The organism is Streptomyces sp. NPDC051109 (genome assembly GCF_044455885.1).
Lineage (GTDB): Bacteria > Actinomycetota > Actinomycetes > Streptomycetales > Streptomycetaceae > Streptomyces.
In genome coordinates, this window is the sequence record NZ_JBITFF010000012.1 from 166670 (window position 1) to 221504 (window position 54835).

Consider the following 54835-nt stretch of genomic DNA (forward strand, 5'->3'; position numbering starts at 1 on the left):
GATGTGGGTGAACGGCGAGCGCTGCTCCGCCCAGCGCAGGGTCCCCTGGACGTCACGGTTGGCCAGGACGTTCTCGAACACGCTCTGGGTCTGCGGGCTCAGCCGGGCCTTCGAGGCCGCCTTGAGCAGCGCCTCGACAGCGGCCACGTGCCGGGTCCGGTTCTCGTAGAAGGCCTCGCCGAGGTCGCCCCAGGTGCTGAGCGCGACGACCGCGTCCACGCGCGTGTCGTGCGCGGCGACGAGCTGACCGATGCCGGAGCCGTACGAGTCCCCCAGGAAGCCGATCTTCGTGACCGGGCCGGCGGTGCGCTCGACGAGGTGGTCCAGGGCCCGGCTGCCGTCGGCGACGTCGAGCGGACCGGCCACGTCGACCTGCCCCTCGGATCCGCCGAAACCGCGGGCGCTGTAGGCGAGGACGTTGTAACCGCGGGCCGCGAAGACGCTGGCCTGGACCGCATACGGGAGCCAGCCGTGGTTCGTCCACGGTGAGGGCATCACGATCACCGGCCGCGGCTGGGCCCCGTTGTGCCGCCACAGCGCGGCGTCGAGCAGGTCCCCGTCGGAGCCGGCGACCTTGACCCGGCTGAAGACGGCGACGGACCGGGCGTCGGCGACCGCTGCGGCGCGGGCGGGGGCGAGGCCGGTGACGTCGCCGGTTTCGAGGGCGGCGACGAATGCGGTGAGGGCGGTCGCGTCGAGTTCCGGATAGAGCGAGAAAGCGGCTGAGATCACGTCGGTTCATCCTCTTCGTCGGGTGACGTTCGGCGAGTGACTTCTTCGAGTGCCTGCTTCGCGAGTGCCTTCGGCGCGGGGGGACTTCGCGGGGGAAGCGTTCAGTATCGGGGCGACATCGGCCGGGTTCCGCCGCTTTCCGGCGTACGGCCTGAATCGCCCCCTCCGGGCCCGCGGCGGCCGTACCCGCCGACCAGCGCCGGGCCGGCGTCGAACATCAAATCGCCGTTCGTCCAAGCCGGTTGGCGGCGGTGGCGCGAAGGGGACGCTCGGCGGCCAAATCATGCAAGCATGCTTGCTTGTTTTGCCCGCGGCTGCCAGTCTTCCCCTCACGCCGAAAGGGGAGCCCGCCGTGCTCGATCCGTCAGCTGCCGCCGTCTTCGCCGATCTGCGCGAGGAAGGCCTCGCGCTCGAAACCCTGGTACGGGACCTGCCCGGCGCCGGATGGGCCGGGCCCACCCCCGCGACCGGCTGGACCGTCGCCCACCAGATCGCCCACCTGCACTGGACCGACCGGGCCGCGCTGGTCTCCCTCACCGACCCCGAGGGCTTCGCCGCCCTGGTCGAGGAGGCGGTCAAGGCCCCCGAATCCTTCGTGGACGAGGGCGCGGCGGAGGGCGCCGCACTGCCGCCCGCCGAGCTGCTGGCCCGCTGGCGGGCCGGGCGCACCGCTCTCGACGAGGCGCTCGCCGCGGCCTCGCCCGACGCCCGCTTCCCCTGGTACGGGCCGCCGATGAAGGCCGCCTCCATGGCCAGTGCCCGCCTCATGGAGACCTGGGCGCACGGCCAGGACGTCGCCGACGCCCTCGGCGTGCGCCGCACCCCGACCGCACGGCTGCGGCACGTGGCGCGGATCGGAGTACGGGCCCGCGACTACGCGTTCGCGGTCCGGGGACTGCCCGCGCCCGCCGGGGAGTTCAGGGTGGAACTCGTACCGCCGGACGGCGGGGAGCCCTGGGCCTACGGGCCGCAGGACGCGGCGGACCGGATCACCGGCCCGGCACTCGACTTCTGCCTGCTGGTGACCCAGCGGGCCCACCGCGAGGACCTGGCCCTGACGGCCGCCGGCCCGGACGCCGACCGCTGGCTGGACATCGCCCAGGCCTTCGCGGGACCGGCGGGCCCCGGCCGCGCACCGGGGGCGGCCCGGTGAGCGGCGGCCGCGGCGCGGACGCGGGCCCCCGCCGGCCGCTGCGCATCGGCAACGCCTCGGGGTTCTACGGGGACCGCTTCAGCGCCTTCGAGGAGATGCTGACCGGCGGGCCGCTGGACGTGCTGACCGGCGACTACCTCGCCGAGCTGACCATGCTGATCCTGGGCCGCGACCGGCTGAAGACCCCGGACTTCGGCTACGCCAAGACCTTCCTGCGGCAGTTGGAGGAGGGCCTGGGCCTCGCGCGCGAGCGGGGAGTGCGGATCGTCGCCAACGCGGGCGGCCTGAACCCGGCGGGACTGGCCGACGCGATCCGCCGGCTCGCCGCCGAGACCGGGCTGCCGGTGTCGGTCGCCCATGTCGAGGGCGACGACCTGATGCCGTTCGCGGAGGGCGCGCTGACCGCGAACGCCTACCTGGGCGGCGCCGGCATCACGGCCTGCCTGCGGGCGGGCGCGGACGTGGTCGTCACCGGCCGGGTCACCGACGCGGCCCTGGTCAGCGGGTCGGCGGCCTGGTGGTTCGACTGGGCGCCGGACGACCACGACCGGCTGGCGGGGGCGGTGGTGGCGGGGCACGTCCTGGAGTGCGGGACCCAGGCCACCGGCGGCAACTACGCCTTCTTCACGGCGCACGACGTCCGCCGCCCCGGGTTCCCGCTGGCGGAGATCGCGCAGGACGGCTCCTCGGTGATCACGAAGCACCCGGGCACGGGCGGGGTCGTCTCGGCGGGCACGGTGACGGCCCAACTCCTGTACGAAACCCAGGGTCCCCGCTACCTCGGCCCGGACGTCACGGCCCGCCTGGACACGGTTCGGCTGTCGGACCTCGGCGCCGACCGCGTGGCGATCACGGGCGTCCTGGGGGAGCCCCCGCCCCCCACCCTCAAAGTGGGGGTGACCCGCATCGGCGGCTGGCGCAACGAGGTGGTCTTCGTCCTGACGGGCTTGGACATCGAGGAGAAGGCGGCGCTGGTACAGGCGCAGTTGGCCGACGCCCTCTCCCCAGTGGCCACGGCGGACTGGACACTGGCCCGCACGGACCACGAGGACGCCGGGACGGAGGAGACGGCGAGCGCCCTCCTGCGCCTGGTGGTCCGCGACCCGTCGCCGGACCGGGTGGGCCGCGCCCTCACCTCGGAGGCCATCGAACTGGCCCTGGCCAGCTATCCGGGATTCCACGTGACGTCCCCGCCGGGCCCGGCCCAGCCGTACGGCGTCTTCACGTCCTCGGCCGTCCCCGCGACCTCGGTCCCCCACGTGGCGGTCCTCCCCGACGGCACCCGCCTCGCGATCCCGGCCCGTCCGGGCGTGCCGGCCCGTCCGGAGTCCGGGGACCCGGGAGTGCCCCCGGTGGCGGCACCCGCCCGCCCCGCACCGTCGCAGGCGCCGGCGGGGCAGCCCACCCGCCGGGTGCCCCTCGGCACGCTGATCGGCGCCCGCAGCGGCGACAAGGGCGGCGACGCCAACATCGGCGTCTGGGTCGAACGCGACGACGCCTGGGAGTGGCTCCGCACCACCCTCACCGTCGAGACCCTCCAGGCCCTGCTCCCCGAGACGGCGGGCCTCCCCGTCACCCGGCACGAACTGCCCAACCTCCGCGCGCTCAACTTCACCATCGCCGGAATCCTCGGCGCCGGCGTCGCCTCCGCCCACCGCTTCGACCCCCAGGCCAAGGCCCTCGGGGAGTGGCTGCGCGCCCGGCACGCCGACGTTCCCGCCCACCTCCTGCCGACCCGCCTCCCGCTCACCCCGGAGGGGACCGCCCCATGACCCGCCTCACCACCACCGTCGACCCCCACGCCCCCGACTACCTCGCCCACCACGCGGCAGCCACCGCCCGCCTCGCCGAGCTGGACGCCGAGCACGGCAAGGCCCTCCTCGGCGGCGGCGAGAAGTACACGGCCCGCCACAAGGACCGCGGCAAGCTCCTCGCCCGCGAGCGCATCGAGCTGCTCCTCGACCCGGACACCCCGTTCCTGGAGCTGTCCCCGCTCGCCGCCTGGGGCAGCGACTACCCCGTCGGCGCCTCCATGGTCACCGGCATCGGCACGGTCGAGGGCGTCGAGTGCCTGGTCACCGCCAACGACCCCACCGTCCGCGGCGGCGCCTCCAACCCCTGGACGCTCAAGAAGGCCCTCCGGGCCAACGAGATCGCCCGGCAGAACCACCTCCCGTGCATCAGCCTCGTCGAGTCCGGCGGCGCCGATCTCCCCTCCCAGAAGGAGATCTTCATCCCGGGCGGCGCGATCTTCCGCGACCTGACCCGGCTCTCGGCCGCAGGCATCCCCACCGTCGCCGTGGTCTTCGGGAACTCCACCGCGGGAGGCGCGTACATCCCGGGGATGTCCGACCACACCATCATGATCAAGGACCGCTCCAAGGTGTTCCTCGGCGGTCCGCCGCTCGTCAAGATGGCCACCGGCGAGGAGAGCGACGACGAGTCCCTCGGCGGAGCCGACATGCACGCCCGCACCTCCGGACTCGCCGACTACTACGCCCTCGACGAGCACGACGCGATCCGCCAGGCCCGCCGCGTCGTCGCCCGCCTGAACCACCGCAAGCACCATCCCGATCCGCAGCCCGCCGAGGAGCCCGCGTACGACCCGGAAGAACTCCTCGGCATCGTCCCCGCCGACCTCAAGACCCCCTTCGACCCCCGCGAGGTCATCGCCCGCATCGTCGACGGCTCCGACTTCGACGAGTTCAAGCCCCTCTACGGCACCAGCCTGGTCACCGGCTGGGCGACCCTCCACGGCTACCCCGTCGGCATCCTCGCCAACGCCCAGGGCGTGCTGTTCAGCGCCGAGTCGCAGAAGGCCGCCCAGTTCATCCAGCTCGCCAACCAGCGAGACATCCCGCTCCTCTTCCTCCACAACACCACCGGCTACATGGTCGGCAAGGAGTACGAGCAGGGCGGCATCGTCAAGCACGGCTCCATGATGATCAACGCGGTCTCCAACTCCCGCGTCCCCCACCTCTCCGTCCTCATCGGCGCCAGCTACGGAGCCGGCCACTACGGCATGTGCGGCCGCGCCTACGAGCCCCGCTTCCTCTTCGCCTGGCCCAGCGCCAAATCCGCCGTCATGGGCCCGGCCCAGCTCGCCGGGGTGCTCTCCATCGTGGCCCGGCAGTCGGCCGCCGCGAAGGGGCAGCCGTACGACGAGGAGGCCGACGCCGGGATGCGCGCCTTCGTGGAGGCGCAGATCGAGTCCGAGTCCCTGCCGATGTTCCTCTCGGGGCGGCTGTACGACGACGGCGTCATCGACCCGCGCGACACCCGTACCGTCCTCGGCCTGTGCCTGTCGGCCGTCCACAACGCCCCCGTCGAGGGCGCCCGCGGCGGCTTCGGCGTCTTCCGGATGTGAGCCCGCACATGACCCAGCAGCCCCTGACCCAGCAGCCCCTGACCCAGCAGCCCCTGACCCAGCAGCCCCTGACCCGGCGCCCTTTGACCTCCCTCCTCGTCGCCAACCGCGGCGAGATCGCCGTACGGATCTTCCGCACCGCCCGCGCCCTCGGCCTCTCCACCGTCGCCGTGCACTCCGACCCCGACACCGACGCCCTGCACGTACGGGAGGCCGACGCGGCCGTGCGCCTCCCCGGCGCCGCCCCCGCCGACACCTACCTGCGCGGCGACCTCGTCATCAAGGCCGCCCTCGCCGCCGGCGCGGACGCCGTCCACCCCGGCTACGGGTTCCTCTCCGAGAACGCCGGCTTCGCCCGCGAGGTCGCCGCCGCCGGACTCGCCTGGATCGGCCCGCCGCCCGAGGCCATCGAGGCCATGGCCTCCAAGACGCGGGCCAAGGAGCTGATGCGCGCCGCCGGGGTCCCGCTCCTCGACCCCGTCGACCCCGCGGCCGCCACCGCCGCCGACCTGCCCCTCCTGCTCAAGGCCGCCGCGGGCGGCGGCGGGCGCGGCATGCGCGTCGTACGCGATCTCGACACCCTCAAGGAGTCCCTCGACGCCGCCTCCGCCGAGGCGGCCTCCGCCTTCGGCGACGGGGAGGTCTTCGCCGAGCCCTACGTCGAACGCGGCCGCCACGTCGAGGTCCAGATCCTCGCCGACTCCCACGGCACCGTCTGGGCGCTCGGCACCCGCGACTGCTCCCTCCAGCGGCGCCACCAGAAGGTCATCGAGGAGGCCCCGGCACCCGCCCTGCCGGACAGCCTGCGCGAGAACCTCCATGCGGCCGCGGTGGCCGCCGCCCGCGCGGTCTCCTACGAGGGCGCGGGGACCGTCGAGTTCCTCGTCGCCGCCGACGGGCGCCCGTACTTCCTGGAGATGAACACCCGCCTCCAGGTGGAACACCCCGTCACCGAGGCCGTCTTCGGCCTCGACCTCGTCGCCCTGCAACTGCGCGTCGCCGAGGGCGCAGCCCTGCCGCTGACGCCCCCCGAGCCCGCCGGGCACGCCGTCGAAGCCCGCCTGTACGCCGAGGACCCCGCCCAGGACTGGCGCCCCCAGACCGGTGTCCTGCACACCCTGGCCGTCCCGGGTCAGGTCCGCGTGGACACCGGCTTCGCCGACGGGGACACCGTCGGCGTCCACTACGACGCGATGCTCGCCAAGGTCGTCGCCCACGCCCCCACCCGGGCCGAGGCCGTCCGCGCCCTGGCCCACGCCCTGGCCGGAGCCCGCATCCACGGGCTCACCACCAACCGCGAGCTCCTCGTACGCTCCCTGCGGCACCCGGAGTTCGCCGAGGCGCGGCTCGACACCGGGTTCTACGAGCGCCACCTGGGCTCCCTCACCGAAGGCGGCCCGGACGCCTCCCTGGCCGCCCTCGCAGCCGCCCTCGCCGAGGCCGCGCCCGCCCCGGACGCCTCGCTCGCCACCCGCCTCGGCGGCTGGCGCAACCTCCGCTCCCAGCCGCAGATCCGCCGCTACACCGCGGCCGGCACCACCTACGAGGTCCGCTACCGGCCCACCCGCAGCGGCCCCCCGGAGCTCGTGGACCATCCCGGCGTTCGAGTCCTGGCAGCCGAACCCGGTCGCGTCACCCTCGAAGTCGACGGCGTCCGCCGGATGTTCCACGTGAAACGCACATCGAACACCAAGGGTGCCGGGGCCGGAGCGGAAGAAATCTACGTCGACTCTCCCCCTGCCTTCCGCGGGGGGACCCCCACGCTCGGCGCACACGCCCTCACCGCCGTCCCCCGGTTCGCCGATCCCCAGGACCGCACCGAACCCGGCTCCCTGCTCGCCCCCATGCCCGGCACCGTGGTCCGCGTCGCCGAGGGCCTCGCCCCCGGCGCCGCCGTCACCGCCGGGCAGCCCCTGCTCTGGCTGGAGGCCATGAAGATGGAGCACCGCATCGTCTCGCCCGCCTCCGGCACGCTCACCGCGCTCCACGCCACCCTCGGCCACCAGGTCGAGTTCGGCGCCCTGCTCGCCGTAGTCCAGGAGGAAACGCCAGCATGAGCCCCGCCACCAGCACCGTCGTCGAGACCGAGGAACACCGGGCCCTGCGCGCCGCCGTCGCCGCACTCGGGCAGCGGTACGGACGCGAGTACCTCTCCCGCGTCGCACGCGAGGGCGGCCACCCCGACGAGCTGTGGGCCGACGCCGCCAAGCTCGGCTACCTCGGGGTCAGCCTCCCCGAGGAGTACGGCGGCGGAGGCGGCGGCATCGCCGAACTCTCCATCGTCCTGGAGGAACTGGGCGCCGCGGGCTGCCCCCTGCTGATGATGGTCGTCTCCCCCGCCATCTGCGGCACGGTCTTCTCCCGCTTCGGCACCGAGGCCCAGAAGCGGGCCTGGCTCCCCGGCCTCGCCGACGGCAGCCGCACCATGGCCTTCGGGATCACCGAGCCCGACGCCGGCTCCAACTCCCACCGCATCACCACCACCGCCCGCCGCGACGGTGACGAGTGGGTGCTGACCGGACGCAAGGTCTTCATCTCCGGCGTGGACATCGCCGACGCCACGCTCATCGTGGGGCGCACCGAGGACGCGCGCACCGGGAGCCTCAAGCCCTGCCTGTTCATCGTCCCGCGCGACACCCCGGGCTTCTCGCGCTCCGTCATAGACATGGAACTCCATGCCGCGGAAAAGCAGTTCGAACTGACCTTGGACGAGGTCCGGCTGCCGGCCGACGCCCTGGTGGGCGACGAGGACGCGGGCCTGCTCCAACTCTTCGCCGGCCTCAACCCCGAACGCATCATGACGGCCGCCTTCGCCATCGGAATGGGCCGCTACGCCCTCGCCAGGGCCGTGGACTACGCGAAGACCCGCCAGGTCTGGAAGGAGGCGATCGGCGCCCACCAGGCCATCGCCCACCCCCTCGCGGCGGCCCACATCGACCTCGAACTCGCCCGCCTGATGATGCAGAAGGCGGCCCACCTGTACGACGCGGGCGACGACATGGGAGCCGGCGAGGCCGCGAACATGGCCAAGTACGCGGCCGCCGAAGCCTGCGTGAAGGCCGTGGACCAGTCCGTCCACACCCTCGGCGGCAACGGCCTCACCCGCGAATACGGGCTGGCCGCCCTGATCACCGCTTCCCGCGTCTCCCGCATCGCCCCGGTCAGCCGCGAGATGATCCTGAACTTCGTCTCCCACCAGACCCTGGGCCTGCCCAAGTCTTACTAACCTGGGCGGCTGGAGCTCCCGGCACCGCCCGCGGCCACACCCCGACCCCGTCTGCACCGGCACCGGCACCGCCCCCGGCACCGGCGCCCGGGGCCCGCCGGGGCGCAAAGCCGCACGGCCGCAGGAGCCGCCCAAGATCCGCACAACCTCCGGAGGACATGGCATGACCCGCCCCGTCGGCGCCGCGCGAGCGCTCGGCCTCACCACCCTCACGCTCGACTCCCCGGCCAACCGCAACGCGCTCTCCGCGGACCTCGTCGGCGAACTGCGCGCGGCCCTCGCCGCGGCGGCGGCGGACCCGCAGGCGCGGGCGATCCTCCTGACCCACACCGGCACCACGTTCTGCGCCGGGGCCGACCTCAAGTCCCCCTGCGACCCGGCCGACTTCCTCGCCCTGCTCCGCGAGATCGCCGAACTCCCCAAGCCGGTCGTGGCCCGCGTCACCGGACACGTCCGGGCCGGCGGCCTCGGCCTCCTCGGCGTCTGCGACGTCGCGGCCGCCGGGCCCGCCTCCACGTACGCCTTCACCGAGACCCACCTCGGCGTGGTCCCGGCCGTGATCTCCGCGCCGCTGCTCCCGCGCCTGGACCCGCGCGCCGCGGCCCGGTACTTCCTGACCGCCGAGGCCTTCGACGCCGCCGAAGCCGCCCGGATCGGCCTGCTCACCCTGCACGGCGAGGACGTGGACCAGGTCCTCGCCCCCGTCCTCGCGGGCCTGCGCAAGGCCGGGCCGGAGGCCCTCGCCGCCACCAAGGAACTGCTCACCGCCCCGGTGCGGGCCGTCCTGGCCGCCGAGGGCTCCGCGCTCACCGAGCTGTCCGCACACCACTTCGCCTCAGCGGAGGCCCGCGAGGGCATCACCGCCCGCTTCGAACGCCGGGACCCGTCATGGGCCCTGTGACCGACGCCGGGACCGCGTCCGACGCCGGGATCGCGCCGGACGCCGGAGCCGCGTCCGACGCCGGACCCGCGCCCGAGTCCCAGCCCGGGCCCAAGCAGGCCCGCAGCCGCGTCACCCGCCGCCACCTCCTGGAGGCGGCCGTCGCCTGCCTCGCCGAACAGGGCTGGGCCGGCTCCACCGTCTCCGTCGTCGCCGAACGAGCCGGGGTCTCCCGCGGCGCGGCCCAGTACCACTTCCCGACGCGCGAGGACCTGTTCACCGCCGCCGTCGCGTACGTCTCCGAGGAGCGGTCCGCCGCCCTGCGCGACCTCTTCCAGGCCGGCCCCGCCGCCCGCCCCGCGGTGGTCGAGGCGATCGTCGACCTCTATACCGGAGCCCTCTTCCGCGCCGCCCTCCAGCTGTGGGTCGCCGCCTCCAACGAGGAGCAGCTGCGCCCCCAGGTCACCGAACTGGAGGCCCGCGTGGGCCGCGAGACCCACCGCATCGCCGTGGAACTCCTCGGCGCGGACGAGTCCGTGCCCGGAGTGCGCGAGACCGTGCAGGGCCTCCTCGACATGGCCCGGGGACTCGGTCTGGCCAACGTCCTCACCGACGACACGGCCCGCCGCGCCCGCGTGGTCGCCCAGTGGTCCCGCATCCTGGACGCCGCCCTCGGCTGAGGCCGGGAACCCCCGGAACACCGTGGGCGTCGCCTCCCGCGCATACGGGAGGCGACGCCCTGACCGGCGTACGAGACGTACGAGGCGTACGGAGGAGACTCAGGCCGTGTCGGCGATGTCGGCGTACCCCTCGATGTCGCGCGGGTCGCGCCGCCCCGGGCCGATGTAGCGCGCCGACGGCCGCACCAGGCGGCCCGTGCGCTTCTGCTCCAAAATGTGCGCCGACCAGCCGGCGGTCCGGGCGCAGGTGAACATCGAGGTGAACATGTGCGCCGGGACCTCCGCGAAGTCCAGCATGATCGCGGCCCAGAACTCCACGTTCGTGGCGAGCACCCGGTCGGGGCGGCGCGCGTGCAGCTCCTCCAGCGCGGCCTTCTCCAGGGCGGCGGCCACCTCGTAGCGCGGCGCGTCCAGCTCCTTGGCGGTACGCCGCAGCACGCGGGCGCGCGGGTCCTCGGCCCGGTACACGCGGTGCCCGAAGCCCATCAGCCGCTCGCCCTTGTCCAGGGCCTTCTTCACGTACGCCACGGCGTCACCGGTGCGCTCGATCTCCTCGATCATGCCGAGGACGCGGGACGGCGCACCGCCGTGCAGCGGCCCGGACATGGCGCCGACCGCGCCGGACAGCGCGGCGGCCACGTCCGCACCGGTCGAGGCGATCACGCGCGCGGTGAACGTCGAGGCGTTCATGCCGTGCTCGGCGGCCGAGGTCCAGTACGCGTCGACGGCCTTGACGTGCTTCGGGTCGGGCTCGCCGCGCCAGCGGATCATGAACCGCTCGACCACGGACTCGGCCTTGTCGATCTCGCTCTGCGGCACCATCGGCCGGCCCTGACCGCGCGCGGACTGGGCCACGTACGACAGGGCCATCACGGCGGCGCGCGCGAGGTTGTCGCGGGCGGTCCGCTCGTCGATGTCGAGCAGCGGTTTCAGACCCCACACGGGGGCGAGCATGGCGAGGGCGGACTGCACGTCGACGCGGATGTCACCGGAGTGCACGGGGATCGGGAAGGGCTCGGCGGCGGGCAGGCCGGGGTTGAACGCCCCGTCGACCAGCAGGCCCCAGACGTTGCCGAACGAGACGTGCCCGACGAGATCCTCGATGTCGACGCCGCGGTAGCGGAGCGATCCGCCTTCCTTGTCCGGTTCGGCGATCTCGGTCTCGAACGCGACGACCCCTTCGAGCCCGGGTACGAAGTCGGACATCAGGCGGCTCCTCAGATAGTGCGAACACGCGCGGCTCCCGGCGTGACTCGCGGTCCGGCGCGGTCATCCCCGTTGATGCCCGGCACGGCCGTCGGTCACCCGCGTGGGGACCTCCGGACCGGCCCCAAGATTTTGGCTGTTCAGGCTGGCAGGCGGAAGCGTGACATACGGCACACTGCCGCGAGCACTCCTGCGGCAGGATGGCACGCGTGACCGACCAGGACATTGACCCCGCCACGATGCGCAAGCAGTACCGCTCGGAGATCGTCCACGAGGACGGCCTCGCCGAGGACCCCATGCGGCAGTTCGCCGAGTGGTTCCAGCAGGCCGCCGACTCGCACCTCTTCGAACCCAACGCGATGGTCGTCTCGACCGCGACCGCGGATGGCCGCCCCAGTTCCCGCACGGTGCTGCTGAAGCAGTTCGACGAGCGGGGATTCGTCTTCTACACCAACTACGGCTCGCGCAAGGGCCGCGAGATCGACGCGAACCCGCACGTCGCGCTGCTCTTCCCCTGGCACCCCATCGCCCGCCAGGTCATCGTCACCGGCACGGCCTCGCGGATCGGCCGCGACGAGACGGCGGCGTACTTCCGCTCCCGCCCGCACGGCTCGCAGCTGGGTGCCTGGGCGAGCGAGCAGTCCCGGGTGATCGGCTCCCGCGCCGAGCTGGACCGCCGCTACGCCGAGCTCGCGGAGCGCTATCCGGAGGGCGAGCAGGTCCCGGTCCCGCCCGAGTGGGGCGGCGTCCGGGTCGTCCCCGACGGGATCGAGTTCTGGCAGGGCCACGAGAACCGCCTCCACGACCGGCTGCACTACGTACTGGAGGACGGCAAGTGGCGCCTGGAGCGCCTCTGCCCGTAGGCGCACCCCCGCCGGAGGCCCTCGTCCCCCCCGACCACGCAGACGACCCGCGAGCTCGGGTTTCTCTCCTGCAGTGAGAGAAGCCGGCCGGACGTACCGGCGAGCTCGCGGGTCGGGTGACTGCTTGGGATTGGCGCCTGGCTACCCGCCGGGCACCGCACTGGGTGCGTGCGACGACGGGCCCTTAGCCCGCAGCCACCTCACGCGTCCGGTTTCCGTACATTTCGGGAACCACCTCCCTTCTCGTGTAAGGCAGAGCCTAGAACTGCTCCCCGGGGTCCTCAAGTGATTTATTTCGGGGCGATTCGGGGAATGCGGTGTGGGCTGCGTCACGTTCCAGTTGAATGATCTGACGTGCCGCACACGCGAACACCTGCAGGGGGTGCCAGGTGAGTGCTTCCGGACGTGGTGAGACCACCGACGATCTGCTCGCAGCGCTGCTCGACGGGATGGACGCCGCCTTGTGCGCGTTCGACGCCGACGGCGTGATCACGCACTGGAACCGCGAGGCCGAGCGGATCCTCGGCTGGAGCGCCGCCGAGGCGGTCGGACGCAAGGGCTTCGCCGGGTGGGCCGTACGCGCCGCCGACGCGCAGGACGTGGAGGAGCGGCTCATGGCCGCCCAGGACGTGGCCGGGCGGCAGGTGCACGAGTTCGCGCTGCTGACCAAGGAAGGCGGGCGGGTGCTCGTGCGGACCCAGTCCGCCGGGGTGCCGGGGGCGGACGGGAAGCCCGCCGGGGTGTACTGCGCCTTCAGCGAGGTGCACGCCCAGATCGACCTGGAGCGGTCCATCGCGCTGAGCGAGGCGCTGATGGACGACGCCTCCTGGGGTGTCGTCCTCGTCGACGTGGACTTGCGGCCCGCCGTGGTCAACGCGCACGCCGCCCGCGCCTTCGGCTCGGGGCGCACCGCCCTGCTCGGCCGGCCCCTCGGGGAGCTGCTCGCCCAGGGCGTCGAGGAGCTGGAGGGGGCGTTGCAGCACGTGCTCGCCGAGGGGTCGCCGCCGGCGCCCATGGAGCTGTGGGTGTCGGTGCGGACGCCGGAGGGGGTGCGGCGGCGGTGCTGGCGGTCCGGGTTCCTGCGGCTGGGCTCCCCGCTGGCGGAGGAGCCGGTCCCGCTCGGGGTCGGCTGGCTGTTCCAGGACATCACCGAGGCCCGGCAGGCCGCGCTGGACACGGCGCAGCTGCGGTTCCGCGCCGGCCAGCTGCACCGCTCGGGCCGGGCGGCCGCCGAGTGCGAGGACCCGGCCGAGGCGGCCGCCGTACGGCTGGACTTCGCGCTCGCCGGATTCGCCGAGCACGCCCTGCTCGACGTACTGGAGCAGTCGGGCGACCCGGACCGGCGCAGGCTCGTACGCATGGCGGCGTCGCCGCCGCTGCTGCCGGGGGAGGAGGCGATCCCGGCCCGGTACGCGCCCGGGCACCCGGCGCTCCAGGCGCTGGACCGGATCGGCTCGGTCCGTACGAGCGCTCCGCGCGGGGAGGCGGCCGGGAGCTGGGCGCGGGAGCGGCAGTGGCCGCAGGACGCGGCGCACGTGCTGTGCACGGTGCTGCGCAGCCGCGGGCGGACCGTGGGGGCGCTGACCTTCGTACGGGCCGCTTCGCGGGCGGCCTTCGAGCAGGCGGACGCGGCGTACGCGGAGGAGGTGGCGGCCCGGGTGGCGGCCGACCTGGACCTGGCGGCGTGGCCGGGGCCGGCCCGGGACGAGGGCGCCCCTTGAGCCGTGTCCTTCGGATCGGGCCGGATCCGAGGGACCCGGCCCGGGGCGCGGGAGGTCTCAGTGGCGGAAGAAGATCCGGTCGCCGTACTCCTTGAGGACGCGGCCGTTCCATTCGTGGCCTCCGTCCACGTTGCCCGAGCGCAGCAGCGGGGGCTCCAGGCCGCGGGCGGCGAGCTCGCCGGCCGCCGCCGCCATCACGGCCTGCATGATCGCGCTGGTCACGACGGTGGAGGCGGGTGCGAACGGCGCGTCGATGCCGTCGAGGCTCAGCTCGGCGTCGCCGACCGCGATCTTGCTGTCGAGGACGATGTCGCAGTGGTCCTTGAGGAAGGTGCCGGAGACGTGCCGCGACTTGGTCCCCGTCGCGTACGCCACGGAGGTCACGCCGATCACCTTGAGGCCGATGGCGCGGGCGTTCATGGCCATCTCGACCGGCAGCGCGTTGCGCCCGGAGAGGGAGATGATCACGAGGACGTCGCCGTCGGTGGCCGGGCTGCTGTCGAGGACGGCCCCGGCGAGGCCGTCGACGCGCTCCAGGGCGCTGCCCAGGGTGGCCGGCATGACGTCGATCCCGACGGTTCCGGGGACGGCGAGGAAGTTCACCAGCGCGAGCCCGCCGGCCCGGTAGACCACGTCCTGCGCGGGCAGCGAGGAGTGTCCGGCGCCGAAGGCGAAGAGCCGGTTCCCGGCGGCGACGGCGTCGGCGATGACGGCGCCGGCCTCGGCGATCTGCGCGGCCTCCTCGTCCCGCACCCGCTCCAGGAGTCCGATCGCGGCGTCGAGGAACCGACCGGCCAGCTTGCTCTCGCTCATACGCCGAAGGCCCTTCCAGAGGTGGGGTTCGTCCGTGTCCGCCGCTCACCGTGCGGTCTGGACCAAGGGCGTGTCAATACGGACGTCAATCCCGGGGCCCGGTCGCCCGGGGCTGTCCTGGGCGGGGCTTGACGTCCGGCACGGGACGGTTGTCGGCGCGATGCGTCAGAATTGGGTGCAGGGCCAGCGCACGATATCCGAGGGGCACGAATGTCCGGACTGATCGATACCACGGAGATGTATCTCCGCACCATCCTCGAGCTGGAAGAGGAAGGCGTGGTCCCCATGCGCGCCCGCATCGCCGAGCGGCTGGACCAGAGCGGCCCGACGGTGAGCCAGACGGTGGCGCGCATGGAGCGCGACGGCCTCGTGGCCGTGGCGAGCGACCGCCACCTGGAGCTGACGGAGGAGGGGCGGCGGCTGGCGACGCGCGTGATGCGCAAGCACCGGCTCGCGGAATGCCTCCTCGTCGACGTCATCGGCCTGGAGTGGGAGCAGGTGCACGCCGAGGCCTGCCGCTGGGAGCACGTGATGAGCGAGGCGGTGGAGCGGCGGGTGCTGGAGCTGCTGCGCCACCCGACGGAGTCGCCGTACGGGAACCCGATCCCGGGGCTGGAGGAGCTGGGCGAGAAGGCCGAGGCGGACCCGTTCCTGGAGGACGGAATGGTCAGCCTGTCGGAGCTGGATCCGGGTGCGGACGGCAAGACGGTGGTCGTGCGCCGGATCGGGGAGCCGATCCAGACGGACGCCCAGCTGATGTACACGCTGCGGCGGGCGGGCGTGCAGCCCGGTTCGGTGGTCAGCGTGACCGAGTCGCCGGGCGGGGTGCTGGTCGGCAGCGGTGGCGAAGCCGCCGAGCTGGATGCGGAGATCGCCTCGCACGTGTTCGTGGCCAAGCGCTGACGGCCTCCACGCAGGCCGGCACGCGCACTGTCGGCGGTAGACGGTGGTAGATGTGGGCGGTCCCGGCGCCTCGCGGCGCCGGGACCGATCCTCCCCTTGCTGACCTGGAGCCCCGAGCTCTCAAGGTCATCCCCGCGGACCGTCTTCCCCGAGCGGCCCGCCTCCCTGTTGAAAGGATCTCCGTCGGCAGGGGCGGCCAATCCTTGAGCAAGGTCACTCGAAAGAGCGGTGTTGAAGACGAGAACCCCGTTTTCGAATACGGGTTCGATAGTCTGGCCGCGAGCGAAGGGGGTGCATCTGCCGTGGTACAGCGCATCGATGTGACAGGGGCCGACGGTGTGCGCCTGGCCGCCTGGGAGTTCCGGGAATCGCCCCCCACCGCGCCCCCGGATCCCGACGAGCCCCGGGTGCTGTTACTCCACGGTCTGATGGGCCGCGCCTTCCACTGGGCGGGCACCGCCCGCTGGCTCTCCGAGCACCGCCGCGTCGTCGCCCTCGACCAGCGCGGCCACGGCCAGAGCGAGCGCCCCGCCGCCGGCCCGGGTGCCGCGACCCCTCTGGGGCGCGACGCGTTCGTGGCCGATGCCGAGGCCGTCATCGAGCAGCTCGGCCTGGGCCCCGTGACGCTGATCGGACACTCCATGGGCGCCCTCACCGGCTGGCAGCTCGCCGCCCGCCGCCCCGACCTGGTCGAGGCCCTGGTGATCTGCGACATGCGCGCCTCCGCCCTCGGCGAGGCCTCCCAGCAGGAATGGGAGGAGTGGTTCCGCCGCTGGCCCCTCCCCTTCCCCACCCAGGACGCCGCCCGCCGCTGGTTCGGCGAGGACGACCCCCGGGTGGAACGCCCCGACCCCGGCCGCGGCTCCTTCTTCGCCGAGGTGATGCACCAGGCCCCCGACGGCTGGCGCCCCCTGTTCTCCCGCCGCCAGATGCTGACCGCCCGCGAGACCTGGGTGCACGACGCGCACTGGGAGGAGCTGGCCCAGGTCCGCTGCCCGACCCTGGTCGTCCGCGGCCTCGACGGCGAACTGGGCCGCGCCGAGGCCCAGGAGATGGTCCGCGTCCTCCCGGAGGGCCAGTACGCCGAGATCCCCGACGCCGGCCACTACCTCCACTACGACCAACCCGCCGCCTGGCGCGCCGCCCTGGAGCCCTTCCTGGAGCGGATCAGAAGCGCCGCCCGCTGAGGAACGCGCGGAGGGGGCGGCGGGCAGCAGCCCGTCACCCCCTCCCGTACGCGCATCACGTACGCCCGACGCTCAGTCCTTGCCGCCGAGCCCCCGCCGCTCAGCCCTTGCTGACCGCCAGCAGGATCTCCGGAAGGGTCCTGGCCACCGTCGGCGCCGTCAGGCGCAGGCCCGCCCAGGCCGCGAGGGTGCCCCAGGCCGCGCCCAGCGGCAGCAGGATCCAGGTCAGGGACTGCTGGTCCGTCACGTTGAGGAAGACCGCCAGGGCGATCACCGGCGAACAGATCACCGCCGACGCCAGCATGCCGCCGAAGATGCCCGCCCAGGCGAGCCCGGCCTGACCCGGCACCACGTTCTTGAACGCGCCGTCCGTCGGGATCGAGTACGGGAACCGGGCCGAGGCCAGTGCGCCCGTGCACAGCATCGAGCCGAGCAGCCCCAGGGCCACCCCGAGAGCCGCCGGCAAACCGCTCCAGTCGTGCACGAGCGCCGCCGTGACCGCCATGAGCACGACCGTGTACGGGACGGTCACCAGGGCCAGGGCGTATGCGCGGGCGCGCAGCTCCTCGAACGCCTCCCGCGGGGTCGAGATGGTCTGCGCGACCATCCAGAACGCCGAGGTGTCCTGCCCGAACTGGTTGTACATCTGCATGCCGAGCATGCCCGCGCCGAAGCAGGCCAGGTACAGCGAGCCCGTGCCCTGGAGGGCGTTGAAGACCGGGACGATCGCGCCGACCGCCAGGGCCGTCACCCACGCCGACTTCGTCTTCGGGTCGCGCACCACGTACCGCAGCGTGCGCTGCATGACCGCGCCCGTCCGACCGGCCGGCAGGAACGCCCGGACACCGGCGCCTCCCGCGGACTCCCGCTTCCCCGACGGCTTCGCCGCCGCGATCGTCGACCCGTCCGGGGTGACCATCAGCGCGGTCAGGCTCCGCTCCCAGAACCGCAGCAGCAGGACCAGCGCGAGGACCGTCACGGCCAGCTGGCCCGCGGCCACCCCGTACGCGCCCTCGCTCGCCGAGTCCACCATGCCGACGGCCGTCGCGGGCGGCAGCCACCGCACCACGGCCTCGGCCGGCTCCAACTGCGCCAGTCCGCCCGCCTGGAACAGGCGCTGGCTGGCGAAGTTCGCCAGCTGCGCGCCGATCGCGATCAGCAGGCCGCTGAGCAGCGCGAGGTCGCGCCCCTTGCGGCTGGTCAGCAGCCGGACGTTGGCCGTGGCCACGGCGCGGGCCAGCACGACGCAGCCCAGCACCAGCAGCGGCACGGCCACGACGGCCGCCGCGATGCCCGCCGCGCCCCGCGCGACGGCCACCACCGAGCCCACCGCGAGGCAGACCGTGAACAGCGGGCCGATACCGACCAGCGAGGAGGCCAGCAGGGCCCGTACGAGCGGCCGCGGCCGCAGCGGCAGCATGACGAGCCGGCTCGGGTCGAGCGTCTCGTCCCCGCTCGGGAAGAACAGCGGCATGAACGTCCAGCCCAGCGCCAGGATCGCCGCGAGCAGCACGACGACCGTGCCCGCGTGCGCGTTCCCGTGCAGCACGGCCAGGCCGATCATCGCGAGGCAGGCCACCGCCAGCGACAGCGCCAGCGAGGTGAAGTACGCGGCCTTGCGCTTCGACGAGCCCTTCAGCCCGTTGCGGATCAGCGAGAGCTTGAGGCGGACGAAGACCGAGGTCAGGTTCACCGCGGGAGCGGAGGCCGGGGTCGCGGCCGAGGCGTGCCCGGCCGCCGGGGCGGAGGCGGGTGCGGCGCTCATCGGGCCGCCTGCCCGCCGAGCCAGTCCAGGGAGTCCCCCGCGTCGCGCCCGCCCGCACCGACCAGCTCCAGGAACGCGGTCTGCAGCGAGGGCGCGTCGCCCCGTACGTCGGCCAGCGGGCCCGCGGCGCGGATCCGGCCGGCGGCCATGACGGCCACCCAGTCGCACAGCGACTCGACCAGCTCCATCACGTGGGAGGAGAAGACGACGGTGGCGCCGGACGAGGTGTAGCGCTCCAGCACCCCGCGGATGGTCTGCGCCGACACCGGGTCCACACCCTCGAACGGCTCGTCCAGGAAGAGGACTTCGGGGTTGTGCAGCAGGGCGGCGGCCAGGCCGATCTTCTTCCGCATGCCCGTCGAGTAGTCCACGACCAGCTTGTGCTGCGAGCCCGCGAGGTCCAGTACGTCCAGCAGCTGCGTGGCCCGCTTGTCCGTCTCCTCGCCCGGCAGCCCCCGCAGCCGGCCCATGTAGCCGAGCAGCTCGCGGCCCGACAGCCGCTCGAACAGCCGCAGGCCCTCCGGCAGTACGCCGATCCGCGACTTCACCTCGACCGGGTCGCTCCACACGTCGTGCCCGGAGACGAGGACCCGACCCATGTCCGGGCGCAGCAGCCCGGTCACCATCGACAGCGTCGTCGTCTTGCCGGCGCCGTTCGGCCCGACCAGGCCGATGAACTGGCCCGCGGGCAGCTCCAGGTCGATCCCCGCGACCGCGACCTGGTCGCCGAAGCGCTTCCACAGGCCCTCGACCCGTACCGCCGCCCGTCCGGCGGACGGCGCGGGCCGCGCGCCGTCCGGTCCGTCCGCCCCACCCGTCGCAACTGCCTGGTCCGGCATGTGCGCCTGCCTCTCGTCCTCATCCCCGTGGTCTTGCCCTCCTCACGATAGGAGGGCGGGGAGAGGCTGGGCAGTTACTTATGTCATGAGTTTCCGGACACGAACATCCCGGCTCTGACCTGCGATCTCGCCGATCGGGCGTCAGGCGCCCCGCCGGTCCCGGTCCGCCGCCGCCTCGCGGCCGCAGGCGTACGCCAGCGCCGCGATCAGCTCCTCGGTGTCCGGCAGCCACCGGTTGGCCGGGGTGGGCCGGCGTGCCCACTGGACCGCTCCCCGGCCGCCGAAGCGGGTGGGCGGGGCGGCCACGTACTCGCCCTCGCCGCGCGCGGCGAGATCGATCGAGGCCGGTGACCAGCCGAGCTTGCGCACCAGGTCCGGCACCTTCACCCCGGCGCCCGGAAGGACGAAGAACAGCATCCGGTGGTCGGGCGTCAGGGCGACCGGCCCGAGGGTGCGCTCCATCCGCTCCAGGCGCGCCAGCGCCAGGAACCCGGCCGAGTCCGGCACGTCCAGCGCGTCGAACGTGCGGCCCGTCGGCAGCAGGATCGAGGCCTCGGGCCGCTTCGCCCAGATCCGCCGCACCTGGACCGCGCTGCCCGTGGCCAGCGCCGCCCAGTCCTTCACCGTGGGGTGGGCGCCGGGTGCCGGGCAGTCCTGTGCCCCGCAGGAGCACACCTCCCGCCCGTCCGCGGACTCCAGCCAGGTGCCGGCGAAGACGTCCCAGTGCCGTTCTTCCGCGTACCGCACGGCATGGTCCAGCAGCTGCTCGCCGCGCTGCTTGGGGATGGGTGCGGTCTCCGTGACTCCGATGGTGTCTTCCACGCCCATCACAACTCTCGGGGTCACTCGTGGTTACGGGCGTAAACCGGCCGGTGGACGGAGCATCGATCCTGCATACGGGGCGCACTGGAGCACGCGCGGGGGCGCGTAGGAGGTCGGGGCGCCGGAGTTGGGTAGCGACACGACGCAGAGCGGATGATTCTCCGCAACTCAGGCGGGAAGTGATCATTCCAACGATCACCCGCGGCTACTGGGGGTTTTCATGGCAGCCAGGCCTCTCGTCGCGCGCCAGCCGAATGAACGGCTACAGGCGCTCATCCAGGAAGCCGGGTGCTCGAACGCCGGGCTCGCCCGGCGCGTCAACATGTGCGGGGCCGAACACGGCCTCGATCTCCGCTACGACAAGACGTCCGTGGCCCGGTGGCTGCGCGGCCAGCAGCCGCGCGGCCGGGCGCCCGGCATCATCGCCGAGGCGCTGGGGCGAAAACTCGGCCGGACCGTCACCATCGACGAGATCGGCATGGCCAACGGCAAGAACCTCGCCTCCGGCATCGGCCTGCAGTTCTCCCCGACCGTCATCGGCGCCATCGAGCAGGTCAGCGAGTTGTGGCGGAGCGACGTCGGCCGCCGCGACTTCCTCTCGGGTTCCAGCGTGGCGGCCTCGGCGCTCGTCGAGCCGAGCCGCGACTGGCTGATCACCGGCGCCGACGCACAGGTGGCGCGCAGCGGCGGCTCGCGCGTCGGGATGCCGGACGTGGAGGCGGTACGGGCGACCACCGAGGCCCTGAAGGACCTCGACCACCGTTTCGGCAGCGGGCACGTGCGGCCCGTCGTCGTGCACTACCTCAACTCCGTGGTGTCCGGGCTGATCGGCGGCTCGTACCGGGAGCCGGTCGGGCGGGCGCTGTTCGCGGCGGTGGCCAGACTGACCGAGCTGGCCGGCTACATGGCGGTGGACACCGGCCAGCCGGGCCTGGCGCAGCGCTACTACATTCAGGCGCTACGGCTGGCGCAGGCGGCCGGGGACCGGGCGTACGGGGGCTACGTGCTCGCGGCGTCCATGAGCCACCTCGCGGCGGAACTGGGCAATCCGCGGGAGATCGCGCAGCTCGCGCGGGCCGCGCAGGAGGGGACCCGCGGGCAGGTCACGCCGCGGGTGGAGGCGATGTTCTACGCCGCCGAGGCGCGCGGGCACGCCCTGCTGGGCGACACCCGGGCGACGGCGGTGCTGTCCTCGCGGGCGGTGACCGCGCTGGAGCGGGCGGAGCCGGAGTCGGGCGACGACCCGGTGTGGATCCGGCACTTCGACGCGGCGTACCTCGCGGACGAGCTGGCGCACTGCCACCGGGACCTGGGGCAGGCGGACGCGGCGGCCCGGCAGGCGGAGGAGGCGCTGCGCGGGCTCCCGGCGGGCAAGGCGCGGCGCCGGGCGATCGGGCTGCTGCTGCTGGCGGCGGCGCAGGTGCAGCAGCGGGAGGTGGAGCAGGCGTGCCAGACGGCGGCGAAGGCGGCCGAGCTGCTGTCGGGGATCCGCTCGAACCGGGGCGCGGAGTACCTGGACGACTTCCGGACCCGGCTCGCCCCGTACCGCGACGAGCCGGCGGCCCGGGAATTCACCGCTCGACTGGAGGTGGTGGCGTAGGTGACCTCCGGAGGCGGGGGGCGACCGGGTAGCGTGAGCCGACGATTCGGAATACCGGAGTGGTCGGCGAAGGAGTCCCGGTGACGGAGAGCGGACAGGGCGGCGGCCCGCAGGCTGGTACGCCATGGAGCCCCGACCCGGCGTACCCGCAGCCCGCAGACGGCTACCCCCCGCCGACCCCGGCGTACGGCCACCCGCCGGCGCCGGGGCAGCCGCATCCGGACCAGGACCAGGCCCGGCCGGGCGGCCCTCCGCAGCCGGGCGGGCCCGGGTACGGGTATCCGCCCGTGCAGGGCCAGGCGGAGCCCGGACACGTGGTGGGACCCGGCTACGAGGGGCCGGGGGAGCCGCACGGGTACGGCTACCCGCCGCTGCCGGAGGCGGTCACCCAGTACATCCCGCCGGTCCCGGCCGCGCCCGGGCCCGGTGAGGGCGCGACCCAGTACATCCCGCCGGTTCCGGCCGCGCCCGGGCCCGGTGAGGGCGCGACCCAGTACATCCCGCCGGTTCCGGCCGCGCCCGGGCCCGGTGAAGGCGCGACCCAGTACATCCCGCCCGTACCCGGCGCTACCGGTCCGGACGAGGGTGCGACCCAGTACATTCCGCCCGTGCCGGGCGGGGTCGCGCACCACGAGGCCGCCACGCAGTACATCCCGCCCGTCACCGACGGGTTCGACGCGCTGTTCCGTGAGGAGGGCGGCGCCGATGCCGGGCACACGCGGCAGCTGCCGCCCGTGCAGGAGCCGGTGCTGCGGCAGCCGCCGCCGCGGGGGTATCCGCCGCGCGGGCAGCGGCCCGTACCGCCCCAGGCCCAGGCCCAGCCCCACCGGCAGCCGCAGACGCAGCCGCAGTACGCCCCGCCCCAGCCCCCGCCCCCGTCCCGGCCGGAGGCGACCCGGCGCGTGCCGGCCTGGGTGATCGGCGCCGTCGTCATCGGCCTGGCCGTCGTCGGACTCGGCGTCGGCGCGCTGCTCAGCGACGGCAAGAAGCAGAACAACGACCCCGCGGCCGCGGCCGCGACCCCCAGCGCCGGAAGCTCGGCCGCGGCGGCCGCCGAGGCGCCCGTGGACCCGGCCCGCTCCCAGGCCGTCCAGCTCGACAAGCTCCTCGCGGACAGCAACGACAGCCGCGCCGCCGTGATCCGCGCCGTCGACGACATCAAGGGCTGCCGCAACCTCGGCCAGGCGGCCTCCGACCTGCGCGACGCGGCCCGCCAGCGCGAGGAGCTCGTCACCCGCCTCCAGGACCTGAAGATGGACCAGCTCCCCGACAACGCGAAGCTGGCCGCCTCGCTCACCAAGGCCTGGCAGTCCTCCGCGGCCGCCGACAACAGCTACGCGGCCTGGGCGGACGACACCGCCGGCGACAAGAAGGGCTGCAAGGACGGGCAGGCCAAGGGCACCGGCAACGCCGCCGAGGGCAACAAGGCGAGCGGCGAGGCGACCAGGGCGAAGGAGTCGGCCGCGACCCTGTGGAACGCGATCGCGGCCAAGTACGGCCTCACCAAGCGGGACAAGTCCCAGCTGTAGTCGCGAACGGAGCGCTACGCCGCGCGGGGCGCCTGCTCCAGGGTCTCCGTCATGTCCATCGACTGCTCGCCCTGCTGGGCGACCAGCCGGCCCGACTGGACGACCTGGAAGTTGACGCGCCCGTTCACCATGCGCGGGAAGCCGGCTACGGCGCGCATGTCCCCGTAGCGCCAGCTCAGGTCCGGGGTCAGCCCGCCGGTCTTGACCGGCTCCCCCTGGTTCAGCATGCGCGCCGTCTTGCGCGCCGTGACGTCCTCGTCGGGCTTGAACCGCTTCAGGGTCTCGCTGAGCACGGTGTACGCGATCCAGGTGGTCTGCGTCCCGCTGTCGTCCGGGTCGACGGCGTCGTTGCCGAAGGCGTGGTCGGAGATCACCTTCCGCATCGGCTCCCACAGCGCGTCCGTGGACACCGGGTACCAGCTCGTGACGTACGAGCCCTCGAAGGGGCTCTCCCTGCCGCCGGTGCGGTCGACCACGGCCTGGCTGACGCTGCCGAGAACCGAGGAGATCTGCGGGTTCTTGTGCTTGCCGTCCTCGCGCCGGAACGCGTCGAAGAACGTCTCCGTGCGCTCGCCGAGCACGGCGGTCACACACCCCCGGTCCTTGCCGCCGGTGGAGTCGGCCAGGGCCTCGCGGGCCTGCGCGATGTAGTCCGCGGAATCCTCGGCGGCCCTGATGTCGTTGGCCTCGGGCGCCTTGTTGAGCTTCAGGCCGGCGTTGAGCAGGATCGGCATGGAGTCGCCCGCGAGGGTGTCCGGGCGGACGATGGCCACCTGGCTGCACGCCTTGCCGAGCTGGTGTCCGGCGCCGGCGAGGAGGACGGGCTGGCCGCCGTTGACCGGGAAGGAGAGGGTGCTCTGGAACTCCTCGGAGGAGACTCCGTAGCCGCCTATGAAGGGGATGCCCTCCGCCTCCAGCGGGGCCATGAAGGCGCGGCCGTGCTGGCTGTACGAGCCGACGACCGCGACGGCCTTCTCGTCGATGGCCTTGCGGGCGCAGTCGGCGGCGCCGTTCGGGGTGTTCTTCTCGTTGCAGGTCAGTACGCGCAGTTTGTGCCCGTTGATACCGCCCTTGGAATTGACCCAGGCCTCATAGGCCTTGGCCATCCCCGGCATTCCGGGCATATTGGTCGCCTTGGTGTCCTGCGGTGCGAAGGTCATGACCGTGATGGTGTCCCCGGAGCCCCCCGAGCCCCCGGGGAGCACCCCGCACCCGGCGACGAGACAGGTGCCCATCGCCGTTGCCACCAAGGTGCGGGCCAGGGAAGCGGTGCGTCGCCATTCGGTCATGTCCATGCACGCTTCCGCCCCAGGGGTAACTGGAGAGTGAGATGGACACAACACGGGGTGACGTGAAGGTGAATTGCCGGGGGGCGGATTGCGCACAGGTGCTTCAAGATCGCGCAAGCCGTGAACGTAACATCGCAAGCGTGACATTCGCCCAAGGTTCGAAGAACCCTTCCCGCCGAGGTGGCCGCTCCTCCACCATGGGCGGCATGCCCCTGAACGACATGCCGTGGTGGCGCTGGCGCAGCAACGTGCGCTCGGCGCTCCACATGCTTTCCGACCCGGTCTTCCACGAGGAGACCTGGCTCGCCGGTGTCGAGGGGTACGGGGACGTCACCGACGCCGTGTACCGCCTCGTCGAGGACACGTGGCTCGACAGCTGGTCGGCCGACAAGTACGTCGGCACGATATTCCGCGACTCCCAGGAGGCCGCCCTCGTGGACCTCGCGGTGCTGCGGGTGCTGCGGATCCTGCACCAGGTCGGGCCCGACGCCCCCGTCTCCACCTACCTGGAGCACCACGCCTGGCCCGAGGCGGTCCGTGCCGCGCGCGAGGCGCACGTACGGATGGCGACGGCGGACGGGGACGAACCGGACGAGCGGCCGCGGTCGCTGGAAGTGCTGCGGATCCTGACCCGCGCGGCGTGAGCCGCGGGGTGTGAAAGGCTGTGGGGTCATGAGCGACGACCCGCAGGCCCAGGCCCCCCAGCAGTACGTACTGACCCTGTCATGCCCGGACAAGCAGGGCATCGTGCACGCCGTGTCCAGTTACCTGTTCATGACCGGCTGCAACATCGAGGACAGCCGGCAGTTCGGCGACCACGACACCGGCCTCTTCTTCATGCGGGTCCACTTCTCCGCCGACGCCCCGGTGACGCTCGACAAGCTGCGGGCCAGCTTCGCCGCGATCGGCGACTCGTTCCGGATGGACTGGCAGCTGCACCTCTCCGACGAGCGCATGCGGATCGTGCTGATGGTGTCGAAGTTCGGGCACTGCCTGAACGACCTTCTGTTCCGATCCAGCATCGGCGCGCTCCCGGTCGAGATCGCGGCGGTGGTCTCGAACCACACCGACTTCGCCGAACTGGTGCGCTCGTACGGCGTCCCCTTCCACCACATCCCGGTGACGAAGGAGACGAAGGCGGAGGCGGAGGCGCAGCTGCTGGCACTGGTCCGGGACGAGAACGTCGAGCTCGTGGTGCTGGCCCGCTACATGCAGGTGCTGTCGGACACCCTGTGCAAGGAGCTGAGCGGGCGGATCATCAACATCCACCACTCCTTCCTGCCGAGCTTCAAGGGTGCGAAGCCGTACCACCAGGCCCACGCGCGCGGTGTGAAGCTGATCGGTGCCACCGCGCACTACGTGACGGCCGACCTGGACGAGGGCCCGATCATCGAGCAGGAGGTCGAGCGGGTGGGCCACGAGGTGACGCCGGACCAGCTGGTGGCGATCGGGCGCGACGTGGAGTGCCAGGCGCTGGCGCGGGCCGTGAAGTGGCACAGCGAGCACCGCGTGCTCCTGAACGGCACCCGCACGGTCGTCTTCGCGTAGCCCCGGGGCTCCGCCGCGCACCGGCGGAGCCCTGCGGGCACCGCCTAGAGGCGGCTCAGGGACGCCGCCGCGAAGAGGACGTCGCGGATGGCCTCGCGGTCGCCGTGCTGGCCCACGGCCGCCTCCTCCGGGGAGATGTGCCCGGCGGCCAGCTGGCAGAACTCGGCGCCGTCCAGCGCGATCTGCGCCACCGTGTGCTCCGGTGACGGCTTCGCCGCCGGGGAGTCCAGGGCGATTTCCCAGCTGCCGCCGCCGGCCCCCTCGATCTCCAGGTGCAGGGTCCGCCCCGGCGCGCCCGCCGCGACCAGGCCGCGGGCCGGGGCCGCGAGGCCCGCCCGGCGCCGGTGGGCCAGCGCGCTCGGCAGCAGCCGCGCCGCCAGGTCGATCATCCGGTTCAGGTGGGGCCCGGACGGCGGGTCGTAGGGATAGTCCACCGCCTCCGCGATGTCCCACGCGTGCACCCAGCACTCGAAGGCCCGCTCCAGGAAGGCGTCTTCGAGCGGCAGCGCGAAGGGCCCGTACGCCACCGACAGTTCCCCGACGCCCCGGCCCGCGAACGACACCGTCCGCACGAGCGTGTGGCCCTGCTCCCGCCACGGCTCGCGGATCTGCCGGGTGATGGGCTGCTCGGCGGAGCTCCAGTAGTGCTCGGTGCGGCCCGTCGCGTCCGACGGCGCCTCCGGGCCCAGCGGGTCGTCCAGGCCCAGCGCCGTCGCGACCAGCCCGTCCACCGTCAGCAGGTGCCCGATGACCCCGGCCACCGTCGTCCGGCGCGACTGCCGCCGCTCCTCCTCGAACCACTTCAGCCGTACGGGGGTCTGCCACTCCGAGTCGCCGAAGTCCCGCAGCAGCGCGTCGAGCCGCGCGGTCTCCGTGTCGTACGGGTTCGCCCACGCCGGCACCGGGATGCGGGCGGGCCGCCTGCCGAGGCAGTCCTCCAGCACCCGTGACCGCAGCAGCGGCTTGAGGTCCAGGCTGTCCTCGGGGTGCAGCAGGCCCACGGCGTCGCGCAGCCGCAGCGCCTCCTCGGCGCACTGCGCGCACTCGGTGAGGTGGTCCTCTACCGCCTGGGTCTCCTCGGCGGAGCAGGCCGCGAGGGCCCATGCGCCGAGCAGGGACTTCAGTACGGCGTGGGTGCGCGGCGGTTCGGGCAGCGGTTCCGGTGCGTGCCGCGGATCGAGGTCGTCGGCGGCCCCGCGCGGACCCGGTATGCGCGCCGGACCGCCGGGGCGCTGCTCCTCGTGTCCCTCGGCGGGCGGGTCGGCGGGGCCGTTCATCGGGGTGTTCCATATCCTGGCGGGCCGTATCCGGGCGGAGCGGCGTCCTCCGGCGGGAGGACGTTGGCGGTCGACAGCAGTTGGAGGCCCAGGCGCAGCCGGCGCCGGGCCTCGTCCTCGCTGATGCGGAGGTCGGCGGCGGCCTGCCGGTAGTCGCGGCGCTTGAAGTACGCGAGTTCCAGCGCGGCGCGCAGCGGTGCGGGCATGGACGTGACGATGTAGTCCGCGCGGGCGGCGGCGCTGGCACTGCGCACCTTCTGTTCGAGCTCCTCGCGCGAGCCGCGGCCGACTTCGGCCTGGCGCAGCCGGGCAACGGCCTGGCCCTGGGTGATCCGGGCGACCCAGGAGCGCATGGAGCCCTGCCTGGGGTCGTACGCGTCGGGGTTCTCCCAGATGTAGCCGAACACTTCGCGGGTGATCCGGTCCGCCGCCTTCTCGTCGCCGAGGACCCGGTGCGCCAGGCTGTGCACGAGCGAGGCGAAGCGGTCGTACAGCTCTCCGAGCGCGGCGGCCTCGCCGCGGGCGAGGCGCTGCTGCATGCGGCGGTCCCAGCGAGGTGGTACGTCCTTCGGCATAACTGCCCCCAGCCGTGTGTCGACGCCTCGAATGTAGTCGCCAGAGGCGTGTTCGCGCCCGTTTTGGGGGAACGCGGGCCTGGAGGAACGCTCTCCGTGATAGGCGGGGTGCGGGGTGCGGGGTGTGAACGGTGGGACCGGATGCGGCACATGGGCACAGGTGTACGCGCCCCGTCACGCTTCCCGTGCGCGGGTTCGATGCGGCCACCTGCTTGCCGACTTCGCTTAACGGGCAGGCCACGTAGGCCTTACGCTCCTGCCTTGTCTTGAACTGAACTCCACCGCACATGTGAAGGCGGAACGCCGCATATGGACAGCGCAGAATACGAGCGCAAGATCGCCGCCCGGTTTGCCACGTTCGACCAGGACGGGAACGGATACATCGACCGCGAGGACTTCAGCGCGGCCGCGAAGGCGGTGCTGGCCGAATTCGGCACCACCGCCCGGTCGGACAGGGGCCAGGACCTCTTCGCGGGGGCGGAGGCGTTCTGGCAGGGGATGGCCGGGATCGCGGACGTCGACGGGGACCAGCGGGTGACCCGCGAGGAGTTCATCACCGGGGCGGCGAAGCGGCTGCGGGACAACCCGCAGCGGTTCGCGGAGATCGCGCGTCCGTTCCTGCACGGGGTGATCGCGGTGGCGGACGAGGACGGCCGCGGCACGACCCCGGCGGCGGCGGCCCGCGTCCTGCGCGTCCTGGGCACCCCGCCCGAACTGGCCGCGCAGATCGCGGCGGCCCTGGACGCCGACGGCGACGGCCGCATCACGGAGGACGAGATCCTGACGGCCTTCGCCGCGTACTGCGGCGTCGAAGCCCCCGACGCGTAGCCGCACCCGCAGCCGTGGCCCCGCCGCCGCGGGGCCGCGCGCCGCGGGGGGCGCGCTACGGGGCCGCCGTGCCCGCGCGGGCCAGAGCCTGGTCCGCGGCGGCCGCCGGGGCTCCCGCGGCCCCGTCCGCGTGCCGCGGCGCAGCCGGCCGGGCGCGGCCGATGTCCTTCAGCCGCATGGCCGGGCGCTCGACCAGGTGCCAGGAGAGCACCGACGCCAGCAGGGTGCCGCCCGCGGCCAGGGCGAGGTAGGCGCCGAAGCCCCAGCGTGCACCGCCGAGCGCGGCCACCGCCTGCTCCACGACGAAGCCGTGATGTAGATCCCGTACGGGTGGTCGTGCTTGCCGCCCACCCGGCGGAACGGCTTGGGCGGCCGGATGTGGAAGACCCGGTTGAGACATCCGCCACTGCCGGGCAGGACTTCGCGGGCACCCCTAGGCGAAGCGCTCGCGGAGTTTGTACTTGAGGACCTTGCGCAGGGCTTCGTTGCGGGGGAGGGCTTCGACCAGTTCCAGTTGTTCCGGGAGCTTGTGGGGGGACAGGCCCTGGGCGCGGAGGTGGGCCGTCAGCTGCGGGAGGGTCAGGGGGGCCGCGCCGGGTGGCTGTTCCACGACCGCGCAGACGCGTTCGCCGCGCTCCGGGTCCGGGAGGCCGATCACGGCCACGTCGCCGATGGCCGGGAGCAGGTGCAGGAGGTCCTCGATCTCCTTCGCGGAGATGTTCTCGCCCTTGCGGATGATCACGTCCTTGCTGCGGCCGGTCAGGACGAGGTAGCCGTCCGGCGTCAGGTGGCCGAGGTCGCCGGTGATCAGGTAGCCCTCGGCGTCGAAGACCTCCGCCGGTCGGTCCTCCCGGTTCAGGTACCCGCGGCAGACCGCCTCGCCGCGCAGCCGGACCTCGCCGTCGGTGCCCGGGGGCAGGAGCTCGCCGCCGGGCGTCGTGATGCGGATCGACATGCCGGCCGGGGGGCGACCCTCCGTCGTGGCGAGGTGCTCCGGGGTGTCGTCCGGGGCGCCCATGGTGATCATCGGGACCTCGGTCATGCCGTAGCCGTGGGTCAGCTGGCAGCCCAGTTCGCGGACGACCGCGTGGTAGATCTCCGGGGGTTTCGGGGCTCCGCCGCCCGCGAGCAGGCGCAGGGTCGGGATGAGCCTGGACCCCGGGTCCTTGCGCTGCTCCGTCAGGAACATCGAGTAGAACGCCGTCGAGCCGCCGGCCACCGTGACCCCGTGGCGCCGGTAGCCGGCCAGCGCGTCGGGCATCGCGAACTTCTCGAAGAGGACCGCGGGGAACCCGTAGAGCAGCAGCATCACCGTGTAGTCGGGGCCCGCGATGTGCGCGAACGGGAAGGCCATCGAGCCGACGTCGGCCGGGCCCAGGTGCAGGGCGTGGGCCAGGCAGGAGCCGCCCGCGATCAGTGAGCGGTCGGTGTGCAGGACCCCCTTGGGGTCGGAGGTGGTTCCGGAGGTCCAGTAGATCCAGCGGACGGAGGTGCCCTCGGACGGGGGTGGGGGGAGTACTGCGGGGTCCGCGGCCGGGAGCAAGTCGTAGGCCTCGAAGACGCCGCGCGCGCCGAGGCGCCCGGCCATCGCGGTGTGGTCGAAGCCCCGCCAGACGCCCGGGACGGCGAAGAACTCGGCCTTGGACTCGCGTAGCGCGAAGCCCACCTCGCGGTCCCGGTAGAAGGGGATCACCGGGGTCTGGACGGCCCCGATCCGGGCCAGGGCGAGCGAGAGCAGCACCGTCTCGATCCGGGTGGGCAGCTGCCACGCGACGACGGTGCCGGGCCGCACCCCCATCTCGTGCAGCCCCGCCGCGACCTGCTCGGAGCGGTCGCGGAGCTCGGCGAAGGTGAGTGCGCGGTCGTCGGCGGGGTCGTCGGCCGCCTCGATCAGCACGGTGGCGCCGGGGCTGAGCGCGGCCCGCGCCGCGACCAGCTCCCACAGGGTGGGGGAGTGGCTCAGCCGTATCGCCGTGTCCTTGGTGTCCGCCATCCCCAGCCTCCGTAACTGACGCTCAGTCAGATCCAGCGCAGAGCGTAGGGCTCCGGCGCTTGTCGGTCCAGGGGTGGCGGAGCTAGCTTGGAGGCGAAATTAATTCTGACGATCCATCAGATTCACGCTCGGACTCACTCGGGCACTCATCCGGCTTGCGGCGAGGGGACACCATGGAACTGCCTCGGATCATCAGCGTCGACGACCACGTCATCGAGCCCGCGCACCTCTTCGACGTCTGGCTGCCGGCCAAGTACCGCGACCGCGGGCCCAAGGCGCTCACCGCCGGCATCGGCGAGCTCCAGTACACCGGCGGCAAGTACGTGATCTCCATGGACCCCGGCGGCCCGCCCACCGACTGGTGGATCTACGAGGACCTGAAGTTCCCGTACAAGCGCAACATCGCCGCCGTGGGCTTCGACCGCGACGACATGACCCTGGAGGGGATCACGCGCGAGGAGATGCGGCGCGGCTGCTGGGACCCGAAGGCGCGCCTCGCCGACATGGACCTCAACCACGTCGAGGCCTCGCTCTGCTTCCCGACCTTCCCCCGCTTCTGCGGCCAGACCTTCGCGGAGGCCCACGACAAGGAGGTCGCCCTCGCCTGCGTGCGCGCGTACAACGACTGGATGGTCGAGGAGTGGTGCGGCGACAGCGGCGGCCGGCTCATCCCGCTCTGCATCATCCCGCTCTGGGACATCGACCTCGCCGTCGCCGAGATCCGGCGCAACGCCGCCCGCGGGGTGCGCGCCGTGACCTTCTCCGAGATCCCGACGTACCTGGGGCTCCCCTCCATCCACTCCGGCTACTGGGACCCCTTCTTCGCCGTGTGCCAGGAGACGGGCACGGTCGTCAACATGCACATCGGGTCCAGCTCCCAGATGCCCGCCGCCTCGCCCGACGCGCCGCCCGCCGTCCAGGCCTCGCTCAGCTTCAACAACGCCATGGCCTCGATGATGGACTTCCTGTTCAGCGGCGTGCTGGTGAAGTTCCCGACGCTGAAGCTGGCGTACAGCGAGGGCCAGATGGGCTGGATCCCGTACGCCCTCGAACGCGCCGACGACGTCTGGCAGGAGCACCGCGCCTGGGGCGGGGTCCGCGACCTGATCCCCGAGCCGCCGTCCACGTACTACTACCGGCAGATGTTCTGCTGCTTCTTCCGCGACAAGCACGGCATCGCCTCGCTCGACGTCGTCGGCCGCGACAACGCCACCTTCGAGACCGACTACCCGCACGTGGACTCGACCTTCCCGCACACCAAGGAGGTCGCCCTCGACCACGTGAAGGGCCTCGACGAGGAGACCGTCTACAAGCTGATGCGCGGCAACGCCATCCGCATGCTCGGCCTGCCCCTGGACGAGGGCCGCTGATGGATCTGACGTACACGGAGGAGGAGCGGGACTTCCGGGCCCGGCTGCGCGAGTGGCTCGGCAAGACCCTGCCCGAGCTGCCCGCCAAGCCGTCCCCCGACGACTGGCCCGGTCGGCGCGCGTACGACTCCGGCTGGCAGCGCCGGCTGTACGACGCCGGGTACGCCGGCCTGCACTGGCCCGCGGACGCGGGCGGGCGCGGGGCCACCCCCACCCAGCACCTGATCTTCCTGGAGGAGACCGAGCGCGCCGGCGCCCCGTACGTCGGCGCCAACTTCGTCGGACTCCTGCACGCCGGCCCGACCATCGCCGCCGAGGGCACGGCCGCGCAGCGGGCGCGCTGGCTGCCGCCCGTACTGCGCGGGGACGAGGTCTGGTGCCAGGGGTTCAGCGAGCCCGACGCGGGCTCCGACCTGGCCGCGCTGCGCACCCGCGCCGTGCGCGACGGGGACGACTACGTGATCACCGGCTCGAAGATCTGGACCTCGCACGCAGAGGTCGCCGACTGGTGCGAGCTGCTCGTACGGACGGCCCCCATCAGCGCGGAGGTACCCAAACACCGCGGGATCTCCTGGCTGGCCATGCCCATGGACGCGCCCGGGGTCACGGTCCGGCCGCTGCGCACCCTCGCCGGATCGACCGAGTTCGCGGAGGTGTTCCTCGACGAGGTCCGGGTGCCCGTCGCGAACCGGGTCGGGGAGGAGAACGACGGCTGGCGCGTCACCATGGTCACCCTCTCCTTCGAGCGCGGGACGGCCTTCGTCGGGGAGGTCGTGGCCTGCCGCCGCACCCTGGGCGAGCTCGCGCGCACCGCGAAGGCGAACGGCCGCTGGGACGACCCGGTGCTGCGGCGCCGGCTCGGGCGGCTGTACGGGGAGTTCGGCGCGCTGTGGCGGCTCACCCAGTGGAACGTCAGCGAGTCCGAGGCCTCGGGCGGGGTGCCGGGCGTCGGCGGCTCCGTCTTCAAACTCGCCTACTCGCACGCGCGCCAGGATCTGTACGACACCGCCGCCGAGGTGCTGGGCGCGGACTCCCTCGCGCTGGACGGGGAATGGGTCCTGGACCGGCTCTCGTCCCTCTCGTACACGATCGCGGCGGGCACCTCGCAGATCCAGCGGAACATCGTCGCCGAGCGGATCCTCGGCCTCCCGAAGGGCCGGTGAGGGCCGTGGACTTCCGGTTGACGGACGAGCAGCGCGACCTGCGGGCCGGCGTACGGGGCCTGCTGGCGGGCCGGTACGGGCGCGAGGCGCTGCGGGCCTCGGTGGACGCGGGAGGGGCCCTGGACCGGGGGCTGTGGCAGGAGCTCGGCGAGGCCGGCTTCTTCGCCCTGCGGCTCCCGGAGGCGCAGGGCGGGGTCGGGCTGGGGCTGCCCGAGGCGGTCCTCGTCTTCGAGGAGGCGGGCCGGGCGCTGCTGCCGGGGCCGCTGGTCGCCACGCACCTGGCGGCGGGGGCCGTCGAGGGGGCGGCGCAGGGGCGGGCGGTGGTCACGGCGTTCGACCTGGGCGGGTCGCTGGTGGCCCACCTCGGGGAGGCGGACGCGGTGCTCGGCACGCCGTCGCTCCCTGCGGGTGAGCCGGTGCCCTCGGCCGACCCGCTCACCCCGCTGCACCGGGTGGCTTCGCGGGCGGTCGGCGGGGAGGCGTACCGCGACGAGGGGGCGCTGCTGACGGCCGCCCTCCAGGTCGGCAGCGCGCTGCGCACGGTGGAGCTGGCGGTGCGGTACGGGCGCGAGCGCGCGCAGTTCGGGCAGCCGATCGGGGCGTTCCAGGCGGTCAAGCACCTGTGCGCGCAGATGCTGGTGCGGGCGGAGGTGGCCCGTACGGCGGTCTACGCGGCGGCGGTGACGGCGGATGCGGCCGAGACGGCCGGGGCCAAGCTGCTCGCCGACGAGGCGGCCGTACGCAACGCCCGCGACTGCCTCCAGGTGCACGGCGGGATGGGCTTCACATGGGAGGCGGACGTGCACCTGCACCTCAAGCGGGCCTGGGTGCGCGCCGAGCAGTGGCGGACGGCGGGGGAGGCGGAGGAACTGCTGGCGGCCGCGCTGGCGGCGGAGCAGGCAGCCGGGTCGGCGGCCTGGGCGGCGGCCGCTCCGGGGTAGCTCCCTGTCACGAAGAGCGGGGGAGCGGGGCACGGTCGGGACGGCCCGGGACGCATGTCCGATTACAGAGAGTTGATATCGGTTTGTGTCCTTGGCCCGGCTCATTGCGCCCGGACTCCGGGGCCTGCTCCGGTACGCTCCCGGGAATGCGAGCGGCCCAGCAGCGCGAGCGACGCGCAGTATGCACCACGCCTACTCCTTCGCGCTGGAATATGCCCGAAGCGCTTGTTGTCGTGACTGTATGTCAACCATGCTGCTGCACAAGGGGATCACACTCGGTGATCCCGCCCTGTCGCGAGGCGAAGTGTCCGCCGGTTCGGATGGTGTGAGCGGTGCAGGTGCTTCAGGTACAGCTGGAGGTAGGACCGGACCCCGCCGAGGTCGGCCGGGCCCGCCGCTGGGCGCGGTCCCGGCTGGCGGGGTCGGGCATAGGGGACGACGAACCGCTCGCCGAGACGCTGATCCTGCTGATCTCCGAGCTGGTCACCAACGCCGTCGTGCACACCGGCTGTCCGGCCGTCCTGCGGATGCTCCTCGGGGGGCCGGGCGTACGGGTCGAGGTCGCCGACGCCAGTGCCCGCGGCCCGGCCCGGCGGCAGGCCGCCGGGGACGACACGGGCGGGCGCGGGCTGGAGCTGGTGGACGGACTGGCCGACCGCTGGGGCTGGCAGCGCGAGGGCGCGGGCAAACGGATCTGGTGCGAGATCGACCGCGCCGACAAGCCCGCGGACTGCGGGTCGACGGCGCGGGAACCGCGCATGTACCTCTAACGAGGTGTTGACGGTTCGTCAACTGTTGATCACCCTTGTACTGAGCGATTCGTCGCGAGGGGACGCCAAGGGCAGACCTTGACGAGTGCGGGTCGTGGGGTGGCGGCTGCCGTGCCGCGCTCGGGGCGCGCACGACCGTGCCGCCACCCGCTGGTTCTCGCGCTGCCCTACCGGGGCGGCGCGACCAGCCCCATTTCGTGGGTCTCGATGACCAGTTGCACCCGGTCCCGGGCGTCCAGCCTCGGGGCCGGGCGCGGCGCCTTCCGGGAGGCCGCGCCCGTCGTCGGCGACCTCCAGGGCCGGTTCGTCCCGCCCGTACGCGACCTCCACCCGGCAGCCGTCGGCGCGCGCGTGCCGGACCGCGTCGGCCAGCGCTTCCTGCACGACGCGGAACGCGGCCGGCTCGATGGCGGAGGGCGGCGGCCCCCGCTCTCCCGACCGCACCACGCCCACCCGTTCACCCGTATCGCCCGCAGTGGCCGCTGGTGGCCGCGGCCGTGCCGAGCGCCGTGCCCGTCCAGAGGGCCGCGACCGGCCACCGGAGCGTCGGCCGGTCCAGGCGCGCACGCCCTGAGGGGGTGTTCATGGCGCGACCGTGACGACCGTCCCGGGTGCCGACATCGGCCTGCGGGATGCATCCCGCGGGCCGGGGTCGGGGGCGGTGGTAACCAGGCATTCCGCTTCGAGGACAATTGGGGACGCACTCGACGTTACTCAGCGGTAGGAGCAAGCGCGTTGAACCAGGACAGGCGTCGCCAGGCCGAGGAATTCCTCCAGCCCGACGAGCAGTTGATCGCCGTATGTGCCTGCGAACCGGGTCCGGGCGTGCCGAGCCCGCCGGAGGACCTGCTCGCGCCGCCAGAGCCTGCTGCGCTCGGCCGGCGGATCGAGGAGAAGCTCCCGCGCCCCCTCCAGCACTTCTTCAGGGCCCGCGCGCACGACGAGCGCCGGGACGAGCAGGGGGCCGACCGGCGCCCGGACCCGGCGGACGGCAAGGGCATGGAGGGCGGCTGGCAGAGCGCGGCCGGCCGGTACCTGATCGGCCGGGCCAACGCGCGGGGCTCGGCGACGGACGTCCTCGTCGTGACCGACCGGCGCTGGTTCGCCCTGACGGACGTCTCGCCGGTGTGGCAGTCGACGCCCGCGATGAAGCTGTTCTGGGAGGTCCCGCGGTCGGCTGTCACCGTCGTCCGCGCGAACGCGGCGGGCCTGCACGCGAAGGGCCGCATGGACATCGAGTTCGCCGACCTCTCCTGGGTCGCCGTGGCGGCCCTGACCCCCGCCGAGGCCCCCGCCTTCGCGGCGGCCGCCGCCCGCTACCGCTGAGCCCCGGCCGGGGGCCGGGGCAACCGGCGGGCTCGCCTACGCGGGGTGCTCCGGTGCGGTCGCGGTGATCACGGCGAAGGTGCCGCCCTGGGGGTCGGAGAGGATCGCCATCCGGCCGGCCGGCATGTCGAACGCCGGGGCCTTGACGCTGCCGCCGGCCCGGACCGCGGCCGCCTGGATGCCGTCCACGTCGTCGGCGTGGAAGTACGGCAGCCAGTGCGGCGGAACCTCGGCCGGCAGCGCGGCGAGGTCCATCATCCCGCCGACCGAGCGACCGCCGATCTTGAACTCGGTGTACCCCTCGGCGCCCGGCATCTGCGACTTCGCCGTGCTGATCGGCAGCACGGCGGAGTAGAACGCGGCGGCGGCGTCGGTGTCGCCGGTGCTGAGTTCGTTCCAGATCAGCGCGCCGTGCTCGTTGACGATGCCGGCGCCGGCGAAGGTGCCGTACTGCCAGAGGCCGACGGTGGCGCCCGTCGGGTCGGTGATGACGGCCATCCGCCCGAGGTCCATGACGTCCATCGGGCCCATCATCACGGTGCCGCCCGCGGCGGTGACCGCCTTGAGGGTGGAGTCGATGTCGTCGGTGGCCAGGTACGTGGTCCACACGGTCGGCGGCATCGGGTCCGGCACCGTCCCGTCCGGGTTGGAGGCGCGCATGATCCCGGCGACCGGCCTGCCCTTGAGGGTGCAGACCGAGTACCCGCCGGTCTCCGGCGGACCGACCTCGCCCTGCCAGCCGAAGAGGTCGCGGTAGAAGTCGAGGGCGGCCTGCTGGTCGGGGACCATCAGGTCGATCCAGCAGGGGGTGCCGGACATGTAGGGGCCGTTCATTTCGGGCACGGATGCCTCCGGGACTTGCGAGGGGGATGGGACGGCCGCTGCCTACCCCGCCTCCGGAGGCCGAATCGGGCCGTACGGCTGAACGTCCTCAGAGGACGGCCACCGGGGCGACCGGGGTGCCCACGCCGCCGACGAAGGGCTCCGGCATGGCCGACAGCAGGAAGGCGTACCGGTTCTCTTCTGCACAGGCTGTGGACAACCTTTCGAGGTTCCAGTTCTGGCCCTGGTGCATGCCCATCTCCACCAGGTCCAGTGCGTGCACCGGCAGCCACAGGTTCTCGATCTCCGGCGGGAAGATCTCGAAGGTCAGGGTGTCATTGGCGACGGCCGCCACGTCCCGGGCGTGGAACCACTCCGGCGTACGGACGGACAGTCCGGGCGAGGGGAAGCCGTAGCCGTGCTTGTCGCCCGTCAGGTAGACCTGGATCTGGCCGGTGCGGACCAGGACGACGTCGCCCGCCCGGACGGTGACGCCGCCGAACTCCGCCGCCTCCGCCAGGTCCTCGGGGGTCACCGCGTGGCTCCCCGGCAGCCGGTCCAGGCCCTTCGCACGCGCCACGTCCAGCAAGACGCCCCGCGAGACGATGGGGGTGGCCTTGTCGATCCCGCTGAACTCGGCGCGTGCGTGTGCGGTGATCGTGGACGCGGGACGGCCGTTGTAGATGCGCCCCGAGTGCGAGACGTGCGTCAGGGCGTCCCAGTGGGTGGCCGACTGGAGGCCCATCGTCACGGCGTCGTCGCTGCACGCCACCGTGCCCGGCCCGAACAGCTCCTGGTTGATCTGCACCATCGTGTGCAGCGGGTTGACCCGCCCGGGGATCAGCCCCGCCTGCACCCCGTCCTCCTTCAGGGGGAGTGCCAGGGAGATGCGCAGACCGGTGCGGACCTCGGCGGCGGCCGCCCGCACGACCGCCGGGGTGATCAGGTTCAGGGTGCCGATCTCGTCGTCGGCGCCCCAGCGTCCCCAGTTGTTGATGCGTTTGGCGATGTCGTGGAACTCGGCGGGCAGGGTCATGGCTTCCATCAGCTCCTGGGGTGCGCTGGGGCAACTGAGGCCGACTGGGGCTTGTGCCTGGGCATCTGACTGGTCATAGAATCTAACGGACCGTCAGAAAACGCGGGAAGGGGTCGGGCGTGGGGAACTTCTTGGCCGGCAAGGTCGTGGCCGTCACCGGCGCGGGCCGGGGCATCGGGCGGGCCGTGGCACTCGCGGCGGCAGCCGAGGGCGCCAAGGTCGTCGTCAACGACTACGGCGTCGGCATCGAGGGCGGGGAGCCGACGAGCGAGATCGCCGACGGCGTGGTGAAGGAGATCCAGGCCGCCGGCGGCGAGGCCGCCGCCGTCGCCGACGACATCTCGACCATGGCGGGCGGCCAGCGCATCGTCGACACCGCCCTCGCCCGGTACGGCCGCGTCGACGGCGTCGTGTGCGTCGCCGGCATCCTGCGCGAGCGGATGCTGTTCAACATGTCCGAGGACGAGTGGGACCCGGTCGTCGCCACCCACCTCAAGGGCACCTTCACCGTCTTCCGCGCCGCCTCCGCCGTCATGCGCCGCCAGGGCTCCGGCACGCTCATCGGCTTCACCAGCGGCAACCACCAGGGCTCCGTCGCCCAGGCCAACTACAGCGCCGCCAAGGGCGGGATCATCTCCCTCGTCCGCTCCGCCGCGCTCGGGCTGGCCAAGTACGGAGTCACCGCCAACGCCGTCGCACCCGTCGCCCGTACCCGGATGTCGGCCAACGTGCCCATGGAGCTCAAGGAGATCGGCGAGCCCGAGGACGTCGCGGCGCTCGTCACCTACCTGCTCTCCGACAAGGCCGTCGCCGTCGGCGGCGAGAAGATCACCGGGCAGGTCTACACGATCGCCGGCCCGAAGATCGCCGTCTGGGCGCAGCCGCGCGAGCTGCGCGCCGGCTACGCCGAGGGGTCCTGGACCCCCGAGAGGATCGCCGACTTCCTGCCCGGGACGGTGGGCACCGACCCGATGCCGATGCTCGCGCAGCTGGAGGCCATGGCCAAGGCGGCGGCCGCCAAGGACCGCCCCAACGCGTAAGGGGGCCCGGACGACATGGACTTCAGCTTCGGGGCCGAGGACGAGGAGCTGCGCGCCCGCGCCCGCGCATGGCTCACCGGGCACCTGGTGGGTCCGTACGCCGAAGCCCTCGGCCAGGGCGGGCCCGGCAGCGAGCACGAAGGGGTCGAAACCCGGCGCGCGTGGGAGCGCGAGCTGGGCCGGGGCGGCTGGATCGGCCAGGGCTGGGAGCTGCCGTCCGGGGTCTACGGGCAGCAGCGGCTCTCGCTCACCGGCCAGGTCGTCTGGGCCGAGGAGTACGCGGCGCTGCGCGCCCCCGCCCGGGTCGGCCACATCGGCGAGAACCTCCTCGCGCCGACCCTGATCGAGTACGGCTCCCGGGAGCAGCGGGACCGCTTCCTGCCGGGCATCGCGCGCGGCGAGGAGCTGTGGTGCCAGGGGTACAGCGAGCCGGGAGCCGGCTCCGACCTCGCGGGGATCCGTACGACGGCGGTACGGGACGCTGCGGACGGGCTGCTGCGGGTCACCGGGCAGAAGATCTGGACCTCGCTGGCCCGGGAAGCCGACTGGTGCTTCGTCCTGGCCCGGACCGAGCCCGGCTCGCGCCGCCACCGGGGGCTGTCGTTCCTGCTCGTGCGGATGGATCAGCCGGGGCGGGTCGAGGTCCGGCCGATCCGCCAGATGTCGGGGACGAGCGAGTTCAACGAGGTGTTCTTCGACGGGGCGGTGGCGGCGGAGGTCGTCGGCGCAGAGGGCGGCGGCTGGACCGTGGCCATGGGGCTGCTGGCCCTGGAGCGCGGGGTCTCGACGCTCGTCCAGCAGATCGGGTTCGCGGCGGAGCTGGAGCGGGTGGTGGGGGCGTACGCGGCTGCCACCCCGGGGGGCGCGTGCGGGGCTTCGGGCGCCGGGGATCCCGTACTGCGCGAACGCCTCGTACGGCAGTGGGCCGAGCTGCGCACGATGCGCTGGAACGCCCTGCGCACCCTCGGCTCCACCGCCGACCCGGGCGCGCCGAGCGTGGCCAAGCTGCTGTGGGGCGGCTGGCACCGCCGGCTGGGCGAGCTGGCGGTGGCGGTCCGCGGAGCCGCGGCCTCGGCCGGGTCGGCCGACTGGGCGCCCGGGACCCCGTACGAACTCGGACTCGACGAGGAGCAGCGCCTGTTCCTGTTCACCCGCGCCGACACGATCTACGGCGGCTCGGACGAGATCCAGCGGAACATCATCGCCGAGCGCGTGCTCGGCCTGCCTAAGGAGCCCAGGTGAGAGGCGTCGTGTTCGACGGCAAGCAGGTCCAGGTGGTCGAGGACCTGGAGATCCGCGATCCGGGGCCGGGGGAGGTGCTGGTCGCGATCGCGGCGGCCGGGCTGTGCCACAGCGACCTGTCGGTGATCGACGGGACGATACCGTTCCCGCCGCCGGTGGTCCTGGGGCACGAGGGCGCGGGCGTGGTGGAGGCGGTCGGGTCGGGTGTGACGCATGTGGCGCCGGGCGATCACGTCTCCCTGTCCACCCTCGCGAACTGCGGGGCCTGCGCGGACTGCGACCGGGGCCGGCCGACCATGTGCCGCAAGGCGATCGGGATGCCGGGGCAGCCGTTCTCGCGGGGCGGGAAGCCGCTGTTCCAGTTCGCGTCCAACTCGGCCTTCGCCGAGCGGACCATCGTCAAGGCCGTCCAGGCGGTGAAGATCCCGGACGACATCCCGCTGACGTCGGCGGCGCTGATCGGCTGCGGTGTCCTCACGGGCGTGGGGGCCGTACTGAACCGGGCCCGGGTCGACCACGGGGAGTCGGTGGTCGTCATCGGTACGGGCGGCATCGGGCTGAACGTGATCCAGGGGGCGCGGATCGCGGGCGCGGGCGCCATCGTGGCGGTGGACGCCAACCCGGCGAAGGAGGCCGCGGCCCGGCAGTTCGGGGCCACGCACTTCATCGACGCGTCGGCCGTCTCCGACTCCTCCGCTGCGGTGCGCGAGATCCTCCCGACGGGCGCGGACCACGCCTTCGAGTGCGTGGGCAACGTCAAGCTGATCCGCCAAGCCGTCGACCTGCTGGACCGGCACGGGCAGGCGATCCTGCTCGGGGTCCCCGGGTTCAAGGAGGAGGCGTCGTTCACGGTCTCGTCCATGTACCTGGACAAGACCATCATGGGCTGCCGGTACGGCTCCTCCCGCCCGCAGCGCGACATCGCCCTGTACGCGGAGCTCTACCGGCAGGGCAGGCTGCTGCTCGACGAACTCGTCACGGAGACCTACCCGATCGAGGACTTCGCGAAGGCCGTGGACGATGCCCACCACGGCCGGGTGGCGCGCGGGGTGCTCACGTTCTGACCCGGACGGCGGGCCGCGATTCTCGGCCGTTCGGCGTGTCAACAAGCCCATCTCACAAGGCGGTTGGCATATCATGCGGATATGTCGATGGAGGGGGCATGTTGAACGAGCTGGCGCAAGCGGCTTCCGCTGCCATCATCAGTTCGGTCGCCACGGACGCGTGGCCGCGCCTGCGAGACGGGGTCGTCGCGGTGTGGAGGCGCGTGTATCCCGAGCGGGCGGATGCGGTGGGAGCGGACCTCGACGCCTGCCGGGACGATCTGCTCGCCGCCCGGGCCGGGCGCGACGAACTGTCCGAGACCGAGCTGCGGGCGGAGTGGCAGGGGCGCGTGCGTCGCCTTCTCGTCGAGAACCCGGAGATCGCGGGGGCGCTCAGGGAGCTCCTGGACGAGGTCGGGCAGCCGTCCGCAGGGCGGGGCGCCGACGTGGGTGAGGTGCGGATGACCGCGCGGGCGAGCGGGACCGGCCGCGTGTACCAGGCGGGACGGGACCAGCACATCAGCGAGCGATGACCGACCAGCCCGGTGGCGGTCGCACGGAGGGGCAGGCATCCGGGCACGGAAGGGTCTTCCAGGCCGGCCGGGACCAGCACGTCACCGAGCAGCACTTCCACGTGCAGCGCTCGCGTGCGGGCGTGATCGCCGCCGGTGCGGCCACGGCGGTCGCCGTGGCCGCCGCGGTGGTCGCCGCGGTGCTCGTGCAGGGTGATCCCGCAGGCACCGGGTCCGCGGCCGCGCGTTCTCCCGCCGGTTCCTCGCCCGCGCCGTCCCCCGCCGCTTCGGGCGTCGTGCAGCCCCAGGCCCCGCAGCCCTCGCCCTCGGCCGCCCCCCAGGACGCGGCGCCCGCCTGGTCGGGGAGCATGCGGCTGACGTACGTCGACCTGGACGCAGCGGTGCCGGAGCTGCTCGACAACAACGTCGGCGCGAGCTTCTACGTCAACTACGTCACCGGCAGCAGGCCGGAGCACAAGATCTACGCCATGGGCGGATCCGGAATCGCCCGCCGGCAGGGTGAGGGCTCGCCCAGTCGTGAGCGCTGCGCGGAACTGGTCGCCACTCAGAGGTCGGGGAATTTCCCCATCCGTACCGGAGACCGCTATTGCGTGCGTTCGAAGGGCGGCAGGGTCGCGGCGATCACCGTCGGGCCGTTCGACGCCGCCACCTCCACGTTCACGGGGGAGTTCGTGGTGTGGAGCGCCGGGCCCTCCTCGGTCTGAGCGGCGGGCCGGGGCCGGGTTCAGTCGGCGAGGTCGGCGAGGCGGCCGAAGCGGCCCTTGTGGAAGAGGAGCGGGCCGTCCTCCCCGGCGGCGCCCATGGCCTCGACCCGGCCGACCACGATCAGGTGGTCCCCGCCGGTGTGCACGGCGTGGATGCGGCAGTCGATCCAGGCGGGCACGGCGTCGAGCTGCGGTGACCCGGTCACGGGGGTGGGGGTGTGCGCGACCCCCGCGAACTTGTCGGCGCCGCTGACGGCGAAGGCCCGGCACAGCTCGCCCTGCTCGGCGCCCAGGATGTTGACGCAGAACACCCCGGCGCGCGCGATCCGCGGCCAGGTGGTCGACGTACGGGCCACCATGAACGTGACCAGCGGCGGGTCGAGCGACAGGGAGGCGAAGGACTGGCAGGCGAATCCGGCCGGGCCGTCCTCCCCCTCCCCGGCCGGGGAGGTGATCACGGTGACCCCGCTGGCGAAGTTCCCGAGCACGGCCCGGAACTCGGCGGGGCTGACGGGTGCACGCTCGTCCTCGCCGACGGCCCGCAGATCGGGGCGCGGCAGCGCGTCGGTGTGGCCGACGTCCGGGTCCTGCTCCGACGGGGCGGAGGTGGGGGAGCCGACTGACCTGAGGTATCGGACGACGGTGGCCGCCATCCCTGCGTGTCCCATCACGTCGACGATTGAAGCTGACGGCCCGTCAGATAGGAAGGGGTGCGGGTGGGTGACTCGGAAATGGGGAGGGTGTATCGTCCTCGTCGATTGAACATGTTCAATTGTTCTGGGGGTGGGGGCCGTGGCGGTGACAGAGGCGTACGCGGGGCCGACCGCGGCGGGCGGGAGGTGGTCCCGTCTGGCGACCGGGTCCGAGCTGGCCTTCATGGCGCAGTGCGTCGTGGCGGGAGCGGTCTTCCTCGCCACCTCCGGCATGCGCGACGACCACGGCATCGGCATCGACCCCGGTGTCTTCGGCGCGCTTCCCGCGCTGCTCCTCGCGGTGGTCCTGGCCGCGTACCTGCACCGGGTGCTGTTCGTGCTGCCGGTGATGGCGCTGACGCGGCTCCTGGGAAGCCCGTGGTGGGCGGCGCTCTGGGCCGCGGCGATCGCCGCCGCCTACGCGGGCTGGGCCAGTTCGGGCTGGGACCTGCCGTACGGCTGGACGGCGCTCTGGATCGCGGGTCCCGGGGTGCTCCCGGTGGCGGCGGCCTCGTACGCGCACCACCGGTCGCTGGGGTGGACCGGGATGGCCGCCCGGGTCGGCGGCGCCGCCGGGATCGCCCTGCTCCTCTGCGCGTTCGGCGCGTTCCTCCAGGAGCGGACCGGGTTCGCCGCGTACGAGCCGCCCCGGCTGGCGCGGGAGCAGTACGCCGGGGAGTGGACCGGCGGCGGGGGCGCGTACCGGCTGCGGCTGGGCGAGAACGGCGAGGCCGTCGCCGGGAACCTGGCGCAGGTCGCGCCGAGCGGGCTGTGGGACACGTGCTCGGGGACCGGGACGTGGAAGTTCGAGCCGAGGCACGAGTCCGGCGGCCTCTTCCACCGCGGGCCGCGGGACCGGGTGACGCTCTCGATCGAGGGCTGTGGCCCGATGCGCGACTGGCAAGTGGCCGGCACGGCCGAACGGCCCGAGCTGTTCTGCGTCATCGGCGATCCGCAAGACCTCCACCCCCGGTACGCCGAAACACTGCACCGTCAGTAGCCGCGCGGTGGAGGCGGAGGCGCGGGCGCATGCGGGGTGGGCCGGGGCCGGGGCCGGGGCCGCGCCGTTCGCCCGTACGGGTGAATCCGTCGCCCCGCCGGGACCCGTACGTCGGGCAGCCCCGCGGGAGGTCGGCATCGTGGCCCCCGGCCCGATCCACCCGCCCCCCCAGGAGGACTCCCATGCTCGGCACCGACTTCCGCCTCGGATCGCCCGTCTGGCTCGACCTCGGCAGCCCGGACACCGACGGCGCCGCCGCGTTCTACAGCGCCGTGTTCGGATGGCAGTTCGTCTCCGCAGGGCCCGAGACCGGCGGGTACGGGTTCTTCCAGATGGGCGGGAAGACCGTCGCCGCGCTCGGGCCGCTCACCGAGGAGGGCGCCGATTCCGCCTGGATGATCCACTTCCAGGCGGACGACATCCGGGCCACCGTCTCGGCCGTGCAGTCCGGCGGCGGGAAGATCCGCATGGAGCCCATGGACGTCATGGGCGAGGGCTGGCTCGCGCAGGCCACCGACCCGCAGGGCGCCGAGTTCGCCGTCTGGCAGCCCGGTAAGACCGCCGGCCTGGGGCAGGTCTCCGAGGAGAACACCCTGGTGTGGGCCGAGCTGCACGTACCCGACCCGGCCGCGGCCGTCGCCTTCTACAACGGCGTGTTCGGCTGGCGCAGCCAGGACATGGAGGCGCCCGGGATGACGTACCGCGTGCTGAGCCTGAAGGAAGGCGACCAGCAGCAGACCTCGTTCGGCGGGGTCGCGCCGATGGGCGACGGCGCGGGCGGCGACGGCGTCGAGAAGCCGCGCTGGGTGCCGTACTTCAACGTGGCGGACGTCGACGCCACCGTCGACGCGGCGAGCGGAAAGGGCGGGTCGGTGCTCATGCCGGCGGCTGACGTGCCCGACGTCGGCCGGATCGCGTGGGTGGCGGACCCGTCCGGCGCGGTGTTCGCCCTGCTGAAGCCGAACCCGCAGATGTGAGCCTCCGTTGACGGCTAGCGTCCGAGGTACTTGGGCGAGCGGCGCTCCACGAAGCTCGCCACGCCCTCGTTCGCGTCTGCGGTGGTCATGTTGATCTCCTGAGCGGTGGCCTCGGCGGCCAGTGCGGCCGCCCGGCCACCGTCCAGGGAGGCGTTGACCAGCTGCTTGGTCAGGGCGAGGGCGCGGGTCGGGCCCAGCGCGAGGCGCTCCGCCCACTCCCGGGCGGTGGCCTCCAACTCCTTTCCCGGGACCACGCGGTTGACCAGGCCGAGCCGCTCGGCCTCGGCCGCCGGGACGGCGTCGCCGAAGAACATCAGCTCCTTGGCCTTCTGCGGGCCGACGAGGCGCGGGAGCAGGTACGCGCCGCCGCCGTCGGGGACCAGGCCGCGGCGTACGAACACCTCGATGAAGCGGGCCGATTCGGCGGCGATGACGAGGTCGCAGGCGAGGGCGAGGTGGGCGCCGATGCCGGCGGCCGTGCCGTTGACGGCGGCGAGGACCGGCTTCTCACAGTCGAGGACCGCGGTGATCAGGCGCTGCGCGCCGAGCCGGATCATGCGGGCGACGTCCCCGGCGACGCGCTCGCTGCCGCCGCCGCCCGCCGGGGGCGCACCGCGCAGGTCGGCGCCCGCGCAGAAGCCCTTGCCGGTGGCGGTGACGACGACGGCGCGCACGCCGGGGTCGGCGGAGGCTTCGCCGAGCAGTCCGATGACGCGCTCGCGCTGGTCCCAGGTGACGGCGTTCATGGCCTCCGGCCGGTTGAGGGTGATCCACGAGACGCCGCTCTCGACGCGGTGCAGGACTTCTTCGGTCATGGATTGAACTCGCCTTCGGGGTGGGGTGGTTGCCGTAAGTGGGCGAGTGCGGGCAGCCGGGGCTGCTTCGAGCCGTCCCGCCGGCCGCGCCCGCCGGGCGGCCCAAGCCGGCGGCGGCTCAGCGGCAGATGGCGAGCGCGTCCAGCGCCACCGCCCCCTGCCCCCGCGGAAGCACCATCAGCGGGTTGACGTCCAGCTCCGACAGCACGCCTCCCAGCTCCAGCGCCATCCGCTGCACCCGCAGCACGACCTCTACCAGCGCGTCCACGTCCGCCGGCGGCGCCCCCCGGACCCCCTCCAGCAGCGCATGCCCGCGCAGCTCGGTGAGCATCGCCCGCGCCTGGTCCTCGCCGAACGGCGGGACGCGTACCGCCGCGTCGTGCAGGACCTCCACCAGGACCCCGCCCAGGCCCACCGTCACCGTCGGGCCGAAGAGGTCGTCCTGGGTGACGCCAACGACCATCTCGACCCCCCGCTCCACCATCTGGCAGACGAGGATGCCGTCGAGCGGGACGTTCTCGTAGCGGGCGATGTCCGTCAGCTCCCGGTACGCGTCACGGATCTGGCTCGCGGAGGTCAGGCCGATCTTGACCAGGCCCAGCTCCGTCTTGTGGGCGAGCTGCGGGCCCGAGGCCTTCATCACCACCGGGTAGCCGACCAGCCCCGCCGCCCGTACCGCGGCCGCCGCGCTGGTCACGAGCTGCTCGCGGGGGACCCGTATCCCGTAGGCCCGCAGCAGCTGTTTGGCCGCGTGCTCGCTGAGCTGCTGACCCGGGCGCATGAGCGCCTGCGCCTTGCGGTACGAGGGGGACGGGGTCCGCGGCGCGTCCTCGAAGGGGGAGCGGTAGGCGGTCGTGAACCGGTGGTGGCCGAGGTAGGCGCGGACGGCGGTGATGCAGTTGCCGAACGTACGGAACGTGGCCACGCGGGAGGAGCCGAGCAGGGTGGTGCGGTAGGCCTCCTCGGTGCCGACCGGGGAGCCCCAGATCACGCAGACGAGCTTGTCCGTGGCTTCCGCCGCGTCCACCAGGTCCTGGGCGAGCCTGTCGCTCATCGGGGGGAAGGGGCCGGTGATCGGGCAGATCAGGACGCCTACGGAGGGGTCGGCGAGGATCGCGTCGATGATCTTGCGGCCGCGCCAGTCGCCGACCGGGTGGCCGCCGTTGTCGACGGGGTTGGCGACGTTCAGGTACGGCGGTATCCACTGGTGGAGCTCGTCTTGCTTGGCCTGGGAGAGGGTGGGCAGGCTCAGCCCGGCCTCGGTCGCCAGGTCGGAGAAGTGTGCTCCGGTGCCGCCGGAGATGGAGTACACGACGACCCCGTCGGCCAGCGGTTTGCGGGCCCGGGCGAGGAGGGCGGCGGTGTCCTGGAGCTCGTCCAGCCCGTCGACGCGGATGACGCCGAACTGGCGCATCGCGGCGTCGACGACGGTGTCGGCGCCGGTCAGCTTCCCGGTGTGGGAGGCGGCCATGCGGGCGCCGGTCTCGGTGCGGCCGACCTTGACGGCGACGACGGGGACGCCGTTGCGGGCGGCCCGGTCGGCGGCCAGGAGGAACTGGCGGCCGTCCTTGAGGCCCTCGACGTAGCAGGCGATGGCGCCTACCTCGGGCTGATCGGCGAAGTAGGAGATGAAGTCGGAGGTTTCGAGGTCGGCCTCGTTGCCCGTGGGGGCCCAGTGGGAGAGCCGGATGCCCAGCTCCTGGAGGGTGTAGACGGGCCGGCCCTGGTGGCCGGACTGGGTGATCAGCGCGATCGCCGGGCCGTCGAGGTCCTCGCGGAAGTCCTCGAAGGCGTTGAGGTTGGTGTTGGGGCCGAGGAGGCGCAGGCCCGACCGCCGGACGGCGGCGGCGAGCCGCTCCTGGGCGGCGGCGCCCTCGTCGCCGGTCTCGGCGAAGCCCGAGGCGAAGGCGACGGCGAACTTCACCTTGGCCTCGGCCAGTTCCTCGATCACGGGCAGCGGATCGCCGACGAGGAGGACGGCGAGGTCCACCTGCTCGGGCAGGTCGGCCACGGACGCGTGACAGGCCAGCCCGAAGACGGTGGGACGGGTGGGGTGGACGGGGTGGATCCGGGCGCCGACGCGCTCCGCCCACGCCATGAGCTGGCGGGTGATGCCGGTGTTCGGTCTGCCTTCGGCGTCGGAGGCGCCGATGACGGCCACGGACTCGGGCCGGAAGAACCGGTCGAGGTCGGGGACGTCGGCGTGCAGGGGCCGTCCGCTGACGTCCACCGCGACCGCGTCCGCGGCGGATGGCGCCGCCGTGGAGTGGACGGCCGTCCTGGGGGTCTCCCCGCAGGCCTCGACACGTGCGCGGAAGTCGGTGGTGAGGGTGCCGTGAGTAGATCCAAGCATCGTTCCGCCCGCTCCTGCTCGATGAACCTCAATAACTGACGCGTAGTCAGATTACTGAACTGACGTGTCGTCAGGAACAGTGCTGCGCAGGAAAGCTGGTGGAGGTGGTGTGTGGAACGGTGGCAGATCCCGCCCGAGCGGGTCCAGGGCGCGTTTTCGGCCGCCGACGGGGGTTGGTGGAGCCGGTGGAATACGGGCCTCCCGGGGCCCGGGGGCTGAACGCGGGCGGGCCCGGGCCCGCCCGCCGGCGTTCAGGCGAGCGGGTCGACCGGGCGCAGGCCCGTGTCCGGGAGGGGCGCGGCGGACGGCAGGCCCGTTCGGGGGCCGAGGCGGCGGGAGATCACCTTGGCCATCTTCTCGGCGTCCAGGGCCATCTCGCGGAACATGCCGCTGATGGGGTTGGTGAAACCGGTGAAGTACAGGTCGGGGGCCTGCGCGGGGGAGCGGGTGCCGTGCGTACGGGGACGGCCGCGCCCGTCGAGCACGTCCAGGTGCCCGACCAGGCCCTCCAGGCCGCGGCGGTATCCGGTGGCCGCGACCACCGCGTCCGGGGTGATGCGGGAGCCGTCGGCGAGGACCACCTCGCCTCCCTCGAAGGAGGCCACCGCGGCGACCGGTTCGACCCGGCCCGCGCGTACGGCGTCGATCAGGCCGACGTCCTGCACCGGGACGGCGCCCTCCTTGACCCTGCTGTACAGGCCGGTGTCGGGGCGGGGCAGTCCGTATGCCGCCAGGTCGGGGACGGAGGCCTTGGCGATGAGTGCGCAGAGCCGGTCCACGAGCCGTACCGGCAGCCGCCGCACCAGGATCCCGCTGCGCTGCGCGGGCCAGCCCGCGGTGGAGCGGCGCACGATGTGCGGGACGGTGCGCACGGCGAGCCGCACCCGCGCGGCCCCGCCCTCGGCCAGGTCGACGGCTATCTCGGCGCCGGTGTTGCCGGTGCCGACGACGAGCACGTCCCGGCCCGCGTACGGCGTGGCGTTGCGGTACGCGCGGGCGTGCAGCAGCTGCCCGGTGTACGTGTCGCGGCCCGGCCAGTCGGGGAGCGCGGGGGTGTGGTTGAACCCGGTGGCGACGATGACGGCCCGGGCGTCGAGCACCCGCCCGCCGGTGGCGTGCAGCAGCCAGCCGTTCCCGCCGGGGGCGGGGTCGATCCGGGTCACCTCGACCCCGGTGACGATCTCCAGCCCGTGGAACTCGGCGTACTTCCCCAGGTACCGCACCACGTCGTCCCGCGACACCCACCGGCCGAACCGGCGCGGCACGGCCAGCCCGGGGAGGGCGGAGAGCCGGCGGGTGGTGTGCAGGTGGAGGCGGTCGTAGTGGCCCCGCCAGGAGGCGCCGACGGCATCGGACTTCTCGACGACCACCGCGCGCACCCCGCGGGCGCGCAGCGCGGCGGCCGCGGCGAGGCCGCCGGGCCCGGCGCCGATCACGTAGACCGGGCGGGGCTGGGTGGACATGTCGGGGGGTGTGGGGACTCCGGGCATGAGGAGTGATCGTATCGACACACAGCGTTGATGGGTCTCGGACAAGGAGGGAATCGATTGCGGATCGATCACGGGGCGATCGGGTGGCGGACCGCGAGCTGGGGGCCGGGCCCGGGGCGGCCGCCGGCGGCTCACCTCGCACGGAGTGCGTACGGAAGGAGTCCCTGGCGCGCTGCTCGTCCGTCCGCGGGGCGCGCACGTCCGGGGAGTCGCACCCGCGCCGGTTCCGGTTCGGGGCCTTGCGGGATCGGCGGGGATCCGCTGAACTGACGTACCGTCAGATCGAGGAAGGGGAGGGCCGATGCAGACCATCTGGCTCAGTGGGGCCGAGTGGCTCGCCGTGCTCCGGATAGGGCTCGGCCTGTGGTGGCTGGAGAGCTGGCGGCACAAGGACAAGAAGGGCTGGTTCGAACGCGGCACCGGCATCGCCTGGGCCGCGGACGTCGCCGGCAAGCACCGCTGGCCGTTCGTGAAGGGCGGCTTCGAGAAGGTCGTCCAGCCGCGCCCGCGGCTGATGGCGTACGTCGTCGTCTACGCGGAACTCGCCCTCGGGCTGGGCCTCGTACTCGGATTCCTGACCCCGGTCGCGCTCGTCGGCGGCCTGCTCCTGAACCTGCTCTACCTGGTCCTGATGATCCACGACTGGGCCGAGCAGGGGCAGAACGCGATGATGGCCCTGATCTCGCTCGTCGCGCTCTTCGCGATGGCCTGGCAGACCTGGTCCCTCGACTCGGCGACGGGACTGTTCCTGTGAGTTCTGCGAGCGCGCGCCACGACCTCCCCGAGACCGACGACTTCACCCGCCCCTACTGGGACGCGGCCGCCGACGGCCGGCTCCTGCTGCGCCGCTGCGCGGACTGCGGGCGGGCCCACCACTACCCGCGCGAGTTCTGCCCGTACTGCTGGGCGGGCGAGGAGCGGGTGGCCTGGGAGCCCGCGAGCGGCCGCGCCACCCTCTACACGTGGTCGGTGATACACCGCAACGACCTCCCGCCGTTCGGGACGCGCGTCCCGTACACGGCGGCCGTGGTCGACCTGGCCGAGGGCCCCCGGATGATGACCGAGGTGGTGGACTGCGCCCCGGCGGACCTGCGGATCGGGATGCGGCTCGAAGTCGCCTTCCGCGAGGCGGCGGAGGGCGTGTGGGTGGCGGTGTTCCGACCGGACGCGACCTAGGCCCGGGCCCGGGCCCAGGCCCGGGCCTGGGCCCAGGCGCCCTCAGGGCCAGAGCAGCTCGCGGATCCAGTCGCCGCCTTCGCCGGTGCGCCGGTAGCGCAGCCGGACGTGCCGGCGGGCCGGGTCGCCCTGGAAGAACTCGACTTCGGTCGGGTCGAGGACGTACCGGGTCCACGTCGGGGCCGGAGCGTCCGGCTCCGCCCCGGCCCGCTCCCAGGCGGCCTCGGAGGCTCGGCGCAGCTCGTCCACGCTGTCGAGCACCTCGCTCTGCCGGCCGGTGAGCGCCGCCGCGAGCGCGCCCCGCGAACGCACCGCCAGGTCCGCCCGGCTCTCCTCGGGCCCGCAGGCGGTGACCCGGCCGCGGATCCTCACCTGCCGGGCCACGGCGGGCCAGTAGAACCCGAGCGCGGCGTCCGGATGCCCCGCGAGCTGGCGGCCCTTGGCGCTGGTGGCGTGTGAGGCGAAGTGCCAGCCGTGCGCGTCGGCGTCGTGCAGCATCAGCGTGCGTACGTCGGGCCGCCCGTCGGCGTCGACGGTGGCCAGGCTCATGGTGTGCGGCTCGGGCTGCCCCGCCGCGGCGGCGTGCAGGAACCACTCCCGGAACAGCGCCAGCGGCTCGGCGGGCGCGGCGTCCGGATCGAAACCGGGCAGGGGGCCGTCCCACACCCGCAGCGAGTGCAGGGTGGCGTGGAAAGCGTCGCTGCTCGTCTCACTCGTCATGCCGCCCATCGAACACCATCGCCCCCGGCGCCGCGGCCACGGGATCGCCGTCCCCCGGTCACCGCCCCAGGATCAGGGTTCCCGAGGAGCAGAACCAGCCGCCCGTGCCCGATGCCAGGGCCACCTCGGGGCGGCGGCCACCCGGTTTGGTGACCTGGCGGTCCGGGCCGGCCTCGCCGCGCAGCTGGCGGACCGCCTCGACGAGCAGGAACAGGCCGCGCATGCCCGGATGGCAGGCCGAGAGCCCGCCGCCGTCGGTGTTGACCGGCAGTTCCCCGTCCCGCAGGAGGCGGCCCTTCTCCACGAAGGCCCCGCCCTCGCCCTTGGCGCAGAAGCCGAGGTCCTCCAGCGTGACCAGGGTCATGTACGTGAAAGCGTCGTAGATTTGGGCGAGGTCCACGTCCGCCGGGGTGAGGCCCGCGCGGGCGAACGCCGTGCGGCCCGAGACCGCCGCCGGGGACACCGTGAAGTCCTCCCACTCCGACATCGTGGTGTGGGAGACCGACGTGCCCGAGCCCAGGATCCACACCGGCTCCTTCGCCGTGTCGGGTACGTGGTCCTCCGCCGCCAGCAGCACCGCGCAGCCGCCGTCCGAGCGGATGCAGCAGTGCAGCTTCGTGAACGGGTCCGCGATCATCTCGCCGGACAGGACGTCCTCCACCGTGATCGGGTCGCGGAACATGGCGTCCGGGTTGGTCGCCGCGTTCGCCCTCGCCTGGACCGCCACCGAGGCGAGCTGCTCCAGCGTCGTCCCGTACTCGTGCATGTGGCGTCGCGCGGCCATCGCGTACTTCGAGACCAGGGTGTGCCCGTACGGCACCTCGAACTGCAGCGGCCCCCGGGCCCCGAACGACAGGTTCGAGGTGCGCCGGCGCGCCTTGATGTCGGCGCGCGCCGTGGATCCGTACACGAGCAGCACGGCGTTGGCGTGTCCCGCCGCTATCGCGTCCGCCGCGTGCGCCGCCATGACCTCCCAGGTCGAGCCGCCCACCGAGGTGGAGTCGACCCAGGTGGGGCGCAGCCCCAGGTACTCGGCCACCTCGACCGGCGCGAGGATGCCGAGGCCGGCCGAGGCGAAGCCGTCGATGACGGAGCGGTCCAGGCCGGAGTCGGCCAGGGCGCGGCGGGCGGCCTGCGCGTGCAGGGCGTACGGGGTGGGGCCGTCCACCCGGCCGCAGTCGGAGAGGGCGACGCCGACGACGGCGACCCGGCGGCGTCCGGAGCGGCGTCCGGTACGGGATTCTGTCGTGGTTCCAGGCGTGGGTCCAGGCATGCCCAGACCGTACATCTGACGTAGTGTCAGTTTCTAGGCCTCGCCGCGCGGTCCCCGCGATACCCGTGCCCCCCGGCCCCTGTGCATCTGCCGCCGCCCGCCCTAACATGACGGCCCGTCAGATACGGGGAGGAGCCCGACGATGGATGCCGCCTTCACCGCGGAGCAGGACGAGGTGCGCCGCACCCTGCGCGAGATCCTGGGCAAACGCTGCGGCCCGGACGAGGTCAAGGCCGCCGTCCGTACCGCCGCCGGACACGACCGCGAGCTCTGGCAGCAGCTCGCGCAGCATCTGGGCCTGCCCGGCATGGCCGTAGCCGAGGAGTACGGGGGCGTCGGCTGCACCCCCGCCGACCTGGCGCTGGCCTGCGAGGAGACCGGCCGGGCGCTGCTGCCCTCGCCGCTGCTGGCCACCGCCGTGCTCGCCGTACCGCTGATCACCGCCCTCGGCACCGCCGCCCAGCGCACCGCGCTGCTCCCGGCCCTCGCCGCCGGCGGGCTCACCGCCGCCCTCGCCGTCCCCGGCCCGGCGCTGTCCACCGCCCTCGCGCTGACGGGCGACAACACCCCCGGCGAGTGGGCCGGCGGGGGGCGTGCCGGCGGGGTGCAGGCCCGGCCCGGCGAAGACGGCGGTTGGCGGCTGTACGGGGAGGCCGCCCAGGTGCTCGACGGGCACGGCGCCTCCCTGCTGCTGGTCGCCGCGCACACCGGAGGGTTCGCCCGGAGCCGGACCCTGCTGTTCCTCGTACGGGAGGACGCGGCCGGATTGGCCCGGTCACGGCAGACCACCCTGGACGAGACCCGGCCGCAGGGCCGCGTCCAACTCCGCGACACCCCGGCAGAGTTGCTCGGAGCCGAGGCCGACAACGCCACCGGCGACGCCGTCCTCGCCGCGCTCGCCGCCACCGGGCGCACCGCCGCCGCCGTCCTCGCCGCCGAGGCGGTCGGCGCGGCCGGGCAGGCGCTGGACCGCACGGTCGAGTACGTACGCCAGCGCGAGCAGTTCGGACGGCCCATCGGCTCGTTCCAGGCGGTCAAGCACCGGCTCGCCGACCTCTACGTACAGGTCCAGGCGGCCCGCTCCGCGGCCTACTACGCCGCCTGGGACCCGCAGCAGGGCGCCCTCGCCCTCGCCCAGGCCCTGGAGGCCCTGCGGATCACCGCGGGCGAGGCGATCCAGCTGCACGGCGGCATCGGCTTCACCTGGGAACACGACGCGCACCTGTACTTCAAGCGGGCGGCGGCCGACGAGCTGCTGTTCGGCCCCGTCCACCGGCTGCGGGCGCACGCCGCCCACCGCGCGGGCCTGTTCACCACCCCACAGGAGAAGGTGGCCGTCTGATGGCAATGGCAGCCGGCGTCAAGCTGATGCAGAAGGTCTCCTCGACCATGCTGTTCGCGAAGATCGCTCCGCACTTCATCCCCGCCATGGACAAGGCGGTGCACAAGCTGACCCGCGGCAAGGTCATGCTCAGCGCCCGGATGCTCCCCGGCGTGATCCTGACCGCCAAGGGCGCCAAGACGGGCGAGCCGCGCACCACGCCGCTCGCCTG

The 54835-nt window shown here is 73.4% G+C and carries 52 protein-coding genes (2 of these 52 cut by a window edge); 32 read left to right on the top strand and 20 right to left on the bottom strand.

Annotation, left to right across the window (positions count from 1 at the left end):
* On the bottom strand, nt 1-732 hold the start of the coding sequence (locus ACIBAD_RS22860; RefSeq protein ID WP_398908185.1) for an alpha/beta fold hydrolase. 882 nt of this gene lie to the left of the window's left edge; the window shows 732 of its 1614 coding nt (coding positions 1-732); its start codon is at nt 730-732; its stop codon lies beyond the left edge, outside the window.
* Between the two features lie 352 nt (nt 733-1084).
* Between ACIBAD_RS22860 and ACIBAD_RS22865 the strand changes: the two genes are divergently transcribed.
* From ACIBAD_RS22865 to ACIBAD_RS22895, 7 genes are all read left to right on the top strand, one after another.
* On the top strand, nt 1085-1885 hold the full coding sequence (locus tag ACIBAD_RS22865) for a TIGR03084 family metal-binding protein (RefSeq protein WP_398908186.1): 801 nt from the start codon (nt 1085-1087) through the stop codon (nt 1883-1885).
* A 95-nt stretch (nt 1886-1980) separates the two neighbouring features.
* Nucleotides 1981-3657 carry an acyclic terpene utilization AtuA family protein gene (locus tag ACIBAD_RS22870; protein WP_398908232.1) on the top strand — a complete coding sequence of 559 codons (1677 nt, stop codon included), beginning with the start codon at nt 1981-1983 and terminating at the stop codon, nt 3655-3657.
* Nucleotides 3654-5252, top strand: a complete 1599-nt coding sequence (locus ACIBAD_RS22875; RefSeq protein WP_398908187.1) for an acyl-CoA carboxylase subunit beta — start codon at nt 3654-3656, stop codon at nt 5250-5252. The genes ACIBAD_RS22870 and ACIBAD_RS22875 overlap by 4 nt, the downstream gene beginning before the upstream one ends.
* 8 nt (nt 5253-5260) lie before the next feature.
* On the top strand, nt 5261-7309 hold the full coding sequence (locus tag ACIBAD_RS22880) for a biotin carboxylase N-terminal domain-containing protein (protein WP_398908188.1): 2049 nt from the start codon (nt 5261-5263) through the stop codon (nt 7307-7309).
* Nucleotides 7306-8478, top strand: a complete 1173-nt coding sequence (locus tag ACIBAD_RS22885; protein ID WP_398908189.1) for an acyl-CoA dehydrogenase family protein — start codon at nt 7306-7308, stop codon at nt 8476-8478. The genes ACIBAD_RS22880 and ACIBAD_RS22885 overlap by 4 nt, the downstream gene beginning before the upstream one ends.
* A gap of 163 nt (nt 8479-8641) precedes the next feature.
* Nucleotides 8642-9379 carry an enoyl-CoA hydratase family protein gene (locus ACIBAD_RS22890; RefSeq protein ID WP_398908190.1) on the top strand — a complete coding sequence of 246 codons (738 nt, stop codon included), beginning with the start codon at nt 8642-8644 and terminating at the stop codon, nt 9377-9379.
* Nucleotides 9367-10038, top strand: a complete 672-nt coding sequence (locus tag ACIBAD_RS22895; RefSeq protein WP_398908192.1) for a TetR/AcrR family transcriptional regulator — start codon at nt 9367-9369, stop codon at nt 10036-10038. Before ACIBAD_RS22890 ends, ACIBAD_RS22895 begins: the two co-directional genes overlap by 13 nt.
* Nucleotides 10039-10137: 99 nt before the next feature.
* On the opposite strand, the gene ACIBAD_RS22900 is transcribed toward ACIBAD_RS22895, so the two are convergent.
* Nucleotides 10138-11244, bottom strand: a complete 1107-nt coding sequence (locus ACIBAD_RS22900; RefSeq protein WP_134073438.1) for a citrate synthase 2 — start codon at nt 11242-11244, stop codon at nt 10138-10140.
* A 200-nt stretch (nt 11245-11444) separates the two neighbouring features.
* Here ACIBAD_RS22900 and pdxH point away from each other — a divergent pair, with 200 nt between their 5' ends.
* Together pdxH and ACIBAD_RS22910 are read left to right on the top strand one after the other, a co-directional pair.
* Nucleotides 11445-12107 carry a pyridoxamine 5'-phosphate oxidase gene (gene pdxH / locus ACIBAD_RS22905; protein ID WP_134073440.1) on the top strand — a complete coding sequence of 221 codons (663 nt, stop codon included), beginning with the start codon at nt 11445-11447 and terminating at the stop codon, nt 12105-12107.
* Between the two features lie 389 nt (nt 12108-12496).
* Nucleotides 12497-13828 carry a PAS domain-containing protein gene (locus ACIBAD_RS22910; protein WP_398908194.1) on the top strand — a complete coding sequence of 444 codons (1332 nt, stop codon included), beginning with the start codon at nt 12497-12499 and terminating at the stop codon, nt 13826-13828.
* A gap of 57 nt (nt 13829-13885) precedes the next feature.
* On the opposite strand, the gene ACIBAD_RS22915 is transcribed toward ACIBAD_RS22910, so the two are convergent.
* The gene (locus tag ACIBAD_RS22915; protein WP_134073444.1) at nt 13886-14641 is read right to left on the bottom strand and encodes an SIS domain-containing protein; all 756 of its coding nucleotides are present in this window, start codon (nt 14639-14641) and stop codon (nt 13886-13888) included.
* 210 nt (nt 14642-14851) lie between these two features.
* On the opposite strand from ACIBAD_RS22915, the gene ACIBAD_RS22920 reads away from it, so the two are divergent.
* Both ACIBAD_RS22920 and ACIBAD_RS22925 read left to right on the top strand, forming a co-directional pair.
* A complete protein-coding gene (locus tag ACIBAD_RS22920) occupies nt 14852-15544 on the top strand; it encodes a metal-dependent transcriptional regulator (protein ID WP_030156851.1) in 693 nt (230 codons plus the stop codon).
* Nucleotides 15545-15846: 302 nt separating this feature from the next.
* Complete coding sequence (locus ACIBAD_RS22925) at nt 15847-16731, top strand: alpha/beta fold hydrolase (RefSeq protein ID WP_134073446.1); 885 nt, start codon at nt 15847-15849, stop codon at nt 16729-16731.
* 100 nt (nt 16732-16831) lie between these two features.
* On the opposite strand, the gene ACIBAD_RS22930 is transcribed toward ACIBAD_RS22925, so the two are convergent.
* From ACIBAD_RS22930 to ACIBAD_RS22940, 3 genes are all read right to left on the bottom strand, one after another.
* Nucleotides 16832-18496 carry a transporter gene (locus tag ACIBAD_RS22930; RefSeq protein ID WP_208329022.1) on the bottom strand — a complete coding sequence of 555 codons (1665 nt, stop codon included), beginning with the start codon at nt 18494-18496 and terminating at the stop codon, nt 16832-16834.
* On the bottom strand, nt 18493-19335 hold the full coding sequence (locus ACIBAD_RS22935) for an ABC transporter ATP-binding protein (RefSeq protein WP_134073448.1): 843 nt from the start codon (nt 19333-19335) through the stop codon (nt 18493-18495). Before ACIBAD_RS22935 ends, ACIBAD_RS22930 begins: the two co-directional genes overlap by 4 nt.
* A gap of 141 nt (nt 19336-19476) precedes the next feature.
* Nucleotides 19477-20157 carry a bifunctional DNA primase/polymerase gene (locus ACIBAD_RS22940; protein ID WP_134073450.1) on the bottom strand — a complete coding sequence of 227 codons (681 nt, stop codon included), beginning with the start codon at nt 20155-20157 and terminating at the stop codon, nt 19477-19479.
* Nucleotides 20158-20377: 220 nt separating this feature from the next.
* Here ACIBAD_RS22940 and ACIBAD_RS22945 point away from each other — a divergent pair, with 220 nt between their 5' ends.
* Nucleotides 20378-21757, top strand: coding sequence for a transcriptional regulator (locus ACIBAD_RS22945; RefSeq protein WP_134073453.1), 1380 nt, complete (start codon nt 20378-20380; stop codon nt 21755-21757).
* 80 nt (nt 21758-21837) lie between these two features.
* Nucleotides 21838-23286 carry a hypothetical protein gene (locus ACIBAD_RS22950; RefSeq protein WP_398908197.1) on the top strand — a complete coding sequence of 483 codons (1449 nt, stop codon included), beginning with the start codon at nt 21838-21840 and terminating at the stop codon, nt 23284-23286.
* A 14-nt stretch (nt 23287-23300) separates the two neighbouring features.
* Here ACIBAD_RS22950 and ACIBAD_RS22955 read toward each other — a convergent pair whose 3' ends face one another.
* A complete protein-coding gene (locus ACIBAD_RS22955) occupies nt 23301-24575 on the bottom strand; it encodes an ABC transporter substrate-binding protein (RefSeq protein WP_398908233.1) in 1275 nt (424 codons plus the stop codon).
* Between the two features lie 197 nt (nt 24576-24772).
* Here ACIBAD_RS22955 and ACIBAD_RS22960 point away from each other — a divergent pair, with 197 nt between their 5' ends.
* Complete coding sequence (locus ACIBAD_RS22960) at nt 24773-25219, top strand: hypothetical protein (RefSeq protein ID WP_134074521.1); 447 nt, start codon at nt 24773-24775, stop codon at nt 25217-25219.
* 28 nt (nt 25220-25247) lie between these two features.
* Complete coding sequence (purU, locus tag ACIBAD_RS22965; RefSeq protein WP_134073457.1) at nt 25248-26123, top strand: formyltetrahydrofolate deformylase; 876 nt, start codon at nt 25248-25250, stop codon at nt 26121-26123.
* Between the two features lie 44 nt (nt 26124-26167).
* On the opposite strand, the gene ACIBAD_RS22970 is transcribed toward purU, so the two are convergent.
* Both ACIBAD_RS22970 and ACIBAD_RS22975 read right to left on the bottom strand, forming a co-directional pair.
* Nucleotides 26168-27400, bottom strand: coding sequence for a maleylpyruvate isomerase N-terminal domain-containing protein (locus ACIBAD_RS22970; RefSeq protein WP_398908198.1), 1233 nt, complete (start codon nt 27398-27400; stop codon nt 26168-26170).
* On the bottom strand, nt 27397-27975 hold the full coding sequence (locus ACIBAD_RS22975) for a sigma factor (protein WP_134073461.1): 579 nt from the start codon (nt 27973-27975) through the stop codon (nt 27397-27399). The genes ACIBAD_RS22970 and ACIBAD_RS22975 overlap by 4 nt, the downstream gene beginning before the upstream one ends.
* Before the next feature lie 309 nt (nt 27976-28284).
* On the opposite strand from ACIBAD_RS22975, the gene ACIBAD_RS22980 reads away from it, so the two are divergent.
* Complete coding sequence (locus ACIBAD_RS22980) at nt 28285-28803, top strand: EF-hand domain-containing protein (RefSeq protein ID WP_398908199.1); 519 nt, start codon at nt 28285-28287, stop codon at nt 28801-28803.
* Nucleotides 28804-28858: 55 nt separating this feature from the next.
* On the opposite strand, the gene ACIBAD_RS22985 is transcribed toward ACIBAD_RS22980, so the two are convergent.
* Both ACIBAD_RS22985 and ACIBAD_RS22990 read right to left on the bottom strand, forming a co-directional pair.
* A complete protein-coding gene (locus ACIBAD_RS22985; RefSeq protein ID WP_134073465.1) occupies nt 28859-29104 on the bottom strand; it encodes a hypothetical protein in 246 nt (81 codons plus the stop codon).
* A 132-nt stretch (nt 29105-29236) separates the two neighbouring features.
* On the bottom strand, nt 29237-30796 hold the full coding sequence (locus ACIBAD_RS22990; RefSeq protein ID WP_398908201.1) for a class I adenylate-forming enzyme family protein: 1560 nt from the start codon (nt 30794-30796) through the stop codon (nt 29237-29239).
* A gap of 173 nt (nt 30797-30969) precedes the next feature.
* Here ACIBAD_RS22990 and ACIBAD_RS22995 point away from each other — a divergent pair, with 173 nt between their 5' ends.
* The 4 genes from ACIBAD_RS22995 to ACIBAD_RS23010 all read left to right on the top strand — a co-directional run bounded on the left by ACIBAD_RS22995 (nt 30970) and on the right by ACIBAD_RS23010 (nt 35040).
* Entirely contained in the window at nt 30970-32166 is a 1197-nt protein-coding gene (locus ACIBAD_RS22995; protein WP_134073467.1) for an amidohydrolase family protein, read from the top strand.
* Nucleotides 32166-33329, top strand: a complete 1164-nt coding sequence (locus ACIBAD_RS23000) for an acyl-CoA dehydrogenase family protein (protein ID WP_398908202.1) — start codon at nt 32166-32168, stop codon at nt 33327-33329. The genes ACIBAD_RS22995 and ACIBAD_RS23000 overlap by 1 nt, the downstream gene beginning before the upstream one ends.
* Nucleotides 33330-33334: 5 nt before the next feature.
* Nucleotides 33335-34270 carry an acyl-CoA dehydrogenase family protein gene (locus ACIBAD_RS23005; protein ID WP_398908203.1) on the top strand — a complete coding sequence of 312 codons (936 nt, stop codon included), beginning with the start codon at nt 33335-33337 and terminating at the stop codon, nt 34268-34270.
* A 332-nt stretch (nt 34271-34602) separates the two neighbouring features.
* The gene (locus ACIBAD_RS23010; protein ID WP_134073473.1) at nt 34603-35040 is read left to right on the top strand and encodes an ATP-binding protein; all 438 of its coding nucleotides are present in this window, start codon (nt 34603-34605) and stop codon (nt 35038-35040) included.
* Between the two features lie 457 nt (nt 35041-35497).
* Here ACIBAD_RS23010 and ACIBAD_RS23015 read toward each other — a convergent pair whose 3' ends face one another.
* Nucleotides 35498-35626: a hypothetical protein gene (locus ACIBAD_RS23015; RefSeq protein ID WP_398908204.1), complete on the bottom strand. Its 129-nt coding sequence runs from the start codon at nt 35624-35626 to the stop codon at nt 35498-35500.
* A gap of 149 nt (nt 35627-35775) precedes the next feature.
* Between ACIBAD_RS23015 and ACIBAD_RS23020 the strand changes: the two genes are divergently transcribed.
* Nucleotides 35776-36366, top strand: coding sequence for a hypothetical protein (locus ACIBAD_RS23020; RefSeq protein WP_134073475.1), 591 nt, complete (start codon nt 35776-35778; stop codon nt 36364-36366).
* 36 nt (nt 36367-36402) lie between these two features.
* On the opposite strand, the gene ACIBAD_RS23025 is transcribed toward ACIBAD_RS23020, so the two are convergent.
* Together ACIBAD_RS23025 and ACIBAD_RS23030 are read right to left on the bottom strand one after the other, a co-directional pair.
* Nucleotides 36403-37200 carry a VOC family protein gene (locus tag ACIBAD_RS23025; protein ID WP_398908234.1) on the bottom strand — a complete coding sequence of 266 codons (798 nt, stop codon included), beginning with the start codon at nt 37198-37200 and terminating at the stop codon, nt 36403-36405.
* A 97-nt stretch (nt 37201-37297) separates the two neighbouring features.
* A complete protein-coding gene (locus ACIBAD_RS23030) occupies nt 37298-38224 on the bottom strand; it encodes a cyclase family protein (RefSeq protein ID WP_398908235.1) in 927 nt (308 codons plus the stop codon).
* Nucleotides 38225-38343: 119 nt separating this feature from the next.
* Here ACIBAD_RS23030 and ACIBAD_RS23035 point away from each other — a divergent pair, with 119 nt between their 5' ends.
* The 5 genes from ACIBAD_RS23035 (at nt 38344) to ACIBAD_RS23055 (ending at nt 42786) form a co-directional block, all read left to right on the top strand.
* Entirely contained in the window at nt 38344-39264 is a 921-nt protein-coding gene (locus ACIBAD_RS23035) for an SDR family NAD(P)-dependent oxidoreductase (RefSeq protein WP_398908205.1), read from the top strand.
* A 15-nt stretch (nt 39265-39279) separates the two neighbouring features.
* On the top strand, nt 39280-40506 hold the full coding sequence (locus tag ACIBAD_RS23040; protein ID WP_398908206.1) for an acyl-CoA dehydrogenase family protein: 1227 nt from the start codon (nt 39280-39282) through the stop codon (nt 40504-40506).
* Nucleotides 40503-41570 carry a Zn-dependent alcohol dehydrogenase gene (locus tag ACIBAD_RS23045; protein WP_134073481.1) on the top strand — a complete coding sequence of 356 codons (1068 nt, stop codon included), beginning with the start codon at nt 40503-40505 and terminating at the stop codon, nt 41568-41570. Before ACIBAD_RS23040 ends, ACIBAD_RS23045 begins: the two co-directional genes overlap by 4 nt.
* 98 nt (nt 41571-41668) lie before the next feature.
* Nucleotides 41669-42082 (top strand): hypothetical protein, encoded by a 414-nt coding sequence (locus ACIBAD_RS23050; RefSeq protein ID WP_398908208.1) that lies wholly within the window; start codon nt 41669-41671, stop codon nt 42080-42082.
* Nucleotides 42079-42786: a hypothetical protein gene (locus ACIBAD_RS23055; RefSeq protein WP_134073485.1), complete on the top strand. Its 708-nt coding sequence runs from the start codon at nt 42079-42081 to the stop codon at nt 42784-42786. The genes ACIBAD_RS23050 and ACIBAD_RS23055 overlap by 4 nt, the downstream gene beginning before the upstream one ends.
* A 20-nt stretch (nt 42787-42806) precedes the next feature.
* Here ACIBAD_RS23055 and ACIBAD_RS23060 read toward each other — a convergent pair whose 3' ends face one another.
* Complete coding sequence (locus ACIBAD_RS23060) at nt 42807-43439, bottom strand: flavin reductase family protein (RefSeq protein ID WP_398908236.1); 633 nt, start codon at nt 43437-43439, stop codon at nt 42807-42809.
* A 139-nt stretch (nt 43440-43578) separates the two neighbouring features.
* On the opposite strand from ACIBAD_RS23060, the gene ACIBAD_RS23065 reads away from it, so the two are divergent.
* The gene (locus tag ACIBAD_RS23065) at nt 43579-44478 is read left to right on the top strand and encodes a hypothetical protein (protein WP_398908209.1); all 900 of its coding nucleotides are present in this window, start codon (nt 43579-43581) and stop codon (nt 44476-44478) included.
* A 182-nt stretch (nt 44479-44660) separates the two neighbouring features.
* A complete protein-coding gene (locus tag ACIBAD_RS23070) occupies nt 44661-45455 on the top strand; it encodes a VOC family protein (RefSeq protein ID WP_134073489.1) in 795 nt (264 codons plus the stop codon).
* Nucleotides 45456-45469: 14 nt separating this feature from the next.
* On the opposite strand, the gene ACIBAD_RS23075 is transcribed toward ACIBAD_RS23070, so the two are convergent.
* From ACIBAD_RS23075 to ACIBAD_RS23085, 3 genes are all read right to left on the bottom strand, one after another.
* The gene (locus tag ACIBAD_RS23075) at nt 45470-46270 is read right to left on the bottom strand and encodes an enoyl-CoA hydratase/isomerase family protein (RefSeq protein WP_398908210.1); all 801 of its coding nucleotides are present in this window, start codon (nt 46268-46270) and stop codon (nt 45470-45472) included.
* 118 nt (nt 46271-46388) lie between these two features.
* On the bottom strand, nt 46389-48623 hold the full coding sequence (locus ACIBAD_RS23080) for an acetate--CoA ligase family protein (protein WP_134073493.1): 2235 nt from the start codon (nt 48621-48623) through the stop codon (nt 46389-46391).
* A gap of 251 nt (nt 48624-48874) precedes the next feature.
* Complete coding sequence (locus ACIBAD_RS23085; RefSeq protein WP_398908211.1) at nt 48875-50086, bottom strand: flavin-containing monooxygenase; 1212 nt, start codon at nt 50084-50086, stop codon at nt 48875-48877.
* A 328-nt stretch (nt 50087-50414) separates the two neighbouring features.
* Between ACIBAD_RS23085 and ACIBAD_RS23090 the strand changes: the two genes are divergently transcribed.
* Nucleotides 50415-50867 (top strand): DoxX family membrane protein, encoded by a 453-nt coding sequence (locus tag ACIBAD_RS23090; RefSeq protein WP_053690540.1) that lies wholly within the window; start codon nt 50415-50417, stop codon nt 50865-50867.
* On the top strand, nt 50864-51289 hold the full coding sequence (locus ACIBAD_RS23095) for a Zn-ribbon domain-containing OB-fold protein (protein WP_398908212.1): 426 nt from the start codon (nt 50864-50866) through the stop codon (nt 51287-51289). The genes ACIBAD_RS23090 and ACIBAD_RS23095 overlap by 4 nt, the downstream gene beginning before the upstream one ends.
* A gap of 42 nt (nt 51290-51331) precedes the next feature.
* Here the strand turns inward: ACIBAD_RS23095 and ACIBAD_RS23100 are convergent, their stop codons facing one another.
* A complete protein-coding gene (locus ACIBAD_RS23100) occupies nt 51332-52009 on the bottom strand; it encodes a pyridoxal 5'-phosphate synthase (protein ID WP_134073497.1) in 678 nt (225 codons plus the stop codon).
* Between the two features lie 58 nt (nt 52010-52067).
* On the bottom strand, nt 52068-53282 hold the full coding sequence (locus tag ACIBAD_RS23105; RefSeq protein WP_134073500.1) for a thiolase C-terminal domain-containing protein: 1215 nt from the start codon (nt 53280-53282) through the stop codon (nt 52068-52070).
* A 142-nt stretch (nt 53283-53424) separates the two neighbouring features.
* Here ACIBAD_RS23105 and ACIBAD_RS23110 point away from each other — a divergent pair, with 142 nt between their 5' ends.
* Nucleotides 53425-54624 (top strand): acyl-CoA dehydrogenase family protein, encoded by a 1200-nt coding sequence (locus ACIBAD_RS23110; RefSeq protein ID WP_398908213.1) that lies wholly within the window; start codon nt 53425-53427, stop codon nt 54622-54624.
* Nucleotides 54625-54629: 5 nt separating this feature from the next.
* A protein-coding gene (locus ACIBAD_RS23115) for a nitroreductase family deazaflavin-dependent oxidoreductase (RefSeq protein WP_398908237.1) crosses the window boundary here: on the top strand, nt 54630-54835 show its 5' end (the start). 268 nt of this gene lie beyond the right edge of the window; only the first 206 of its 474 coding nucleotides appear in the window; it begins with the start codon at nt 54630-54632; the stop codon falls past the right edge of the window.

Bases quoted from the DNA above. Each gene is read 5' to 3' on its own strand.
- ACIBAD_RS22870 (WP_398908232.1), top strand. From the start codon at position 1,981: ATGCTGACCGGCGGGCCGCTGGACGTGCTGACCGGCGACTACCTCGCC.
- ACIBAD_RS22875 (WP_398908187.1), top strand. From the start codon at position 3,654: ATGACCCGCCTCACCACCACCGTCGACCCCCACGCCCCCGACTACCTC.
- ACIBAD_RS22880 (WP_398908188.1), top strand. From the start codon at position 5,261: ATGACCCAGCAGCCCCTGACCCAGCAGCCCCTGACCCAGCAGCCCCTG.
- ACIBAD_RS22885 (WP_398908189.1), top strand. From the start codon at position 7,306: ATGAGCCCCGCCACCAGCACCGTCGTCGAGACCGAGGAACACCGGGCC.
- ACIBAD_RS22890 (WP_398908190.1), top strand. From the start codon at position 8,642: ATGACCCGCCCCGTCGGCGCCGCGCGAGCGCTCGGCCTCACCACCCTC.
- ACIBAD_RS22895 (WP_398908192.1), top strand. From the start codon at position 9,367: ATGGGCCCTGTGACCGACGCCGGGACCGCGTCCGACGCCGGGATCGCG.
- ACIBAD_RS22900 (WP_134073438.1), bottom strand. From the start codon at position 11,244: ATGTCCGACTTCGTACCCGGGCTCGAAGGGGTCGTCGCGTTCGAGACC.
- pdxH (WP_134073440.1), top strand. From the start codon at position 11,445: ATGGCACGCGTGACCGACCAGGACATTGACCCCGCCACGATGCGCAAG.
- ACIBAD_RS22915 (WP_134073444.1), bottom strand. From the start codon at position 14,641: ATGAGCGAGAGCAAGCTGGCCGGTCGGTTCCTCGACGCCGCGATCGGA.
- ACIBAD_RS22920 (WP_030156851.1), top strand. From the start codon at position 14,852: ATGTCCGGACTGATCGATACCACGGAGATGTATCTCCGCACCATCCTC.
- ACIBAD_RS22930 (WP_208329022.1), bottom strand. From the start codon at position 18,496: ATGAGCGCCGCACCCGCCTCCGCCCCGGCGGCCGGGCACGCCTCGGCC.
- ACIBAD_RS22935 (WP_134073448.1), bottom strand. From the start codon at position 19,335: ATGCCGGACCAGGCAGTTGCGACGGGTGGGGCGGACGGACCGGACGGC.
- ACIBAD_RS22945 (WP_134073453.1), top strand. From the start codon at position 20,378: ATGGCAGCCAGGCCTCTCGTCGCGCGCCAGCCGAATGAACGGCTACAG.
- ACIBAD_RS22955 (WP_398908233.1), bottom strand. From the start codon at position 24,575: ATGACCGAATGGCGACGCACCGCTTCCCTGGCCCGCACCTTGGTGGCA.
- ACIBAD_RS22960 (WP_134074521.1), top strand. From the start codon at position 24,773: ATGGGCGGCATGCCCCTGAACGACATGCCGTGGTGGCGCTGGCGCAGC.
- purU (WP_134073457.1), top strand. From the start codon at position 25,248: ATGAGCGACGACCCGCAGGCCCAGGCCCCCCAGCAGTACGTACTGACC.
- ACIBAD_RS22970 (WP_398908198.1), bottom strand. From the start codon at position 27,400: ATGAACGGCCCCGCCGACCCGCCCGCCGAGGGACACGAGGAGCAGCGC.
- ACIBAD_RS22975 (WP_134073461.1), bottom strand. From the start codon at position 27,975: ATGCCGAAGGACGTACCACCTCGCTGGGACCGCCGCATGCAGCAGCGC.
- ACIBAD_RS22980 (WP_398908199.1), top strand. From the start codon at position 28,285: ATGGACAGCGCAGAATACGAGCGCAAGATCGCCGCCCGGTTTGCCACG.
- ACIBAD_RS22990 (WP_398908201.1), bottom strand. From the start codon at position 30,796: ATGGCGGACACCAAGGACACGGCGATACGGCTGAGCCACTCCCCCACC.
- ACIBAD_RS22995 (WP_134073467.1), top strand. From the start codon at position 30,970: ATGGAACTGCCTCGGATCATCAGCGTCGACGACCACGTCATCGAGCCC.
- ACIBAD_RS23000 (WP_398908202.1), top strand. From the start codon at position 32,166: ATGGATCTGACGTACACGGAGGAGGAGCGGGACTTCCGGGCCCGGCTG.
- ACIBAD_RS23015 (WP_398908204.1), bottom strand. From the start codon at position 35,626: ATGAACACCCCCTCAGGGCGTGCGCGCCTGGACCGGCCGACGCTCCGG.
- ACIBAD_RS23025 (WP_398908234.1), bottom strand. From the start codon at position 37,200: ATGAACGGCCCCTACATGTCCGGCACCCCCTGCTGGATCGACCTGATG.
- ACIBAD_RS23030 (WP_398908235.1), bottom strand. From the start codon at position 38,224: ATGACCCTGCCCGCCGAGTTCCACGACATCGCCAAACGCATCAACAAC.
- ACIBAD_RS23040 (WP_398908206.1), top strand. From the start codon at position 39,280: ATGGACTTCAGCTTCGGGGCCGAGGACGAGGAGCTGCGCGCCCGCGCC.
- ACIBAD_RS23050 (WP_398908208.1), top strand. From the start codon at position 41,669: ATGTTGAACGAGCTGGCGCAAGCGGCTTCCGCTGCCATCATCAGTTCG.
- ACIBAD_RS23055 (WP_134073485.1), top strand. From the start codon at position 42,079: ATGACCGACCAGCCCGGTGGCGGTCGCACGGAGGGGCAGGCATCCGGG.
- ACIBAD_RS23060 (WP_398908236.1), bottom strand. From the start codon at position 43,439: ATGGCGGCCACCGTCGTCCGATACCTCAGGTCAGTCGGCTCCCCCACC.
- ACIBAD_RS23070 (WP_134073489.1), top strand. From the start codon at position 44,661: ATGCTCGGCACCGACTTCCGCCTCGGATCGCCCGTCTGGCTCGACCTC.
- ACIBAD_RS23075 (WP_398908210.1), bottom strand. From the start codon at position 46,270: ATGACCGAAGAAGTCCTGCACCGCGTCGAGAGCGGCGTCTCGTGGATC.
- ACIBAD_RS23080 (WP_134073493.1), bottom strand. From the start codon at position 48,623: ATGCTTGGATCTACTCACGGCACCCTCACCACCGACTTCCGCGCACGT.
- ACIBAD_RS23085 (WP_398908211.1), bottom strand. From the start codon at position 50,086: ATGTCCACCCAGCCCCGCCCGGTCTACGTGATCGGCGCCGGGCCCGGC.
- ACIBAD_RS23090 (WP_053690540.1), top strand. From the start codon at position 50,415: ATGCAGACCATCTGGCTCAGTGGGGCCGAGTGGCTCGCCGTGCTCCGG.
- ACIBAD_RS23100 (WP_134073497.1), bottom strand. From the start codon at position 52,009: ATGACGAGTGAGACGAGCAGCGACGCTTTCCACGCCACCCTGCACTCG.
- ACIBAD_RS23105 (WP_134073500.1), bottom strand. From the start codon at position 53,282: ATGCCTGGACCCACGCCTGGAACCACGACAGAATCCCGTACCGGACGC.
- ACIBAD_RS23110 (WP_398908213.1), top strand. From the start codon at position 53,425: ATGGATGCCGCCTTCACCGCGGAGCAGGACGAGGTGCGCCGCACCCTG.